Genomic DNA, 50,205 nt, shown 5'->3' with positions numbered 1-50,205 from the left:
CCTTCCCCCGGACCCCCATCCCCTCTCCCTTCCTAAACTTTTTGGGCCGCTTCGCGGAGGCAGGCGCGTTTTGGTGTGCGCTTTGACCAGATTTGGGGGAAAAGATCGGGGCCGACAGGCTTGCGCGTGTCGGCCCCGATCTTTTGGACAGGGATGGGTGGGAGGCGGGAATCAGGATTGGTAGCCCTGGGCCAGGCGCGCGCCGAGCTCCCTGGCCGCCTGGCAGTCCTTAGGGAACTGTTCCGCATGGTGGCGGGCCTTGTCCGCCTTGTCGAAACCGGTCTCATACTTGTCGTAGTCCTTGTACTGGCTGGTGTTCGTGGACAGCAGCAGTTCGCAGGAGCCGAAATGGCGGGCCAGGAAGGCCCGGGTGCGCTCAAAGGTGACCGGGTAGCCCAGGATCTCGAGCAAGCTTTCCTGCACGTTCATGGTGTAGAGCAGACCGGTCGGGATCTTGCGCGGGAAATACGATTTGTCGTAGTTTGCATAGTTGAGATAGGGGTACTGCACCCGCTCCAGAAAGGCCCGGGCACAGGCCGATTCCGTGCCGTAATACACCGGGGTGCCGACGAGCAGCGCATCCGCCTCCCGGACCCGGTCCAACACCGGCTTGAGCTCGTCCTTCATGGCGCACACGCCGACCTCCTTGCGGCCCACCCGCTTGCAGGCGAGACAGCTCGAACACCCCTTGAAGTCCAGGTCGTACAGGTGGACCAACTCCACCTCGGCCCCGGCCTCGCGCGCGCCCTCCAGAGCGTGCTCGATCATGGTCGCGGTATTCCACTTCTTCCTCGGACTGCCGTTGAAGGCCATCAGTTTCATAGAGGCTCCTTGTCTTGCGCGGCCCCGCCGCGCGGCGTTTGATATTCTAGACTTCACGAATTATCGAAGACACCGGCCAAAAAAAGGGAGCTGCCCTGCGGCGCGCTACCCGTTGAGCACATGGCGCAGCTTGCGGGCGGCTTCCTGATCGACCCAGAAGAGCACGGTCTTGGCTTCGCGCTTCATGTGGATGAGCCCGGCCTCGCGCAGTTCCTTGAAGTGGTGCGACACCGTGGACGCGGCCAGGCCGAACCGGTCGGCGAATCCGCACTGGCAGTTGCGGAACTCCTCGGGCGACTTGGCCACGGACCCGCAGACGCAGGAGGCCAGCTCGCGGTAGATGCGCAGCCGGTGGGGGTTGGACAGCGCCTTGAACATGCGCGCCATCTGTTCCAGTTCGTCTTCGGGGGTGGAGGCTTCCACGGGGCCGGTTTCGGCCTTTGACTTCGACATGTTTCGAATCATACAGCGGACGGCCCGCGCCGTCAACCGGGAGCGGAGAGGGCTACAGGAACCAGGCGGGCACGAAGCGGTTGCCCCGGCTGACCTCGTCCTCCAGCCGCCGGTAGTCGGGCTCGAACCCGGCCACGCAGGCCCAGTACGCCGGGGAGTGGTTCATGTGCCGGGTGTGGCAGAGCTCGTGCAGGAGCAGATGGTCCACCAGATCGGGCGGCAGGAACAGGAGCTTGGCGTTCAGCGAGATGGTCCCGCGCGACGAGCAGCTGCCCCAGCGGGTCTTCTGCCGCCGCACGCGCAGGGCGGAGTAAGGCAGACCGGTCCGCCTGCTGGCCCGGTCGAGCCAGGGCAGGACCACCTCGCGCGCCTTTTTCACGGTCTGGGCGCGCAGCGTCTCGAAGATCGCCTCGCGATCCGCCAGGGGCCCGGCGACCTGCCAGCGGGCCGCGTTCTCCACCAGCCGGACCGTGCCCGGCCGGTCCAGGTAGTCCACGCGGACGGTCCGCTCCCAGGCGCGGTATTCGATGACCTCGGGCAGTTCGGGCGGTTCGCCCGTGAGGTCGGTCCCCGCCGCGAGCATGCGGTCGCGGGTCCGTTCGATCCAGGCCCGCTTCTCTTCGAGGATGTCCGGCACCAGCGAGGGGTCGAACCGCTTGGGCACGACCACTTCGAGTCCCCTGCCCGGCACCAGCTTGACCAGCACCCGCCTGGCGCGCGGGTTGGCCTTGACGGCCAGGGGCAGCCCGGCGAACTCCTGACGCGGGCTCACCCGTCCAGGTCCTCCTCGGTGCGCACAATGATCCCGTGCGCCTTGAGGAGTTGGGCGAAGAGCCCGTCGCCCGCCACGCGCGTGGCGGTGAAGGTCCCATCAAAGACCTCGCCCGAGCCGCAGGACGGGGAGCGCGCCTTGAGCACGGCCTGGCGGCAGCCCATGAGCTTCACCAGCCTGAGCCCCTCCTCGGCCCCACGCCGGAACTCGGCGGTGCGGTCCGCGCCGTCGGCGTCGATCACCCTGTCGCCGAGGATTTCGCACGGGACGCGCGGGGTGGGCAGGCCGCCGAAGACCTCGGGGCAGAATGGCACGGCGCACCCCCGGCGGACCAGGTCCACCACGGGCTCGAAGGGCTCGACTTCGCCGTTGTACCGGCAGTGGATGCCCGCCAGGCAGGCGGACACGAGGATCGGAGTATCGGGCATGGGAGGATTCTACACTTGATCTTTGCCGGGTCCAAGCCCTATTGTCTGGCTCCCCAAACCAAGGATTCCACATGACGGACGCATACAAGAAACGGCGCATGTACATCTTTCTGCTGGTGCTGGTCATCTGCTCCGGCGCGGCCTTCCAGGGCTGGCGAACCCTGCTCAACAACTTCGCCGTGGAAGTGGCCGGGCTGGACGGCCTGTCCATGGGCGTGGTCCAGTCCGTGCGCGAGGTTCCCGGCTTCCTGGCCCTGCTGGCCATCTACATGATCCTGATCATCTCCGAGCACCGGCTGGCCGCGCTGTCCGTGGTCGTGCTCGGCCTGGGCGTGGCCCTGACCGGGCTCATGCCCTCCCTGGGCGGGCTGGTCTTCACCACCCTGCTCATGAGTTTCGGCTTCCACTACTACGAGACCATGAACCAGTCCCTGACCCTGCAGTACTTCGACAGGACCGAGGCCCCGGTGGTCATGGCCCGGCTGCGGTCCATCACCGCCCTGACCAACATCAGCGTGGGCGCGGGCATCTACTTTCTGGCCAAGGGCCTGGGCTACACCGAGATGTTCGCCCTGCTCGGCGGGCTGGCCGTGGCCGCCGGGCTGTGGGGGCTGACCCGCGACCCGTCCCGCGCCGATCTGCCGCCCCAGCTCAAGAAGATGACCTTCCGCTCCCGCTACTGGCTCTACTACGCCCTGACCTTCTTAAGCGGCGCCCGGCGGCAGATATTCACGGTCTTCGCCGTGTTCCTGCTGGTCACCAAGTTCGGCTACACCATCCAGCAGGTGACCATCCTGTTCGTCTGCAACAACGTCATCAACTACTTCGCCAACCCGATCATCGGGCGGTCCATCAACAAGTTCGGCGAACGCCCGGTGCTGACCGTGGAGTACGCGGCCCTGGCCGTCATCTTCCTGGGCTACGCCTTCACCGAAAGCCCGCTGCTGGCCGCCGGGCTCTACATCCTGGACAACATCGTCTTCAACTTCGCCATCGCCATCAAGACCTTCTACCAGAAGATCGCCGACCCGCAGGACATCGCCTCGGGCATGGCCGTGGGCTTCACCATCAACCACATCGCGGCCGTGGTCGTGCCGGTCACCGGCGGCCTCATCTGGATGGCCGACTACAGGCTGGTCTTCCTGGTAGCCGTGGGCCTCTCCCTGGCCTCCCTGGCCCTGGCCCAGCTGGTCACGAAACATATCCGCGAACGGGGTTGATCCGCCCCGGCCCCCTCCGGGCCCGTCTCCGGCCGGAATTATTCGGAAGAAAAGGGAATCTTATAATTCTCCCCGCCCGCGTCTTCGTGTATGGTGTATTGGAAACAAGCTTTCCCGCACCGGAACAAGGAACGCCCGCCGATGAAGAAGATACGCCTGTTATTCGTGGACGACGAGACCAACGTCCTGGCTGCCCTGCGACGAATGCTGCGGAACAAGAGGGACCATTGGGACATGGCCCTGGTCAACTCCGGCCAGGCCGCCCTGGAGGCCCTGGGAAAGGTCCGGTTCGACGTCATCGTGTCCGACATCAAGATGCCGGGCATGGACGGGGCCGAACTGCTCACCCGGGTCAAGGACGCCTACCCCGGGACCATCCGCATCGCCCTGTCCGGCCAGGTGGACCTGAACGAGGTCATCCGCTCCATCCGCTCCGTGCACCAGTACATCTCCAAGCCGTGTTCCGCCGAGGACCTCATCGCCCGCATCGAGGGCGCCCTCCAGTCCAAGGAGGTCCTGACCGACCCCAAGATGCTCAGGCTGGTCACCGAGATCGACGCCCTGCCGGTCATCCCGAGGATATTCCAGGAAATCCGTGAGGAGCTGGCCAAACCGGAGCCGTCCATCGACCGCATCGCCGACTCCATCACCCAGGACGTGGGGCTCACGGCCAAGATCCTCAAGCTGGTCAACTCGCCCTTCTTCGGCCTGCCCGCGCACATCGACTCCATGCACAAGGCCATCACCATGCTCGGGCTGGAGACCATCAAGGCCCTGATCCTGTCCACCCACCTGTTCACCTCCTACGACGGGCACGCCCTGCCCGGGCTCAAGCTGAACATGCTCTGGGAGCACTGCTTCCGGGTGGCCAACATCGCCCGGCTCATCGCCGAGTGCGACAAGGCGGACAAGAACGTCATCGCCAACTGCCGCATGGCCGGGCTGCTCCACGACGTGGGCAAGCTCATCCTGATCAACTATTTCCCCGAGCGCTACGGACAGGTCCTGCAGATGACCCGCGAGAACGGCGGCCCGGTCTACCGCAACGAGCGCGAGGTCTTCGGCACCTCCCACGCCGAGATGGGCGCCTACCTCATGGGGCTGTGGGGCATGTCCCACGAGGTCGTCCACGCCATCGGCTACCACCACGACCACCGGCCCACGAGCGAATACATCCCCAACGTGATCACCGCCGCCAATTCCATCGACCATCACTGCGTCATCTTCCACAAGGACTACTCCCGCATCCGCATCCGGGAAAACATCGCCCCGCAGCTGTTTCAGGAGACAAGGCTGCACACCTGGCTGGACTACATCGCCGACCACTGGCAGGACATCGACGATTTCAACTGCGCCGACGACAATCTCCTCAACGACATCCTGGACAGGGGGTAGCCATGAAACCGCGCATCCTGCTCGTCGATGACGAACCCAACGTCCTCTCCGCCCTGCGCCGCCAGCTGCGCGAGCAGTACGAGGTGGACGTGCAGTCCTCCCCGGCCGAGGCCCTGAAACAGCTGGACCGGTCCAAACCCTATGCGGCGGCCGTCTCGGACTACCGCATGCCGGGCATGAACGGCATTGAATTCCTCAACGAGCTGAAGACCCTGAGCCCGGACACCACCCGGCTGATGCTGACCGGGTACGCGGACCTGGACAGCGCCATCCGCGCGGTCAACGACGGCAACGTCTTCCGCTTCCTGACCAAGCCGTGCGAACACGACAACCTGCTCCAGAACGTGGCCGACGCGGTCCGCCAGTACGAGCTGGTCACGGCCAAGCGGGTCCTGCTGGAAAAGACCCTCAAGGGCAGCGTGGACCTGCTCAGCGAGATCACCGCCATGGTCAACCCCCACGCGGGCGAGCGCATCAACCGCGTGCGCCGCTACGTGCGCTATTTCGCCGAGAAGAAGGATATCAAGGACCTCTGGCGCTACGACATCGCGGCCATGCTCTGCCAGCTCGGCACGCTCATCCTGCCGCCCGGCACCCTGGAGACCCTGGAGCAGGGCGAGGATCTGTCCCCGGAGCAGGCCCAGATGTGGGAAATGCACCCGGTCATCGCCCAGAGCCTGGTGACCAAGCTGCCCCGGCTCCAGTCCATTGCGGACATGATCGCCTACCAGCTCAAGGGGTTCGACGGCACGGGCACCCCGCGCGACAACCTCAAGGAGGAGGACATCCCGCTGGGCGGGCGCATCCTCAAGATCGCGCTGGACTACGACATGGCCCGGCAGCGCGAGGAAAACCCGCAGAAGGCCTTCCTCAGCATGGAGAAGACCATCGAGGAGTACGACCCCGAACTCATGTACTATCTCGAGGGCATGCTCGGGGTGGAGGCCCGCTACGCCATCCGCACCGTGCCCCTCCAGGAGCTCACGCCGGGCATGGTCCTGCACCAGGACGTGGTCTCCAGGCAGGGGGCCCTGCTGGTGCGCAAAAGCCTGGAGCTGACCAAGGACAAGATCGACCGCATGCACATGTTCGCGGAAAAGGTCGGCATCCCCGAGACCTTCACCGTACTCGTGCCGGAAACGGCGGACTGATGGCCTGGCGCGAAGAATATAGAACCGTCCCGGTGCTCATGGTGGACGACGAGCCCAAGGTCCTCGACGCCCACCGCAGGACCCTGCGCGCGCATTTCGACCTGCACACCGCGCTGGGCGGGACGGCGGCCCTGGAGGTCATGGAGGCCCACGGCCCGTTCGCCGTGGTGGTTGCGGACTACAAGATGCCGGACCTGGACGGGATCACCCTGCTGGCCCGGGTGGCCGCCCTCCACCCGGAAACCGTGCGCATGATCCTGACCGGCTACGCGGACATGGACACCGCAATCCGGGCCGTGAACACCGGGGCCATCTTCCGCTTCATGACCAAGCCCACCGACCCGGACGACCTGGTCATGGTCATCAGTGCGGGCATCGAGCACGCCGAGATGGTCCGGAACGCCCGGGAGCTGGAGATCGTGCGCAGGCTCAAGGACGGCTTCGAACAGACCCTGCACGCCTTCACCCGGCTGGTGGAGTTTCGCGACCCGTACACCTCGGGCCACATGGACCGGACCGCGGACATCGCGGTCATGATCGCCGAGCGCATGGACATGGCCGACGACGACATCGCCGGGCTGCGCCTGGGGGCCACGGTCCACGACATCGGCAAGGTGGCCGTGCCGTCGCACATCCTGAACAAGCAGGGGGAGCTGACCGACGCGGAATTTTCGATCATCAAGGCCCACGCCGAGGTGGGGGCCGAGATTTTCACGGGGCTGGGCGTGGAGTGGCCCATCGCCCGGATGATCCGGGAGCACCACGAACGGCTGGACGGGTCCGGCTATCCGGACGGACTGACCGGGGACGAGATGCTGCTCCAGTCCAAGATCCTGTGCGTGGCCGACATCATCGACGCCATCATTACCGACCGGCCCTACCGCCACGGACTGGGCAAGAGCGAAGCCGCCGGCTACCTGCTCGAAGGCCGCGCGCGGCTGTTCGACGCGGAGGTGGTGGACATCGCCCTGTCCCTCATGGACGAGGGGCGCATCCGCGAACCCGGCGACTAATCCGCCGGGGGCTCTTCAAAGGGCAGCCTGACCGAGAAGGTCGTGCCCTGTCCCTCCACCGTATCGATCTCGATGCGCCCGCCGTGCATGCCAACGACCACGTTGTGGGCGATGGCCAGCCCCTGGCCCGTGCCCTTGCCCACCTCCTTGGTGGTGAAGAAGGGATCGAACGCCTTGGCCGCCACTTCCCTGGACATGCCCGTGCCCGTATCGGTCACTTCGAGCACCGCGAACCCCCTTTCGCTCCGGGTCCGGATGGTGATGGTCCCCTGGCCTTCTCCCCCCTTGAGCTTGGACTCGATGGCGTGGGCCGCGTTGACGATCAGGTTCAGGACCACCTGGCCCACCTCGCCCTTGAGGCAGAATACCGGGGCCAGGCCCTCGTCCGGCACGAACTCCATGCCCGCCACGTACTTCCATTCGTTGGTGGACACGGTGATGGCGTTGCGGACGATCTCGTTGAGGTCGTGGAACGCCTTGGCCAGCTCGCCGGGATGGGCCAGCTGCTTGATGGAGCGGACGATCTCGGCGATGCGCTTGAGCCCGGCCGCGGACTCGTCCAGGGCGGCGGGCACGTCCTCGGCCAGATAGGTCATCTCATCCTCGTCCATGGCCGCCCGTGCCCGTTCGCGGAAGCCCGCGTCCGGGAAGAGGTCGGGGTGCTCCGCGACGAAGCCGATCAGCTCGCGGCAGCGCTCGATGGCCTTGGTGTAGGTCACGCAGGAGTCGTGCAGGAATTGGAGGTTCGAGGTCACGTACTGGGTCGGGGTGTTGATCTCGTGGGCGATGCCCGCGGCCAGCTCGCCGATGGATTCGAGCTTCTGGGACTGCCTGAGCTGCGACTCCACCACCAGTTGCTGGGAGATGTCCCGGCCCACGCCGACGAAACCGATCAGCTCGCCCGCGTGGTTGCGGATGGGGCCGATGCTCGACTCCAGGGTGTAGCGCTCGCCGTTCTTGCGCCGGTTGACGATGCGTCCCTTCCAGACCTTGCCGCCGGTGATGGTCTCCCACATGTCCGAAAAGAAATCCCTGGAATGCTCCCCGCCCGCCAGGATGCCGGGCGTCCTGCCCACGGCCTCGGCCCGGGAAAAGCCCGAGACCGCCTCGAAGGCCGGGTTCACGTAGGTCATGGTTCCCTTGAGGTCGGTCATGACGATCACCTCCGCCGCCTGGTCGATGGCCGCGGTCAACCGGCTCATGGCCAGCTGGGCCTCCTTGATCTCGGTGATGTCGGTGAAGGTGTGGATGTTCCCGGCGGTCTCGCCCCGGGCGTTGCCCATCTCGACCACCTGCCACAGGACCCAGACGAACTCCCCGTTGCCGGACATGAGCCGCAGCTCCACCTTGTCCGTGGCCGGGCCGACCCGCTCCAGCCAGTGCTTCCAGACCAGCTTGCGGTCCTCGCGGTGCACGCTGTTCAGCCATCCCTGGCCCGCCAGCTGGACCGCCGTGGCCCGGGTCAGCTCGTGCATCTTCTCGTTGGCGTAGAGCAGGTTCCCGGCGATGTCGGTGATGATGATGGCCACGGGAGAGGCCTTGGCCAGCCCCCGGAACCGCTCCTCGGACTCCTTCTGGGCCGTGTTCGCCTTGTGGATGCGCGTGGCGTCGTTGCCGATGCACAGCAGTTCGGCGGGCCGCCCCTGGTCCATGACCAGCTTGACCGTCCAGGACACGAAGCCCACCCGGCCGTCGGCCATGCGCACGGGGATCTCGTTCTGGCGGCCCTCGCCGCCGATGACCTCGACCACCGCGTCCAGCCCCTGGCCCTCGGAGGCCACGTCGAAGAACGACAAGAGCATGTGCCCGAGCAGTTCCCCGTCCTTCCCGGCCAGAAAGGTGCGGGCAAAGGAGTTGGCGAAGGTTATCTCGCCCGGTTCGTTGATGCGCAGGATCAGGTTGTTGGCCCCTTCCACCAGGTCGCGGTAGCTCTTCTCGCTCTGTTGCAGTTCGTGGATCAGCGGCTCGCTGACCTTGATGAACAGGAAGGCGCAGAGGAGGGTCAGGACCACGCCCACCCCGAAGATGTTCAGGTTCGCCCGGAGGAACGGGGCGCGGATCTCCTCCAGGTCGATCCGGGCCACCAGGCCGAGCCTGTCGTAGCGCAGGGTGATGGGCGCGTAGGCGGCCACCACCTCGATGCCCTGGTGGTTGGGTCCCACCACGGTCCCGCTTTCCCCGAACAGGGCGCGCTTCATGGGCTCGTCGCCGCGGCCGTCCAGGGGAACCCGGGCGTCGGGCGAGGACTCGGGCACGGGCCTGCCGTTCTCCAGGAGATGCAGGATGTCCTTGCCGACGAGCCGGGCCACGACGAATTCGCCGGTCCGGCTCTGGAGCTTGAAGTTCCTCTGGGCCCGGGCGATGTGGTCGAGGATCGCCTCGCGGGTGGCCTCGGGACCGCCCAAGGTCTGCTCGGCCAGGGCCATCCAGCCCATCTCCTCGGCCAGGCTGGCCTGGCTCTGGACCAGCTCCTGGAGCCGGACCCGCTCCTCCTCGATGGCCGTGTCGAACAACAGCCGCGTGCCGTACATGGAGACCACCGCGACGAGCGCCACCATGATGAGCAACAACAAGAGGATTCTTCGATTCCGTCCCTGCATGGACACCTCCGCGATTTCCTGACTACATGAATAATGGCGTATTTTCCATACGCGCTCTTTTATAATTTGGATTTCCGGTATTTTTTGTGTACAAGGCTGCCCGGCAATTTACCGCGCGGTTGACTTTAGACACAAAAATGAAGCATTTTATAGCATGATGAATCCCTTGGGGCGCCGCCCCTGAACCGGAGAAGCGAATGAATAAGATCGAACCGGGAATGGCCAAAGTCTTTTTGCAAACGGGCGACTGTTTCATCGGGGTGCAGCCCACCCTGGTGACGACCATTCTCGGCTCATGCCTGGCCGTGACAATCCACGCGCCCAAGATGGGCATCGGGACCATCTGCCACGCCTTCCTGCCGGACAGTTCCGCCACCAGGCATCCGGGCCCGGAGCCGCAGATCTGCCGCTTCGTGGACACGGCCCTGCAGAACATGCTCGAGACCATGGACAAGATCGGCGTGCCCCGACGGGAGCTGTGCATCAAGATGTTCGGCGGCGGCCAGGGCGTGGCGGTCAACAACATGGAGCCCTCGGGCTCGTACAACATCGGCAGGCGCAACATCGAGATGGCCAAGAAGCTGCTCAAATTCGCCCGGCTGGACATCCAGGCCCAGGACGTGGGCGGCGCCCAGGGCCGGAAGCTCATGTTCAACACCCAGACCGGGGACGTCTGGGTCAAGAAGCTGAACAAGGCCCAGCTTGCGGCCGTGGGCGACAGCGGATCGCGGGGTTCCAAATTCTAGGAGCGGACGTGCGCTTGGACCGATCCGCCCCCCTGCCCGCCGGGCTTTGCGGGAGCGAACGGCGCGCCCGACCTTTACGGGCATTCCCCGGCCCGGGGCCGCACTGGGGCGGCCGCGTCCGGGAGCGTCTTTCCGCCTTGGCCAACGACCTCCTGGACTACAGGCGCGTGTTCACGCTAGACTCGCCCGACTCGGGCGCATCGGGCAGGGCCGACCCGGCCGACAGCGGGAGCCGGGCGTCGATGACCGTGAAAAAGGGGACCCCGAAAACGGAGTAGCCGCCATGCCGGAATACCCGGTGACCGTCGATCCCGAGCTCGCGCCCATCATGGAGCGCTATCTCGAATTGCTGCGATCGTGGCTCGCGAGACTGCGGGCCGCCGTGAACGCGGGCGACTTCGAGGACGTGACGCGCCTGGGCCACGGGCTCAAGGGCAGCGGCGGCTCCTACGGGCTGGCCAGGCTGACGGAACTGGGCGCGGCCATCGAGGGCGCGGGACGACGGGGAGATGCGGCGACGGCCGGACGGCTGGCCGACGCCGTGGGAGAGTATATCGACAATGTGGACATCAGCTATCAAGGAAGGAAGCCCGCAATGCGCATCCTCATGCTCGCCATAAACGACCCGGCCGGGACCGCCATCCAGTTCTGCAAGGCGCTCAACCGGTACACGGCCCACTCGGCACGGCTGGTCACCCTGGAGACACGCTACACCCACGACTGGGAAAAGGACCTGCACGTCCCGGACCTCGGCCCGGACGGCATGGAGGAGGTCGCCATCCTCATGCGCGAGGCCGACGTCTTCCACTTCCACATGACCTGCGACGAGAACCAGGCCTTCGGACCGCTCAATCCGGCCGACTACATCAAGGGCAAGGCCGTGGTCCACCATCACCACGGACACCACGATTTCCGCTCCAATCCCGAATCCTTCCGCGAGAAATACCGCAGGCTCAAGCGGACCAACCTGCTCGTGTCCACCCCGGACCTGCTCAAGCTCCTGCCCGAGGCGCGCTGGCAGCCCAACCTGGTGCCCGTCGACGACCCGCTGCTCAGGCCCATGTGGGGCCGCTTCGACGACCCGGGCCAGCTCAAGGTCTGCCACTCGCCCACGCGCAAGGACCTCAAGAACACCGAGGAGTTCCTGGCCGCGGTCAAGTATATCAACCGGCGCAACGTGTATATCTCCGTGGACCTCATCGACGACGTGCCCAACCACGAGTGTCTGGCCCGCAAGCGGCGCTGTCACGTCCTGTTCGACCACATGCAGGGCTACTACGGCGTGTCCAGCCTGGAAGGGCTCTCCCAGGGACTGGCCGTCATCGCCGGGCTGGACGAGTGGAACCGGGCGCGCATCGCCGAGTTCGCCGGAACGAGCGAACTGCCGTGGCTCACGGCCGCCAGCCAGGACGATCTGGCCGACATCCTGCTGCGCCTGGCCAAGGACCGCGACTACTGCGAACAGACCGGCGAGGCGGGCCGCCGCTTCATGGAGACGTGCTGGTCCGACCGGCGCGTCGCCTCGGACCTGGCCGCCTATTACGACTCCCTCTGACCGGTTCCGGCTTTGCCTTTGGAAGACAATTCCAGTATACACCTCTAGAGTTTTTCAATCAGCGAGGGGTATGCATGTCGAATACGTTCAGGCACCGGTTCCTTATCCTGGCGGCCTGCGCCATGGCCGGGCTCATGGCCGTGGCCCTGTCCGCCCGCCCGGCCCGGGCCCAGGACCAGGCGCCAAACGGGACGCGCAACGAAGTGCGCATGGACGTGGATTTCACGGTCCTGCCCAAGGTCCTGCCCGACGGCAGCGAGGCCCCGGCCTCGTCCGCCGCGTCCTCCATGCCCGGAGAAGAGCCGCTTCCCCCGGAGCCGGACCTCCCGGACGCGACCGACGCCGCGCCCGCCCAGGAACCCGCTCCCGCCCAGGCCCAGGCCCAGGCCCCGGCCGCGAAAGCCACACCCGCCCCGGAACCCGCGCCCGTCCCGGAGCCCGCCCCCGCCGAAGGGGCCGAAGTCCCGGCCATCACCCCGGCCGAAGGGACCGGCGTGATCCGCTCGGTGACCCTGGACGAGACCGCGCAGGGCTTCAGCCTCAAGATCGTCGCCGACCGGCCCGTGGGCCGAACCGCGTTCATGAACCTGAACAACCCCAGGCGGCTGGTGGTGGACATCCTGGGCAAATGGTCCCACAGGGGCGGCAACGTGCTCCGCTCCGAGGGAGAGGTCAAACACGTGGTCATGGGCGAGCACCCGGACCACTTTCGCATGGTCGTCCATTTCCGCACCCCGCCGAAAAAGGCGCTCAAGCCGGAGATCCGGACGGCCGGGGACGAGCTCCATGTCCTGGTCTCCCTGCCCTAGCCCGGTGCTGTTGCGCAATTGTAACAAACGAGTCATTGGCTCGTAACCCCACCGGGTTACTCGTGGTGCGTTGCGCCGACGGCGGAACACATTTTATTTTTTGCCACGGAGCACGAACAATGACGACGACCATAAAGGTGTCCTCGACCAACCTTGATTTCCACTACGGGGACTTCAAGGCCCTGGAGGACATCAGCATAGACTTCGAGTCCAACCGGGTCACCGCACTCATCGGACCGTCCGGGTGCGGCAAGTCGACCTATCTTCGCTGCATCAACCGCATGAACGACCTCATCCCCGGCACCAAGGTGGACGGCAGGATGACCCTGGACGGCCAGGACATCTACGCCCCCGGCCTGGATGTCGTCTCCCTGCGCCGCCGCATCGGCATGGTCTTCCAGAAGCCCAACCCCTTCCCCAAGACCATATTCGAGAACGTGGCCTACGGCCTGCGCGTCAACGGCGTGAAGGACAAGCAGTTCATGGAGCAGAAGGTCGAGGAGAGCCTGCTGGGCGCGGCCCTGTGGGACGAGGTCAAGGACCGTCTGCACACCTCCGCCCTGGGCCTGTCCGGCGGCCAGCAGCAGCGGCTGTGCATCGCCCGGGCCCTGGCCGTGGAGCCCGAGGTCCTGCTCATGGACGAACCCGCCTCGGCCCTGGACCCCATCGCCACCCAGAAGATCGAGGACCTCATCCACGAGCTCAAAAAGGAATTCACGATCATCATCGTGACCCATTCCATGCAGCAGGCGGCCCGCGTGTCCGATCGAACCGCCTTTTTCTACATGGGCAAGCTGATCGAGGTGGACGACACCAAGACCATGTTCACCAACCCCGCCAACAAGCAGACGGAAGATTACATTACGGGCCGTTTCGGTTAAGCTGAACAGCAAAGGACGCAACGCATCATGGAACAACGCGCACATTTTTCAAAAAAACTCGAGGACCTCAAGGTCATGGTCCTGCGCATGGCGGCCCTGTCGGAATCCGCCGTGCACAAGGCCATCCGGGCCTACCTCGAGAACGACGCCGACCTGGCCGAAGCGGTCATCGTCGGTGATGAAGCCATCAACGAGATGGAAGACGAGATCGACAACTTCAGCCTGGAGCTCCTCGCCCTGGATCAGCCCATGGCCGTGGACCTGCGCACCATCGTCGGGGCGCAGCGCATCACGGTGAACCTGGAGCGGCTCGGCGACGAGGCGGTCAACCTGGCCCACCGGGCCATCTTCCTGTCCACCAGGCCGCCCATGCCCCACAACCCGAAGATGGAAGACCTGGCCAACACGGTCAAGAAGATGCTCTCCGAAGCGCTCAAGGCCTACATCGACGACGACGTCAGCCTGGCTGGGCAGATCTGCCGCATGGACGACAAGGCCGACGACCTGACCATCGCCATCCTGCGCCAGATGGTCGCCGACATGGTCGCCGAGTCCCGCATCGTGGAGCGGGGCGTGCACGCCATCATCGGCGCGCGCCACCTGGAACGCGTCGGCGACCTGTCCACCAACGTGGCCGAAACCGTGGTCTTCATTGTCGAAGGCACGAGCATGAAGCACAACTGCCGAGGCTGATCCAGGACAGCGAACGAATCAAAAAAGCCCGCCCCGTCCGTATCGGACAGGGCGGGTTTTCCCGTTGGCTTCGCCCGGGCCGCATGGCCGGGACGCCGGGGCAGGCTCCACGTGCCGCAACGCGGCTTCGAAAACAGTCTTGCGGGACCTACGCGCGATCCAGCTCGGCCAGCAGCTCCCCGGCCCGCAGCTCCAGCTCGGCCAACAGTTCGGGGCAGTGCGGCCCGTCGCCGTTCTTGGCGCAGAGCTCAAGGGCGAGGGAGGCCTGACGGACGGGCTCGGCCGCCAAGGTCGCGGCCACGCTCTTCATGGTGTGGCTGTTCAGGGCCACGGCATGCAGGTCGCCGTCGGCCAGGCCCTGCCGGATCCCGTCCAGCCGAATCCGAATCTCCACGGCCGCCTTGGCCAAAAGCGGCGCGAACTCCTCCAGGGTCAGCCCCAGGTCCGCGCTGGCCGCAGCCGCGTCGAAGGCCGCACCGCCGGGAACGGTTTCCCCGCTCCGTCTCAAAATTCCATTCATTCCCGTATCCCCCTCATCCGTCATACCATTGCAACGCCGACCATGAGAAAAGAAAACCCCCGGCCTTCCCCGCCGTCTAGACGGCCTCGGCTTCGGGCATCTGCCCGTCATACCACTCCGCGTACCGCTCGCCCCAGCGGCACAGGCTGCCGATGAGCGGCAGGATGCTCTCCCCCAGCTCGGTCAGGGAATATTCCACCTTGGGCGGCACCTGGGGATAGACCTCGCGCCGGACCACGCCGTCGGACTCCAGTTCGCGCAGCTGCTGGGTGAGCATCTTCTGGGTGATGTTCGGGATGGACCGCTTGATCTCGCTGAAACGCATGGTCCCCTCCTGGCCCAGCTTGTGAAGAATGATCAGCTTCCACTTGCCGCCGATGACCTGCAGGGTCAATTCCATGGAACAATAGTATTTCTTGTCACCGCAAATCTTCTGCGAACACGCCGTGCTCATGGCTCCTCCCGCCGACCGACACCCGCCCGGAATCTCCGTCGGCCTCAGTGGTATATTTTGGGTTACTATAGAACTTTGAAGTGCGTACTTGATCTTTTCTCTCCACTAGCAGAGAACATGAACAAGGTAAATAGCATCACTCACCCCGAAAACGGAGGATGGATATGGATACTCTGGAAGCCATACGCACCCGGCGCAGCGTCAGAAAGTACGAGGACAGGCCTGTTCCCGACGAGATGGTCAGGCAGATTCTCGAAGCGGCCATGATGGCCCCCAGCGCGGGCAACGGCCAGCCGTGGCAGTTCATCGTGGTCAACGAACGGGCCCGGCTCGACGCCATGGTCGACCTGCACCCCTATGTCAAAATGGTTCTCCAAGCCCAGGTGGGCGTCATCGTCTGCGGCGACCTTTCCAAGGAAAAATACCCCGGCTACTGGGTCCAGGACTGCGCCGCAGCCATGGAAAACCTGCTCCTGGCCGTGCACGCCCTCGGACTGGGCGCGGTCTGGACCGGCATCTACCCCAAAGAGGACCGCGTGACCGGATACCGGGCCATGTTCAATATCCCGGACCACGTCGTGCCGCTGGGCTTCGCGCCCATCGGCTGGCCCGCGCAGCAGCCCAAATCCGAAAGCCGCTTCAACCCCGACCGAATCCACTACAACACCTATTAGGAGACTCCCATGAAAGTTGTCGCATTTAACGGCTCCGCCCGAAAGGGCGGCAATACCGCCGACATGATCCAGCGCGCCCTGGTCAAACTCGAGGCCCAGGGCATCGAGACCGAGATGATCGAGCTGGCGGGCAAGAAGATGCACGGCTGCATCGCCTGCATGAAATGCGCGGAAAACAAGGACCGCCGCTGCGCCGTCAAGAACGACTTCCTCAACGAATGTATCGAGGCCATGGACGCGGCCGACGGCATCCTGCTCGCCTCGCCCACCTACTTCGCCACCATCACCACCGAAATGAGCGCGCTCATCGACCGCGCCGGCATGGTCGGCCTGGTCAACGGCTCCATGTTCGCCCGCAAGGTCGGCGCCGCCATCGTCGCCGCCCGCCGGGGCGGCGCCATGCAGACCTTCAACACCATCAACTCCTTCTTCTTCATCCAGCAGATGGTCGTGCCCGGCTCCCGCTACTGGAACATGGGCTTCGGCCGCGAAAAAGGCGAAGTCCTCAATGATGACGAAGGCATGCAGACCATGGACATCCTCGGCGAAAACATGGCCTGGCTCATGCACAAACTGAACGATTAACAGACCCTCTCCTCCATACACATAGGGCCCGCCCCGGCATTGCCGGGACGGGCCCTATGGCGTGCCGGGGAGGCCTCCGGCGGCCCCTTCGGGGAGACCAGGGCGCTGCCCTATCGCTGCTGTCGACGGCTCTAAGACCGAGCAAGCTCGGCCTAAGACCCGACGCGGCCCCGCTTAAGGCCGAGGGCCTTAAGAATCCCGTGTTCGCTTCGCTCAGGTGCGTGCGGCGGCGGAAGGCTGGCGAGGGACGCCTTCCGCCGTGCCGGTGTGCGATTTCGGGCGGAAAAAACGGATGGGACGGCGTGCTTCTTCGCCAAAAGAGTACGCCGTTTTTTCCGCCCGAAATCGCGGGATATTTTTTTGGGGAAAGACAAGGGTCAAAAAAGGCTTCACCCGGCGTAAGAAAACGCCGCGAAGCCGATTTATTGCGTCCGCATCGCCCCGCCTGTGGCGTTGGCAACCGTCCCTAAGTGTTCGCGCCGGGCGTCCATGGGCCTCGGAGGGCCGCCCGGCGCGAACACTTCGGGACACCGCGCACCCGGGCTACCTCCACCCTCCCGCGAAACATCTCGCCACCCCGCCCCCGCACCTTCGCCGCAGGCGACACAAAAAGTTTGGGAGGGTCCAGGGAACCCTTTTCAAAGGGTTCCCTGGCGGGGTCCGGGGCGGCGCCCCGGCCGCCGGAGGCATCATCCTAGAATCCGTACCGGACGTATTCCTTGTCCAGCCGGTTGATGAGCTGGATGTAGCGGTAGGCGCCCTTGATCTGGGCGTCTTCCACGGTCTGGTAGCCTTTGGCGCGGCATTCGGGGCAGGCGTCCACCGGGATTTCGACGCCGAGGCAGAGCGGCCCGGAGTCGGCGCGGGTTTCGACCTTGTAGAGTCCCCGACACTGTTTGCACAGGGTCACGGATTCCTGCTGGACCTCGTTGATGCCGTCGGTATCGTAGTAGATCTGCTTGTGGCGGACGAACTTGTCGCCGGCGATGATGCCCTGGCGGCTGTCGTCCTTGGACACGAACTCGGGCGGGTCGAAGTACAGGGCGGGGAGCTGTTTGCAGAGCTCTTCGATGTAGGCGGTGGTCCGGGCGTCCTGGCGGATGCGCTCACTGTTGTAGTTGGGTTCGCGCACGTGGGAGTAATCCACGCCCGCCATGGCCAGGCAGATGCCGAGGTTGACGTAGGGCAGCGCGCCCTGGATGGAATAACCGCCCTCGAGCACGGCGATGTCGGGCTTGAGCATGTCGTTCATGGCCGCGTAGCCGCCCGCCGAGAAGTTCATGTTGGTGATCGGGTCGGAGAAGTGGTTGTCCTGTCCGGCGGAGTTGATGACCAGGTCGGGCTTGAAGTCCTCGAGGATGGGCAGGACCACGCGTTCGATGGCCATAAGGAATCCCTCGTCCGAGGTGTTGGGCGGCAGGGGGATGTTCAGGGTCCGGCCCATGGCGCCCGGTCCGCCCAGGTCGCGGGGGAAGCCGGTGCCGGGATACAGGGTCCGGCCGTCCTGGTGCAGGGAGATGAACAGGGTATCCGGGTCGTGCCAGTAGATGTCCTGGGTGCCGTCGCCGTGGTGGCAGTCGGTGTCCACGATGGCGATGCGCTTGTGGCCGTACTTCTCCCGGATATGCTCGATCATGATCGCTTCGATATTGATGGTGCAGAAGCCGCGCGAGCCGTGGACCACCTTCATGGCGTGGTGTCCGGGGGGCCGGACCATGGCGAAGGCGCGGTCGGTCTGGCCTTCCATGACCAGGTCGCCCGCCTTCATGGCTCCGCCCGCGGAGATGAGGTGCGAGCGGGTAACCACGGAGGGCACGTCCGGGAAGCAGAAGTGGACGCGTTCCACGTCCTCGACCGAGGCCACGTCGGGCTTGTGTTCGCTGATGCCCTCGATGTCGAAGAGGCCCTCCTCGCGCAGCTGGTCCTGGGTGTAGAGGAGCCGTTCCTGCCGCTCGGGGTGGGTGGGCGAGATGGCCCAGTCGAAGGCCGGGAAGAAGATGATGCCGAGGGTGTTCCTGGATTTGAGCATGGCTTAGCGCCCCTCCCCGAAGGTCTTGATTACGCCGGGACGCACCTGGCATTTGACGCGGATGTTCCGGCCCACGCGGTCGTATCCCTCGACCATGTTGAAGCTCGACGCGTGGGTGATCTGGGCGTCCTCGGCCTTGAGGAACACGCCCATGGAGTCGAGCTGCATGGTCAGCTGGTTGACGGCGTCCCGTTTGGCGTCGTCCAGGTCGTACCCGGACGGGACGTTCTCGCGGTAGGACAGGGTCGGGATGAACAGAACGTGGCGCTGGGTGTCGGCGAACAGTTCGAGCTCCCAGGTGGTCCGGGTCAGGGCCGCGCCGATGGCGTTGGCCACGTCGAAATTGGCGGGCACCTCTGTGGACAGCTGGAAGCGCTGGAAGATTTCGTCCCGCATGGCCTCGGCCGGGCCGCCCATGAGGTAGACCTTCTTGGGCACGATCTTCTTGCCTTCGAGCAACTCGTGGATGGTGTAGACCGGCTTGGAATTGATCTCCTCCACCAGGGCGCGGGTGGCGTCCTGGATGGCCTGGGCCGCGTAGGCCACGGCGCCCTCGGCCAGTTTTTCGCCGGTCAGGGTGCGGGCCGAGGCGTAGGCGTCCATGGCCTTGCGGGAGGCCGTGACGTCGCCCACGGCGCAGGCCCCGACGTAGTTCAGGGCGTCGGTCAGGGTGACGCGCTCCCCGCCCAGGCAGACGGACGGGCCGAGCCGGTTGGGGCCCACGCGCACCTCGGGGCCGACCACGGAGATGGCCGAGTCGCCGCCGATGCCGATGGAGTGGACCTTGAGCGCCGAGACCAGGGTGGGATGGGAACCGATGTCGATGCCCTCGCGCTCGATGAGCGGCGCGCCGTCGGCGAAGACCGCGATGTCGGTGGTGGTCCCGCCGATGTCCAGGATGACCGAGTCGTGGAAGATGTCGGTCAGGGCGATGATGCCCATGACCGAGGCGGCCGGGCCGGAAAAGATGGACTGCACGGGCAGGGTCCGGGACTGGGGCAGGGGCATGGTCCCGCCGTCGGCCTTGAGGATGTTGACCTTGACGTGGCCCAGGCCCATGTCGTGCAGGGCCTCCTCCACGGCGGTGGCGAACTCGTTGTACAGCCGCCAGACCGCGCAGTTGAAATAGGCGGTGGCCACCCGGCGCGGGAAGTTCAGCGCCCCGCCGAGCTGGTGGCCCAGGGTGACGAAGTCGGCGTGTTCGCAGACCTCCACGGACTTGCAGTTGCAGACCGTGCGCCGGATGAGGTTCTCGTGGCGCGGGTTGCGGGTGGAGAACTTGGAGACCGCCGCGAAGACGCGCACGCCGTTCTCGCGGCATGCGTCCACGGCCTCGGCCAGCTGGCGGGTGGACAGCGCACGGACCTCGTTGCCCCGGTGGTCGATGGACCCGTCGATGACGTGGAAGTCCTTGCAGGGCATGAAATTGTGCGGATCGATGCCCGGTCCGGCGGAGACGATGACGCCCACGTCCTCGGTCTTGTTCTGGACGATGGCGTTGGTGGACAGGGTGGTGGACAGGTTGAGCTGGGTGACCGCGTCCTTGTCGACCTTGCCGAGGATGGTGGTCAGGGCCTCGGTGACCGAGGAGAGCAGGTCGTGATGCCGGGTGGGCACCTTGCAGGAGGCGGCCACCGTGGCAGAGTCCCCGATGTCGATGGCGACCGCGTCCGTGTGGGTGCCGCCCACGTCGATTCCTAACAGCATTTCCACTCCATGGTTTTTCTGGCTTCTCTCCGGGTTACCCCCCTTGGGCGCACTGTGCAAGTGTCGTTTCGGTCAATGGTCGAATAGGGTCGGGGAATGGTCGCGACGGATTCCGGGCGCGGGCGGCGGACCGTTTGCCTTTCCCTGCCATCTTCGTGTAGCGTGCGAAAGTCACAAGGAAAATCCCCGCGCGCCGCATACGGCCGACGGGGGAAGGAGCGGTTCCATGAGCAGGATTTTCATAGCGGGCGCGGCCGGAAACATCGGCTCGGCCCTGATCGATACACTTCCCGACAAGGCGGAGATCGTGGCCGGGGTGCACTCGCCGAAAAAGGCCGAGCGCCTCAAGGCCCGGGGCGTGGAGGCACGGGTCATCGACTTCGCGGACAAGGGCTCCATGGTCGCGGCCATGGCCGGATGCGACCGGCTGTTCCTGGTCCTGCCCATGCAGGAGAAAATGACCCGCTTCGGACGGCTGGCCGTGGACGCGGCCAAGGAGGCGGGCATCGAGTACATCGTCCGGTCCAGCGCCTACGGCGCGTCCTCGGACGCCCACTGGCGGCTGGGGCGCGAGAACGGCATGGTCGACCAGTTCGTGGAGGACTCCAAGATCCCCTTCACCGTGCTGCGGCCCAACTCCTTCATGCAGAATTTCAGCACCATCCTCGCCCCCATGATCAAGTCCGGCATCATCGCCCTGGCCGAGGAGGACTACAAGGTCAGCTACATCGACGTGCGCGACATCGCGGCCTGCGCGGCCCGTCTCCTCGGCGACCACGAGGGCTACACGGACGCCGTCTACGCCCTGACCGGCCCGCAGGGGCTGACGCTGGCGGACGTGGCCGAGACCATCGGCTCGGAAGCCGGGGTCAAGGTCGCGTACACCCCCATCGACGAGGAGGCGTACATCGAAGGGCTGGACGGCGCGGGCGTGCCCGAGTGGAACCGCAACATGCTGGTGTCCCTGAGCCGGGTCATCAAGCTCGGCATGATGGGCAACGTCACCCAGGCCGTGGAATACCTGACCGGCACCCCGGCCCGGCCCTTCGCCGAGTTCGCGGCCGACAACGCTGGAGCCTGGAGGTAGCATGCTCAAGGGCCGGGAGGAGTTGCTGCGCATCATTTGGGCCATCTCGTCCGGCGGTCCGGCCGACGGCATCGAGGCCCTGACCGGGCCGGAGTACGACCCGGAGATCCAGGAGCTGGCCGAGGCCGTGGCCGTGATGCTGGCCAAGATCGAGGCCAGGGAGGACCGGCTGGAGCAGCTCCTGACCAAGATACGGCGCGACATGGTCAACACCATCACGGCGGTGGCCCACGCCCTGGGCGCGCGCGACGCCTACACCGAGGGCCATGGCGAGCGCGTGGGCGTCTACGCCCGGCGGCTGGCCCAGCGCCTGGACCTGCCCGCCGCCGAGGTGGAGCGCATCCGCATCGCCGGGACCCTGCACGACATCGGCAAGATCGGCTTTTCCGACCGCATCTTCTCCAGCGAGGACACGCCCCTGACCAAGGAGATGGTCGACGAGATCCACCGCCACCCGGAGTGGGGCCGCGACATCCTCAAGAACCTCGACTTCCTGGGCCCGGCCCTGGAATACGTCTACGCCCACCACGAGCTCATGGACGGCTCGGGCTATCCGCGCGGGCTCAAGGGCGAGGATATCCCGCTCGGCGCGCGCATCCTCTGCGTGGTCGACTACTTCGACGCCATGACCACGGACCGGCCCTACCAGCGGGGCCGCTCGGTGGAGGAGGCCTTCGACATCCTGCGCAGCCTGGCCGGGTCCTGCCTGGACGCCGACCTGGTCGAGACCTTCATCCTGGAGGTGGAGACGAACGGCACGGCGGAGCAACCGTGACCGAGACCCTGGAAGAGAAAGTCGCCCGCGTCCTCAAAGACCGCATCGAGCTGGTCCCGCCCGACCCGGCCTGGCCCAAGCTGTTCGAGGAGGAGAAGGCGCGCCTGCTCGCGTGCCTGCCCGAGGGGCTGGTCGTGCGCGTCGAGCACTTCGGCAGCACCGCCATCCCCGGCATCTGGGCCAAGCCCGTGGTGGACGTGCTCGTGGAGGTCGCGGACCTGGATAGGGCCCGCGACGAGGCCGCGCCCGTCCTGGAGGCCATGGGCTACGACTATTTCTGGCGGCCCCAGCCCGAGGGATCGACCCCGCCGCACTATCCCTGGTTCATCCGGCGCGGGCCGAGCGGCGAGCGCACCCACCACATCCACATGACCGTGGCCGACTCCACCCTGTGGGAGGGGCTGGTCTTCCGCGACTATCTCCAGGCCCACCCGGACGCTGCGGCGGAGTACGAACGGCTCAAGCGGCGGTTGATCGCGGACCATCCGGGCGACCGCGCGGCCTACACCTCGGGCAAGACCGGCTTCGTGCGCGACATCGCGGCCCGCGCCGCCGCCGGGCGGTGACGGCAAGATCGTCCAAGACCGGCCGCGCCGGACGCCCTATCCTCCCTGAAAAACCAAGGAGGCGATCATGCCGCTCTTCAACGAATTCGACACCGGCACCGTGACCGGAACCAAGACGAAAATCGACGCCGCGGACCTGCCGTGGCACCAGCACCCGACCTTTGCCGGGGTGGCCCTCAAGCACCTGCTCACCGGGGCCGAGACCGGCGGCGCGTTCAGCGCCCACCTGGTCCAGCTTGAACCGGGCGCGGAAATCGGCGACCATGTCCACGAAACCAGCTGGGAGCTGCACGAGGTGGCCTCAGGCAGCGGGGAGTGCCTGCTCGAAGGGCAGGCCATTCCCTATGAACCGGGACGGGTCGCGGTCATGCCGCTGAAGGCCCCGCACCGGGTAAAGGCCGGAGAGCACGGACTCTGCCTGCTGGCCAAGTTCGTGCCCGCCCTGCTCTGACAAGGGATGTCCATGGCCGATCACGTCACCGAATACCGCGAAATCCCCGGCCTGGAGGGCGTCGGCGTGGTCCGCCACGCCGGGGCCGCGCCCGCCGGGGCGCGCCACGCCCACCAGTCCGTGTGCGCGGTCGCGATCCTGTCCGGGGTCCGGGCCATGGAAACGGCGGGCGGCTGCTGGGAGGCCGGGGCCGGGCAGATCCTGGCGGTCCCGGCCGGGCTGCCCCACCTCTGCCTGGACGCCGGGGAGATCGAATACGTCGTGGTCAGCCTGGCCCCGGCCTGTTTCGCCTCGGCCGGGCTGGCCCCGCGCCTCCCGGCGGACGGGCCCGAGGTCGTGGACGACCCCGCCCGGTTCGGGGACGTGCTCCGCCTGGCCGGCCTGGCCGGGAGACCGGCTTCGAACCTGGAGCGGCAGGCGGCCCTGCTCGCGGTCATGGAGCCCCTGTGTCGGGGCGGGGAGTTCCCTGCCGAACCCGGCGAATCCGCCGAACCGGAGCGCATCGCGGCGGTCCGCCGCCACCTGGATGCGGCCTGCGCCGAGGACGTCCGCCTCGAGGATCTGACGGCCCTGGCCGGGTGCAGCCCGTGCCGGTTGAACCGGCTTTTCGCCAAGGCCGTGGGCATGCCCCCGCACGAATACCAGGTCCTGCAACGGGTCCGCCTGGCCAAGGCGTGCATCCGCCGGGGGCTGGGGCTGGCCGAAAGCGCGGCCGAGGCCGGGTTCTCGGACCAGAGCCACATGACCCGCTGTTTCCGCAAGGTCATGGGCATGACGCCGGGCGTCTTCGCCGCCGGGACGCGGACCCCGAAAAAAGACTGAAAACCCGCTTCAACCCTTTGTTCAGCCGTAACGGTCGGTTGCCGGAACTCCGAGTTCTCGGGGGTGGAATCTTTGCACGATTATCGTTGACTTTTCGGACCAGACCCTTACGTTTCCCCTCGGAGAGATTCTATCCGATGAAGCTTGTCCTGATCCTTGCCTGCCTATTCGTGGCGCTGCTGCCCGACCAGGCCCTTGCCTGGGGCCCCGGCGTGCACCTCGCCCTGGGCAACGCCGTGCTGTCCAACCTCGGCTGCCTGCCGCCGCTCCTGGCCGCGATCATCTCGCGCCACCGCGACGCCTTTCTCTACGGCTCCCTGTCCGCCGACATCTTCATCGGCAAGGGCACCCGAATCAAGCCCGGCCACAGCCACAACTGGGTGACCGGATTCAAGCTGCTCAGGTCCGCCGGGGACACCCGCGTGGCGGCCTACGCCTACGGCTACCTGACCCACCTGGCCGCCGACGTGGTGGCCCACAACTATTTCGTGCCCAACGCCCTGGCCGCCATGAAATCCGGCTCCAACCTCTCCCACGTCTACGTGGAGGCCCAGGCCGACCGCCGCTTCCGCGTCGAGCAGGAGACCGCGCTGAGCCTGCTGCGCATGCCCAACCGCGCCCAGGACGACAGCCTGCTCCTGGCCATGGACCGCCGCCGCCTGCCTTTCCTGGTCAAGAAACAACTGCTCAAGGGCAGCCTGTCCGTGACCGGGCGCAAATCCTGGACCGGCTCCCTGCGATTGGCCGAGCGGCTGCTGCACTCATCAAGGGTCAACCGCCAGCTCGACGACATGTTCTCCCTGTCCGAAAACCTGGTCTTCGATTTTCTGAACGAACCGGACCTGTCCCCGGCCGTGTCCTTCGACCCCATCGGCAGCGGCAATCTCCGCCTGGTACGCGAGATGCACTTGAAACGGCAGGCCGTGGCCCCGTTCTCTCCGGATGAATCCCTGCTCGCCATCCCCCGCCCGGCCGTGGGCGGAGCCCACGCCGCATTGGCCAAGGTCGGGAGCTGACCCGCGCCGGGACCTTCTCATCCGTTTCCATTCGGCCGCCCTTTTGTTATGCTGGCGGTCATGCGGCGCGAACCACGGCCGTAAAAACGGATGGCTGTTTCCATGCTCAAGCGCATCACCTACCTGATCCCCACGCTCATCGGCCTCATGCTCGCCGTGCTGGTCTACGTCGGCTATCGCACGGAGCAGGAAAACCATGCCCAGACGGTCCGCGCCAAGGTGGTACAGACCCTCAACGAGGGCAAGGCGAGCCTGGATTCGGCCATCGGCTCGGGCATCCACCTGATCAGCGCCATGGAGGCCTTCCTCAAGGTCAACCCGAACCTGAGCCAGGCCCAGTTCGCGGTCCTGGCCGACGCCCTGCTGGTGAACATGCCCGCCGTGCGCTCCCTGCAGCTGGCCAAGGACGACGTCGTGTCCCACGCCTACCCCTCCTGGAGCGCGGACAAGACCTTCGGGCGCAAGCTGACCCAGACCGGCCCCGTGGCCCTGCGCGGCCTTGTCAGCCGGGCCAAGGCCACCGGACGGCGGCAGATCCTGGCCCCGGACAAGCACGCCCTGGAGGCCGAGGAGATTGTCATCCTGGCCCCGGTCTTCCTGCCCGGCAAGGAGCTCCCGGAAAGCTACTGGGGCATGATCAGCGTCCACCTCGACGCCCCGGCCCTGTTCCGCTCGGCGGGCCTGGGCCTGTCCGGCGAAGTCCTCCTCGCCCTGCGCGAAAGGACCACCCAGGACGGCCGGGATTCCCTGCTCGCGGGCGACCCCGTGGTCTTCGACATGCACCCCCTGGTGCGCAGCGTCCACGTCCCTTCCGGCGAATGGCTCCTGGCAGCGGCTCCGAGCGGGGGCTGGACCGGCTCGCCCCACCGCAACTACATCCTCGCCTTCGGCCTCCTGGCCGTCGTGCTGATTCCGGCCTCCCTGTGGGCCGTGGCCGCCATCATCATGGGCCGCCTCAAGGACCGCGAGCGCTACTACCAGCTGGTCCACAGCGCCAAGTCCATCATCATGCGCATCAACATGGACGGCGACATCGTCTTCTGCAACGAATACGCCGAGGACTTCTACGGCTACAAGCCCGGCGAGCTGCTGGGCAAGCCCCTGGTCGGCACCCTGGTTCCGCGCAGGACCCTGGAGGGCCGCTCCATGCGGCGCTACCTCGACCGGCTGCTTATGGACCCCTCGGCCCACCCGTTCAACGAGACCATGAACGTGCGCAAGAACGGCGAGATCGTCTGGGTGGCCTGGGCCAACGACTCGGTGCGCGGCAAGGACGGGAGCAGCGTCGGCCTGCTCTGCGTGGGCACGGACATCACCGACCGCAAGCTCATGGAGGAGGCCCTGCGCCAGCGCGAAAAGCAGTACCGCCTCCTGGCCGAGAACGTCAGCGACATCATCTGGGGGCTGGACGCGGACTACCGCTTCACCTACGTCAGCCCCTCGGATGAGAGCGTGCGCGGATTCAAGCGCCCCGACGTCCTGGGGCGGCACATTCAGGATTTTCTCACCCCCGCCTCCAAGACCAAGTTCAAGGACATCCTCCGCGTGCTCGACGACCTGGCCGAGGACCAGGAGTCCGTCGCCTCGGTGACCGAGGATCTCGAATTCACCTGCACCGACGGCAATTCGGTCTGGCTGGAATCGCACCTCGGCATCCTCTTTTCCGAGGAGGGCGAACGCATCGGCCTGCAGGGCGTCAGCCGCGACATCTCCGACCGCAAGTTGGCTGAGGCCCTGCGCGAAGACGTGGAACGCATGGCCCGGCACGACCTCAAGACGCCGCTGGGCGCGGTTATCGGCCTGCCCGACGAAATCCGCCGCCGCGGCAACCTCGACGCCGCGCAGGAGGCCATGCTCGCGACCATCGAAAACGCGGGCGCGTCCATGCTCGAACAGATCAACCGCTCGCTGGACCTGTACAAGATGGAGTGCGGCACCTACGTCCTGGACCGCACCACCGTGGACGTGCTCGACGTTCTCGAACAGATCAAGGCCGAGGCCCTGCCCCACATCCGCGAAAAGGGGATCAGCGTGGGCATTGAGGTCATCGGCGACCAGGCGGCCGGAACCCTGCCCGTGTCCGCCGACGCCGAGCTTTTCCGCTCCATGCTCTGCAACCTCATACTCAATGCGCTCGAGGCCTCCCCTGAATCCGGGTCCGTGTCCATCGTCCTCGAAAGGCACGACGGCCTGACCATCACCATCCGCAACCAGGGCGAAGTCCCCCTGTCGGTGCGCGAGACCTTCTTCGACAAATACTCCACCTCCAGCCCGGCGCGCGGCTCGGGGCTGGGCACCTACTCCGCCCGCCTCATCGCCCGCACCCACGGCGGGGACATCGCGGTCGAAACCGGCGTCCCCGGCGAGACCAGCGTGATCGTGACCCTGCCCTGACCGCCCTCCCGGCACGCGACGATGCGCGGCCAGCCACGGTCACGGTACGCGCCGGATCGGGCACGGCCACGCCCCGCCGCACGTCTCGACGCACGGACGAAGGCGCGGCCGAACCCGCTGTCGGGCCTCGCCCGCCTATTTATAGAAGAATGACCAGCCCTGATGCAGGCTGGAGGAGAGATCGATCTTGAGGGAGCCCATGAGCTCCTGGACGAAGGTGCGCTCTTCGACCGGTCCTTCGACCAGCCGGGCGCGGCCCGTGATGCCGGCCTCCTTCTTGAGCTCGTCGATGGCGTCGGCCTGGGTGCCGATGCGGTCGATCAGCCCGAGGGACACGGCCTGGCGGCCGGAAACGGCGCGGCCGTCGGCGATGGCGGCCACCCGGGCGCGGTTCATGCCGCGCGCCTCGGCCACGTCGTCCACGAACTGGTCATGAAGGTCCTGCATGAGGTCGAGCATCTGCTCGCGCTGGGCGTCGCTCAGGTTGCGCAGCGGCGAGCCCGCACCCTTGTACCTGCCGGTGGTCAGCACCTCGGGCTTGATGCCGAACTTCTCCATGGCGTCGGCCACGGTGATGAACTCGGCCATGACCCCGATGGAGGCGGTGATGGACCCCGGATTGGCGTAGATGAGCCGCGCCGGGCAGGAGGAGTAGTAGCCGCCGGACGCGGCCACGGTGCCGTAGGACGCGATGACCGGCTTGACCTGATTGAGCTTCTTGACCGCTGCGTAGATCTCCTGGGAGGGGGCGATGGCCCCGCCCGGGGAGTTGACGCGCAGGAGCACACCCTTGACCGAGCCGTCGTCTTCCAGGGAGCGGATGAAGGCGACCACCCTGGAGGAGTCGACGATCATGCCGTCCACGTGGACGATGCCGATCTTGTCGCCGGACAGGGCGAAGGTGCCGGGCGTCCAGCCCATGGAACGGAAAAAGGCCATGACCCCCGTAATGAGGGCCATGGCCAATATGATCATCATCACCCCGAACAGAAGGGGGTGGCGCTGGGAGAAACGGTCTTTGGTCCCTGCCATGCGCATGACGTTGTTACCTTACTTGGTCTCTTCTTCCTCGGCAGCGGCTTCTTCGGCCGGAGCTTCGGATTCGACGACCTCTTCGACCGGGGCCTCTTCGACAGCGATGGCGGCCTCTTCCTCTTCGGCGGCGGCCAGGGCGTCACCGGCGGCTTCCTCCAGCTTCTCGCGGAGCAGGTCGCCCAGGGTGGAACCGGCGCTCACGCTGTCGCCACCAAAGGACTTGGACTTGCCGCCGCTGGCGCGGGCGGGCTCTTCCTTGGTCTGCTTGATGGACAGGCCCAGACGGCGCTCGTCCGCGGACACGTGGATGACCTTGGCTTCGATGGTGTCGCCTTCCTTGAACATCTCGGAGGGGGACTTGATCTTCTTGCGGCTGATCTCGGAGACGTGCACCAGCCCCTCGATGCCTTCCTCGACCTCGACGAAGAGACCGAAGTCGGTGATGTTGGTGACCACGCCGTTGACCTTCTGGCCCACGGGGTACTTGGCCGGGACCTGGGTCCACGGGTCTTCGGTCAGCTGCTTGACGCCCAGGGTGAACTTCTCGTTCTCCTTGTCCACGGTGAGGACCTTGGCCTGGACGGAGTCACCGACCTTGTAGACCTCGGAGGGGTGGCGGATCTTCTTGGTCCAGGAGATGTCGGACACGTGGATCAGGCCGTCGATGCCCTCCTCGATGCCGATGAACACGCCGAACTCGGTGATGTTCTTGATGGCGCCCTCGAGGACGGTGCCCTCGGGGTACTTCTCGGCCACGACATCCCACGGGTTCGGGGAGATCTGCTTCATGCCGAGGCTGATGCGCTTCTTCTCGGGATCAACGCCCAGGACGACGACTTCGACTTCCTCGCCGACCTTGACCATCTGGGACGGGTGGCGGAGCTTGCGGGTCCAGGACATCTCGGAGATGTGGACCAGGCCTTCCACGCCGTTCTCCAGCTCGACGAACGCGCCGTAGTCGGCCAGGTTGGTGATCACGCCGGTGAAGCGGGAACCCTCGGGGTACTTCTCGGCGATGTTTTCCCACGGATCGGGCACGAGCTGCTTGAGACCCAGGGAGACCTTCTGGCCTTCGCGGTCGAAGTTGAGGATCTTCAGTTCCAGATCGTCGCCCAGGCCGACCATCTCCTTGGGATGCTTGATGCGCTTCCAGGACATGTCGGTGATGTGCAGCAGGCCGTCGAGGCCGCCCAGGTCGATGAACACGCCGTATTCGGTGATGTTCTTGACCTTGCCCTGCACCACCTGGCCCTCTTCGAGGGTCTCCAGCAGCTTGTCGCGCTGCTCGGAACGCATCTCCTCGAGGAGCACGCGGCGGGAGACGATGACGTTGGAACGGCGGCGGTTGATCTTGAGGATCTTGAAATCGAATTCCTGGTTGACCAGGGCGTCCATGTCCGGGACCGGGCGCAGGTCGACGTGGGAGCCGGGCAGGAAGGCTTCGACGCCGCCGAGATCGACGGTGTAGCCGCCCTTGATGCGACGGATGATCCGGCCGACGGCTTCGCCGTCCTTCTCCTGGAGTTCTTCCAGTTTATCAAAAAGCTGCATCCGCTTGGCCTTGTCACGGGACAAGTAGATGGTGCCTTCGGCTTCGTTCTTGCGGGCGACGAACACGTCGACCTTCTCGCCGACCTTGACGGCGACGGTGCCGTCCGGCTCGGTGAATTCGGAAACGGGGATCTGGCCTTCGGACTTGAAGTTCACGTCGACCAGCACGTAGTCCTTGTCGACCTTGACGACTTCACCGGAAACGATGGTCCCTTCGTCCAGGTCTCCGAAATCGGAGTTCAGATACTCGTCGAGAGCATCGGCAAAGTTCATTTCCATTTCGGGCATTTCAACAGATTCGTTAGTTTTTTCCATGGGTTACCTCCACAACGGACCTCGGGCAAAGTAGTTTTAACGTATATTTTCAAGATGAGGGTTCCGTGCTGGCGGGTCATCGTTTCCGAGGCAGGCGAGCCCCGTTCACACGGTCGGTCTTGGCGGCCGATCCCGACATCTTTACGCTCTTTTGAGGAAAATGAGCAATTCAAACAATTTATGAATGAGCTATTCTCCCATAATAAGAAGAGTCATGTACGTAGCGGAAATATAGGACCCTGTAAACCCTTTTTTGGCAAGGATTCGGCACCGGTCGGCGGGCCCTCCGGCACTCACCCTTTGCCTATCCCGGACGAGTTGTGTAGTGTGCGGACAGACTGTGACATGGAGGACGGAATGTCGGATAATCGTTTTGAAATCTTCCTGACCGAAGCGCGGGCCGGGTGGCTGGAAGCCCGGCTGGTGTCAGACGATTCCCACTTCGACCTGAGCGTCAATTCCAATTTCTCCGAGCCCATCAAGGACCTGTTCCGCTGCCTGTGCGACGTGCGCGGACTGGACGCGCCCACGGACATGGAGGTGGACTACCGCCACACCGAGTTCGAATGGGGCGGCGAGGGCTGGCTCTACTACTGGGAGGTCACCCCCCGGCCCGGCGGCGTGCTCGACATCGTGGTCGACTTCAAGGGCAAACGCGAGGTGGACGGCGAGGAATACCCCGTCTGGAAGATCGAGACCTCCACCACCTGGGACGGGTTCGCCCGCCAGGTTTTCACCCAGGCCTCCGAGCTGCTCTGGATGTACGGCTTCAGCGGCTACTACGCCCGCTGGCAGAAGGACTTTCCGGCCGGGGAGATGATGCGCCTGGGCCACCTGCTCCACGGCCTGCCCGCCGACACCGACGATTTCGCCCGCGAACTGGGCTATCTGGCCGAGACGAGGTAGGCAGCCATGCGGCTGTGGACCGTCCATCCCCGCTTCCTGGACACCAAGGGCCTGACCGCGGCCTGGCGCGAAGGCCTTCTGGCCCGCAAGGTCCTGCGCGGCCTGACCAAGGGCTACACCAACCACCCCCAGCTCATCCGCTTCCGCAACCACCCGGACCCGCTTTCGGCCATCGACGCCTTTCTCACGGCCATCCTGCACGAGGCCCGCAACCGGGGCTACAACTTCGACGCCTCGAAAATCGACGAACACGCCCAAGCCGCGCCCATCCGCGAAACCACCGGCCAGCTCGACTACGAGTGGCGCCACCTGCTCGCCAAACTCGAACAACGCGACCCCGACCGCTTCGAGGATTCCCGCAACCTACGCCCCGCTCCCCACCCGCTGTTCGTCCTGGTCAAGGGCGGCGTGCAGGACTGGGAAAAGCGGTAGTTTTTAGCGTTCATCGCCTCCCACGCGCTCCTGCCGAAAACACCAAAGGGCGCGGAAGGAGACCCTGTGGGGGAAAACTCCCCATGGCTGGGAAATTACAGGCTTAAGCCCGAACCGTCTTAGCCAACAAAACAAAAGCCCCGGCAGAGTTTCCTGCCAGGGGCTTGTTTCATTCTTCACGGGCTCCGATGGCTAAACGGACTAAGGCAAAGCTCCTGTCAAAGTCCATATGGTGCCGGAGTCCATACTTTGGTTCAGTATGGAAACAGTCGCATGCGTTGCTCCCCTTTGATTGGCTGGATCTCCGGTGACCAGCACAGACGCGGCAATCACTCCCGCTGCTACGGTTTGCGACCCGATTTGAACTTGAAGGTTCGTGTCCCCTGCCGCGGTTCTTCCCTGCATGTCAAGTCGTGCAACGCCGCTCCTATGCAACGTACCGGCTCCGCGTCCCAGATCCGCAAACGTCAGCAGGTTGATCACAGCCTGACAATCTACTCTTTCCCGCGCATTGGGGACATATCTTCCTCTAATCTGGTTACCGGTATTTGTCTTCGTCAAAGGCATGATGACCTCTTTTGTTACAAGAAATCAGTGGAATCAACTTCACTCCGCCGTTGCGGCTTACGCTTTCCCCGTATCGACAACTGCCGGCGTAAGTTTATTATTCAACTCATCCATTGAAAGACCACTCATTTTTGTGAGAAGCGATTGGATTTGATCCCGTTGTTTCGCCACCTGAAAAGGATTCATCTCCCAATCCTCATCCATATAGTTGCACTGGAAGTCGATCTCAGTCACCGTGGCTTTGTGCATGGACATCTGCCATGTTCTTGTGTTTATTTTGAGGTAAAACAGGCGCAGATGGGGAAGTTTGATGTCCATTCCGGGCACTTCCTCGAAAGTGTACATGAACAGCAGGTGGTCTACTGTTTTTAATTGATCGTTGAACTCAATCTTCTTCAAAGACTCTACCACTGACTTCAAGACCCCATCCAAGGCTATCAATGTGGCCTTTGGGAACGAAAAGGCCTTAAACAGGTCGCTTAAAAAATCCAAGTGGAATTCCATTCTCTTGTAGGTCTTGGTGATCGACTGTGCCGTTTGATTGCGGAGGTTCAGAAAGCCGCCCATGGCCGATGTGGTAACATAGTTCAGCGCGCTGGCGCATGCCTGCGTAAAGGCAGCCGCTTCCGTTTTATTGCTGATGTCGTATGCCTTGTTGCCATGGTCGGCATACACTTTTTGCATCCCGTAGACGTTTATGAAACTGTTTAGCAACAATATGTCTTGAAGGTGTTGCCAGTCGTCGGGGGTAATGTCGTTGTTATCAACGGCGGCGATGCTGGTTGATCCGGGAGCCTTGCTTTGGTCGTCCAGCATTTGTGCAAGTGTCTTGGGTGCGTCCGAGCACGCAGCTTCAAGCGCCATCATCGCCATGGTGTGCAAGGGAGAAGTCCTCTCGTCGAGCCTCTCCGAAGGCGATGTTTTGAGACGAGTTTGAAGCAAACTGTAAAGGCTTGTTACTGAATAATTGGTAGATTTCATGACGTTCTCCTAGTGGTAAAATTATATGAATAAATATTCACAATTAGTTTTTATATAGACCATGCGACCACCCGAAGCAATACTGATCTTGCAAAAAGTTTCCCCCTCCGGCCGCCGGAGGCGTCAAAAAAGGCCGGACCGGTGCGCATGCACCGGCCCGGCCTCATTTAATTGCGTATGCGGGGCTACGACTTGACGCCGGTGCCGGTATAGCGGGCCGGGTCGTCGAGGGTGGACAGGGTTTCGCCCCTGGCCACCTTGTCGCGCAGGTATTTGGGCGGGCTCATGAGCCCGCGCAGGGCGATGCCGTCAAAGAACCGAAGTTCGCCGTCCACGTTTTCCGCCAGGAAGGCGTTCACCTTGGCGGGTTCCGGGTCGGTATCCAGCGGCTTGAGCGCGCCGAGGGCGAAGCCGAGCGGGACCACGTAGGTGGGGGTGCAGGAGAAGAAGTGGGTGACGTTCTCGAACACGGTGCCCAGGGTGCGCACGATGCGCGCGTGGCCGTCGTCGAACGGGGGCGTGACCGGCCCCGCCTGGATGACGAACACGCCGCCCGGGGCCAGGGCCTCGCGGCAGGTGGTGAAGAACTCTTTGGTGAAGAGATTCATGGCCGGACTGTCCTCGAGCGGGTCGGACAGGTCGCAGATGATCACGTCCCAGGAGCCGCCCTCCTTTTCGAGCACTTCGAAGGCGTCGCCGAAACGGATCTCGGCGCGCGGGCTCTGGAAGCAGCCCTGGTGGATGTTGCCCAGGTGCTCCTGGCAGGCGTCGTAGACGACCTTGTCGATCTCGACCTGGACGGCCTTGGTCACGGACTTCCACTTGAGGACCTCGCGCACGGCCCCGCCGTCCGCGCCGCCCAGGACCAGTACGCGCGACGGCGCGCCGTGCTGGTACAGGGCGGTGTGGACGAGCGGCTCGTGGTAGAGGAACTCGTCGCGCTCGGAGACCTGCCACTTGCCGTCCAGGACCAGGCCAGCGCCGAAGGTCTTGGAGCGGACGATGGACATCTCCTGGTATTCGGTCCGCTTGAATTCGAGGATCTGCTCCACCCCATGGAGGTGGACGTCGTCCTCGGTCATGTATTCGGTAATCCAGTAATCGCTACTCAGCCTCGAACCTGCCACAGCGTCGCCTCCTCTTTCGGGGTCAGGGGATGGTGGCACCCGCAGCCGTTGCCGCGCGGCAGCACGGTCAGGGTATGGTCGGCGGCCTGGAATTCGCGCACGAAATACTCGCAGGCGACCCGGGGCTTGGCGGTTTCGCCGCAGGTGAAGATATCCACGGCCGCATAGCCCGATTCGGGCCAGGTGTGGATGGAAATATGGGATTCCGCGAGCAGGGCCAGGGCGGTGACTCCCTGGGGCTCGAACTTGTGACTTGTGATGTCGAGCAGAGTGGACATCGCCCGCTGGGAAGCGGCGATCATGGTTTCGAGAATGAGTTGCTCGTCGTCGAGCAGATGGGAAGGACAACCTTTGAGTTCAAGAATACAATGCACACCGACAGTGTTCATTCATCAACACCTCGTGATTAAATGGTTTAGTGACCGAAACACCTCCTTGCCTTACGGGCCGGGCCGTTTGCCCCGCCTTCAACTAAACACATAAAACCCCCTTGGTACGGTTGGCCCGCGCCGACATGGCGCGAACCCGGCGGGAGCCGCATCCGGGGGGGTGCATTCCCCAGGGGCGTCCCGCGCGCCCGCCGTAGTTCGGATCGGTCAATCCTCGCTGACGGCGAACCATTGGATGGAGCTTGTACGCAAGAATTTCGCGAATGCAAGCACTATTTTCCGCTTTCCCGGGATTGTGACCAAATCCAGGCCGGGCAAAGGCTCTCGCCGCGCCGCAATGCGTCCGGTCCGCACTTTTTTTCATGGTCCGCCGGGTGCGGTTGTGCTAGGGGAAACGATATGAAATCCTATCGCAAAGAACTCTTTTTCGAGGTCCCGACGCGCCGGGCGTTCGTGAACATTACCGAGGACGTGGAGGCCTGTCTGCGCGAATCGGGCATCCGGGAGGGGCTGTGCCTGGTCAACGCCATGCACATCACCGCCTCGGTCTTCATCAACGATGACGAGCCGGGCCTGCACCAGGACTACGAGGTCTGGCTGGAGAAGCTGGCCCCGCACGAACCGGTCTCGCAGTACCGGCACAACGGGTACGAGGACAACGCCGACGCGCACATGAAGCGCCAGGTCATGGGCCGCGAGGTGGTTGTGGCCGTAACCGAAGGCCGCCTCGACTTCGGCACCTGGGAGCGCATCTTCTACGGCGAGTTCGACGGCCGCCGCAGAAAACGGGTCCTGGTCAAGATCATCGGCGAATGACCCCCGCCGAATATCCTTGACCTCTGCCGCCCGCCTTGATTAATGAGACAACCACGCGCGCCAGTAGCTCAGGTGGATAGAGCATCGGCCTTCTAAGCCGACGGCCGTGGGTTCGAATCCTACCTGGCGCACCATGGAATCTCGAGGACTTGCAGTTGCGGCTGCAAGTCCTTTTTCTTGGGACGGCTGGAACCCCGGCATGCGGCTGGCGGCGGATTTCGAGAAAAAAGGGGCGGGACCTTGCGGTCCCGCCCCTTTGGTTTGGTTGTTCGGATCGTCTAGAAGCGTTCGAAGTCGTCCTGGTCGTCCATGCCCATTTCGAGGGCCAGGCCCTTGGGCTGGGCCGGGGCGGGCTTGCCTCGGGTGATGGCCGGGGCGGACTTTCTCCTGACCACCTTGGTGGTGGAGGCGTAGCGGGAGCCGCCTTCCTCCACGTGGAAGAAAGCCATGACTTCCTGCAGGTGCCTGCCCTGCCCGGCCAGTTCCTGGCTGGTGGAGGCCATCTCCTCGGACGCCGAGGCGTTCTGCTGGATGACGTTGTCGAGCTGGGCGATGGCCTGGTTGATCTGGGTCGCGCCCGCGTTCTGCTCGTTGCTGGCCGCGGTGATCTCCTGGACCAGCATGGCGGTCTTTTCGATATCCGGGACCAGCAGCTTGAGCATCTCGCCCGCCTTTTCGGCGACCTCCACGCTGCTGCTGGACAACTCGCTGATCTCCGAAGCGGCCTCGCCGCTCCGTTCGGCCAGCTTGCGGACCTCGGCGGCCACGACCGCGAAGCCCTTGCCGTGCTCGCCCGCACGGGCCGCCTCGATGGCCGCGTTCAGCGCCAGCAAGTTGGTCTGCCGGGCGATTTCCTCGACGATGGAGATCTTCTCGGCGATGCTGCGCATGGACACCACGGTCTTTTCCACGGCCTCGCCGCTGACCCGCGCGTCATTGGCCGCCTTGGTGGCCAGGGTGTCGGTCTCCTGGGCGTTCTGGGCGTTCTGGGCGATGTTCGAGGTCATCTCCTCCATGGACGAGGTGATCTCCTCAATGGAGGCGGCCTGCTCGGTCGCGCCCTCGGACACGGACTGCGACGAGGCGGACAGTTCGGTGCTGCCGTCCGCCACGCTCTCGGAAGCGGACTTGACGTCCACGACCACGCCCTTGAGCTTGTCGGCCATGTTCTTCAGGGTTCTGGAAAGCGCGCCGATCTCGTCCTTCTGCTTGACGTCGATGCGGTTGTCCACGAAGTCGCCGCCCGCGATCTTCTCGGCGAAGGCCACGGCCTTGCGCACCGGCGCGACCAGACTGTTGGCCAGGAACCACAGGACCAGACAGGCCAGGACCACGATAGCCGCCCCGGCGCTGACGCCGATGACGATGTTCTCCTGCGAGTTGCTGGCCATGAATTCCGTGAGCTGCTGGGCGTCAGCAAAGACCACGCCGCGGTCGACCTCGATCAGGATGCCCCAGGGCGTCCCGGTCCGGCCCAACTGGATCGGGGCGCTGACGTCGACGTTCTCCTTGTCCGGAGCCATGTCCACATAGGACTTGCCGCCCTGGATGCTGTCCACGACCGCTTTCCAGTCGCCCTTGTAGACGTCCTTGAGCGGCTTGCCCACCGCTTCGGGGTTCTGGCTGTCTGCGACCATGATGCCGAGATAACTGACGACCTGCACGTGGGCCTTGCCGTCATACAGGGATTTGGCCACTTCCTCGCTCAGCTGCTGGATGAACTTGAGCCGCAGGTCGGTGCCGGCGATGCCCAGGAACTTCCCGTCGAGCATGATGGGGGCGGACATGGTGGTCAGCCACTCCTGGCGGCCCTGCACTATGTAGGGGAAGGGATCAAGGATGTTTTCCTTGTGCCGCTGGCGGGGGAACAGGTACCAGCCGCCCTTGGTCACCCCGTTGGGATGCTTCGAGGCGTCCTCGTAGCCGACCAGGGCCTGGCGCGCGATGCGGCCGTTCTCGTCCCGGTTCCAATAGGGAACGAACCGCCCGGTTTCGTCGTGTCCCGTGGAGTTGTTCCCGGCATGGAGGGAATCCTTGCCGTCCAGGGCGTTGGGCTCCCAGGCGCTGTAGGCGCCCAGGAATTCCGGGTTGTTCTCCAGGACCCTGAGCAGGATGTCGTTGAACGCCGCGCGCAGGTCGAAGGTGGCCCCGGCGCCCGAGGCCTTCCTGACGGCATTGAAGGCGTCGGCGATGGTCCGCGCGCTGTCCAGGTTGATGTTCAGCTTCTGGCTGATGTTCCCGGCCTCGCGCTGGGCAATGGCCGTCAGGCTCTGGCGCGTCTGTTCCTCGATAAGCTCATTGACCTTGGCACCCACGAACCGCTCCGATCGCGACTGGGAAATCATCTGGATGCCGACCAGCACCACGACGGTTGTAAGGAGGCACCCTCCGGCCATGACGACAATTTTGGTCTTGATGGATTTGAACTGCATACTCCCACCTGCTGTTTGGGCGGAATCCCCACCGACGCCAAGGCCGGTTCGACCCACCGATAGTCTCATATGCGCCGACAATACCCGCAGTATTCGCCCGTAGCTATTATTATATCGCAACGGTGATATGCCGTTTTTCACCGGTGCCGCCTGGGCCCGGACACAGGAACGCCACGGAGGAATGGTCTTCCGGGGCGTCGTTCCGCCTGTCGCCCGCGAACGGGCCTACCGCTCGTCGCTGGCCCTGTAGCGGTCCAGCCAGTGAGCGTAGGACTCGGGCAGGGTGGACCAGCCCGGGTTCTCAATGCCGTAGGCCTTGGCCAGGGCGTAGGGATAGTGCGGGTTGGCCAGGTGGCGGTGGCCGAGCATGACCAGGTCGAGCTGCTCCTTGGCCAGGACGTCTCGGATGATCTCCGGGGTGTCCACGCTCCAGGCCGCCGACACCGGGATGCCGACCTCCTTTCGGATGCGGGCCGCATAGGGCACGACCAGGGCCGGGCCCCACGGGATGTTCGCCTCCGGGGTGGAGAAGCCCAGGCTGACGTCGAGCAGGTCCAGGCCGAGGGCCTTGAAGTCCCTGGTCAGGCGTATGGCGTCGGCGACCGTCTCCTCGTCCCGGCCGTCGAACTCGATGACCCCGAGGCGGGCGGCCAGGGGCAGCCGTTCGGGCCAGACCTCGCGGACGGCGGCCAGGGTCTCGCGCAGGAACCGGCCGCGCCCGGCCAGGTCGCCGCCATACTCGTCCGTGCGCTTGTTGGCGTGCACCGACAAAAAGCTCTGGCCCAGGTAGCCGTGGGCGAAGTGCAGCTCCAGCCACTCGAACCCGGCGTCGCGGGCGCGGCGCACCGCGCCGACGAAGTCCGCCTGGACGCGCCGGATGTCCTCAAGGGTCATCTCGCGGGGCACGCGCGGCAGGTTCACGCCGAAGGGCACGGCCGACGGGGAGATGGGCTGCCACGCCCTCGGGTCGTCCTCGGCCATGTGGTCGTCGCCCTGCCACGGCACGTTGGCGCTCGCCTTGCGGCCCGCGTGGCCGAGCTGGATGCCGGGTACGGCCCCGGCCCGCTTGATGCTCGCCGCGATCTTCGCCATCTCCCCGGCCTGGGCCTCGTTCCACAGGCCAGTGCAGCCCGGGGAGATGCGCCCCTCGGGCGAGACCGCCGTGGCCTCCACGATGACCAGCCCGGCACCGCCCCGGGCCAGGGACGGATAGTGGATCTCGTGCCACTGGTTGGGCACTCCGTCCACGGCCTGGTACTGGCACATGGGCGGCACCACGATGCGATTGCGCAGGGTGACGTCCTTCAACGTGAATGTATCGAATGCGTTGGCCATGATTCCTCCGATATGTTCTGTCGGGTTGTTGTCGTGTCTGCGGGGCGCGCCGGGCACCGGCCGGGAAACGTCCTTACCGCAAGGTTAGGCCCAAGCGGCGGCCTTGTCACGGCCAATCCGGGAAAAAAGGGGAAGGTCGGCGAGGGCCGGGAACCGTCACGCGCCGGACAGGAGGATGGAGATGACCGTGGTGTCGTCCTCGTCCGAGGTGTCGAGGCGCAGGACGTAGCCCATGGCGTCGGCCATGAGCTTGGAGGAGTAGGTGCCGAGCCCGGTGCCGCGCTTCTTGCCCCAGGTCTTGTACTTCTCGAAGAACTGGTCGCGGATCTCCGCCGGAACCGCTCCCCGGTTGCGGATGCGGATCTCCCGGCACGGAACGCCCTCGATGCGCACCTCCACGGAACCGCCGTCGGGCGAGGCGTCCACCGCGTTGGCGATGAAGTTGGAGAGCATGTGGTAGAGCAGGTCCTTGTCCGACCGGATGCGGCAGTCCACGCCGCAGGCCGCCCGCTCCACGGACAGGTCCAGGGAGATGTTCTTGGTCCGGGCCGGGCCGGCGTGGTCCTCGAGGACCATCTGCACCACCTCCAGGGCATCCACCTCGGCCGGGGCGTACTCGTAGACCCCGGTCTCCATCTTGAACAGGTCCAGGGAGTGGTTGACCATGTCCAGGATCCGGTACCCCGTGCTCTCGATGAGCCGCACCAGGGTCTCCTGCTGTTCGGTCAGGTTCCCTTCCTCCAGGAGCAGCTGGGGGATGCCGATGACCCCGTTGAGCGGGCTCTTGAGATCGTGGCGCATGATCTGCTCCACGTCCTCCTTGAGCTTTTCCAGGGCCTTGCGGTCGGTGATGTCCTCGAAGGTGGCCACAAAATTGACCAGCGCGCCCTGCCGGTCGGTCACGGGCGCGATCATGACGTGCTCCCAGAACCGGTCGCCCCGGCCGTTGCGGCGGGACACGTCTCCCTGCCACAGGCGGCCCGCCCGCAGCGCCTCTCCGGCCTCGCGGACCACGGGGTCCAGCTGGTCGTCCGCCAGGAACAGGGCGATGTCGCGGCCCAGGGCGTCCGCGCCGGTGATCTCCTGGCGCCCGTAAAAGGCCGGGTTGCCGTATTCGATGATCCCGTCGATGGAGGCGACGACGATGCCGATGGGGCTGCTCTCCACGGCCCGCTGGAGCTGCCTGAGTTCACGCTCGTGGAGCTTGCGCTCGGTCACGTCCCGGTCCACGCCCCGATACCCGGCCACCCGGCCCTCGGCGTCGAGAATGGGCACGCTGCGCGTCTCCATGACCACCTCCCGCCCCTCGAGGCCCAGGAAAGTGTTCTCGCGATGCACCGCCGCCCCGCTCCTGGCGGCCTGGCGGAAAGCCTCGCGCGCGGGCCCGGCATGGTCGGCGGACATGAAGTCGAACGGCGTCATGCCGAGCATCTCTTCCGGGCCGTAGCCGAGGATGGCCGGGGCCAGGGGGCTGACGTAGGTGTAGCGCAGCTTCCCGTCCACCTCCCAGATGAGGTCCCGGGAACTCTCCACCAACCCCCGGAACTTGGTCTCCGAATCCTGCAGGGCGCGGAAAAGCACCGTGTGCGGCGCGGTGATGCCAGTGGCCACCAGGGCCCGGTAGATGAAATAGAAGGAAAAGAGCTTGAAATAGTGGCCCACCAGGTTCGAGAAGCCGTAGTTGCTGATGTAGAAGGTGAAGGCCAGCTCCGAGCAGATGGTGAACACCAGGGACCAGACCAGCCAACGGTGGACCACCGGATCGAACCGGTCGCGCATGCGGAAGAGCAGCCAGGTGGCCGCCCCGAGGATCAGGCAGATGATGTACTCGCTGATCTTCTTGAACGCGGTCAGCCCGGTCCCGTCAACAAAGCAGACCGGGAATATCTTCCACCAGAAGATGGCCGCCACGATCACGGCGGTGATGGCGAAATAGGCCGAGAAGACCCGGACCGCGTTCACGGACCGGCTCTCCCTGAGGAACCAGAAGGCGGCCAGCAGGGAGAGGCTCTCCATGTAGCGCGTGGCTATCCACACCTGGTTGGCGTAATAGTCGTAGTCGGTGAAGATGCCCATGCCCTTGTAGGACATGGTGTGCAGGAGGTCGAGAAAGGCGACGAACAGGTAGGCGATGGCCAGGAAGAGCAGGTAGTTGCTTTTGATGTAGTAGCGCGAGTTCCAGCCGATGGTGAAGATGCCGAAGGCGACCACGATGGAGAACATCTCGACCATGGTATGGAAGAGGAGGTAGTTCCGGAGGCTGGCCAGATAAAGCCCGAGCAGAACGATAACGGCGAGAGTCACCTTGAAGAGAAGGGATGTGGACTTCGTGTGCAAGATTTCCTCGGAGGTTGCGGCGCTGTTCTTCGCTCCCGGCAAACGGGGATCAAGCATCCTTATACGGAATCCGGATGGCAATGTACAATTATAACAGGGGCGCTTTGGCGACATGAACGTTGCAGGAATGCGCCATGTCCATTCAGGCCCGCCTCCTCGCCCCGCATCCCGGCGCCCGGCCCGCCCGGGCCGCGGCCCGTCATCCGCCCGGCAATTCTTCGTTTTCCCAATGCAAAATCGACGGAAACGTATTGCCTCGTTTCTTTCACTTTGTTACATGGTTGTGACATTTGTGTTACATTTTAGTGACGCAAACCGGGGATCCCTTGGGATCACGCCACCGAACCAGACAACTTTCGAGGAGAACGACAATGAAACGGTTCACCATGTTTCTCGTGCTCGCCTTTGCGCTCGGCATGGCCACCGCCAGCTTCGCCAAGGGCCGCCTAGTCATCTACTGCTCCAACGAGCCCTTCGCCTGCCAGGCCGTGGCCGACGCCTTTGCCGAGAAGTACGGCGTCAAGGTCCAGATGACCCGCTCCGGGTCCGGGTCCACCTACGCCAAGATCCTGGCCGAGAAGGACAACCCCAAGGGCGACGTCTGGTACGCGGGCACGCTCGATCCCCACTCCCAGGCGGGCGTGAACGGCCTGCTCGAATCCTACGAGTCCCCCATGCTCAAGGAGATCAAGCCCGAGTTCCAGAACCCGGCCACCTCCAGGCAGCACCACTCCGCAGGCGTGTACGCGGGCGTGCTCGGCTACTCGGTCAACACCGAGGTTCTCAAGGAGAAGGGGCTGCCCATGCCGCACTCCTGGGCCGACCTGACCAAGCCCGAATACAAGGGCACCATCCAGATGGCCAGCCCGCAGAGCTCGGGCACGGCCTACACCGTGCTGGCGACCATGGTCCAGATCATGGGCGAGGACCAGGCCTTCGAGTACATGGCCAAGCTGCACAAGAACATCAACCAGTACACCAAGTCCGGCTCGGCTCCGGGCAAGGCCGCCGCGCGCGGCGAGACCATGATCGGCATCGGCTTTTTGCATGACCACGCCCTGCAGAAGGCCAACGGCTTTCCGCTGGAACTGGTCGTGCCCACCGAGGGCACCGGCTACGAAATCGGCGGCCTGTCCATCATCAAGAACTGCCGCAACATGGACAACGCCAAGCTGTTCGTGGACTACATGCTCAGCGCCGAGGGCCAGGAGGTGCCCCAGCGCGTGAAGATGTTCCAGGTCCCGACCAACGTGAACGCCGCGGTGCCGCCCGAGGCCATCCGCCTGGATCAGGTCAAGCTCATCGACTACGACTTCGTCAAGTACGGCTCCGAGGAGATGCGCGCCCACCTGATCGACCGCTGGGTCGTGGAAATCAAGCCCCTGGAGCGCTAGACCTCCGCAGCGAAACCGTCCGCAATGCACATGAAAAAACACACCGCTCCGGGAGAGGTCGGCCCCTGGGTCATCCTCTCCTGGGTGGCGGTCGCCCTGCTCGCCTACTGGCTGCTGCCCTGGGTCGCCCTGGACTACGGACTGACCGACTCCACCTGGGAGGAGATCGTCGAAGCCCTGGGCTGGAAGTACAGCAGCCTGACGCTGGCCGTGCCCGCCTATCTCTGCCTGATCGCCCCGTTCGCCTTCGCCCGCCTGTCGCCCAGGGGGCGGGGCTGGTTCCTGACGACGGCGGCCGGGGTCGGCATCGCCGCCATCCTCTACGCCTTCATCGACACGCACACCTCCATCGGCCTGGGCGCGGGCGTGGTCGTCATGTCCCTGGCCACCCTGGGGGCCATCGGCCTGTCCGAGCTCGGCTTCCAGCGGGGCGACACCTTCATCGCCGGGGCCGTGATCTTCGTCATCCTCATGGTCGCGGCCTTCATCTTCTTTCCGGTCTGGGAGATCTTCAACCGGCTGATCTTCGACGAGGCGGGCCACATCGACCTGCTCCAGTTCTTCAAGATCGCCACGGTCCACGGCATCGGCCGGGTCATCTGGAACACCCTGCGCCTGGCCTTCTCCGTGGGCGCGGCCACCACCCTGTTCGGCCTGCTCTTCGCCCTGTACGCCGTGCGCGCCACGACGAGGCTGCGCTACCTGATCCGGGTCTTCTACATCCTGCCGATCATCACCCCGCCCTTCGTGGTCGGCATGTCCCTGATCCTGCTCTTCGGCCGGGCCGGGATGATCAACGACGCGCTCATGTACCTGATCGGACCCCACGGCGTATTCACCCCGGAGAACGCCGCCTGGTTCTTCGAGCGGTCCGGGTACATATACGGCTTCACCGGCATCTTGGTGGCCCAGGTCCTGTCGCTCACGCCCATCAGCTACATGGTCATCTCGGGCATGCTCACCTCCATCAATCCGGCCATGGAGGAGGCCTCCCTGACCATGCGCGCCGACCGCTGGCAGACCCTGAAAAACGTCACCCTGCCCCTGCTGCGCCCGGCCATCGCCAACGCCTTCCTGCTGGGCATGATCTCGTCGGCCGCCGACTTCGGCAACCCGCTGGTCCTGGGCGGCGAGTACGACGTCCTGTCCACGGAAATCTATTTCTCCATCGCGGGCTCGCAGCTCGACTTCACCAAGGCCGCCGCGCTGGGCCTGATCCTGTTGCTTCTGTCCCTGACCGTCTTTCTGATCCAGAAAAAATGGGTGGGCAAGCGGTCCTACGTCACGGTCACGGGCGTGGAGACCTCGGGCAACGTCACCCCGCTGCCGCGCGGCCTGCAAAAGGCCCTGACGGGCTTCATCGGTTTCTGGCTCGTCCTGGTGGGCGTGCTCTACGTGTCCATCTTCCTGGGCGGCTTCGTCCGCCAGTGGGGCGCGGACTACACCCTGACCATGAAGCACCACGCCGAGCTGTGGCTGAACGGCTTCTCGTCCGGGGCATGGCCGTCCTTCTTCCACTCCGTGACCTACTCGGTCATCGCCGCGCCCCTGACCACCCTGCTCGGCATCCTCATCGCCTTCATCCTGACCCGGCGCACCTTCCCCGGCCGGGCGGTCATCGATTTCGGCACGGTGCTCATCTTCGCCATCCCGGGCACGGTCATCGGCGTGGCCTACATCCTGGCCTACAACACCCCGCCCATCGAGCTGACCGGCACGGCGGCCATCCTGATCATCACCATGGCCATCCGGGCCATGCCCGTAGGCATACGCGGCGGCATGTCGGCGCTGAGCCAGATCTCGACCAACCTCGAAGAGGCGTCCCTCCTGCAGCGGGCAGGCAGCTTCCGGACCCTGCGTTCGGTGCTCCTGCCGCTGCTCAAATCGACCATCGTCTCGTCCATGGCCTACAGCTTCATCCGGGCCATGACCACGGTGTCGGCGGTCATCTTCCTGGCCACGGCCGGGACCGACGTGGCCACCACCTACATCCTCTCCCGGGTGGAGAGCGGCGAGACCGGCGTGGCCGTGGCCTACGGCTCGGTCCTGATCCTGACCATGCTCATTTTCACCCTGCTCGTGCAGGCCTTCACCGGCAGGTCCAAGACCGACCGCCAGGTGGAAACAACCCGAGGCTGACATGAACGAAAGCTCCATCAAGGTGACCCTGGAAAAGGTCTCCAAGCACTTCGGCAAGGTCCGGGCCGTGGACGAAATCGATATCGAGTTCGCCCCCGGCACCCTGACCACCCTGCTCGGCCCGTCCGGCTGCGGCAAGACCACCCTGCTGCGCCTGGTCTCGGGCCTGGAGCCGGTCACCTCGGGCCGTATCCTGTTCGGCGACGAGGACGTCACCAAGCTGTCCGCCACCCGGCGCGACGTGGGCATGGTCTTCCAGTCCTACGCCCTGTTCCCGCACATGACCGTGGAGCAGAACGTGGGCTACGGCCTGACCGTCATGAAGCAGCCCCGGGACCGGATCCGCGAGCGGGTCCGCGAGGTCCTGCGCATGGTCGACATGGACGGCTACCAGAGCCGCTACCCCAACGAGCTGTCCGGCGGCCAGCAGCAGCGCGTGGCCGTGGCCCGGGCCATGATCCTGTCGCCCAAGGTCCTGCTCTTCGACGAGCCGCTCAGCAACATCGACTCCAAGCTGCGCCGGAGCATGCGCGACGACATCCGCCGCCTCCAGCAGGACTCGGGGATCACCTCCATCTACGTGACCCACGACCAGGCCGAGGCCCTGGCCGTGTCCGACGAGATCATCATCATGCGCAAGGGGAAGATCGAGCAGAAGGGCGAACCGCGCTCCCTGTACCACAAGCCCGAGACCGCGTTCGTGGCCAACTTCATCGGCGAGTCCAACTTGGTCCGGGGCGAGTTGTCCAGCCGGGGCGGAAACAAGGTGGTCACCTTCGGCGACGCCGAGGTGGAGCTGCCGTTCAACGACCGCACCGATCACGTGGACGGCCCGGTCAGCCTGTCCCTGCGGCCCGAGGTCATCGAGATCGTGCCCAAGGAGGAAGACGCGCCCCACGCCCTGTCCGGGGTGGTCCGCCAGAACGCCTACATGGGCCCGGTCATCGAGTACACCATCGACACGGACTGCGGCCCGGTGTTCACCCGCGCCCCGGCCTACGCGGGCCTGTTCCGGCCCGGCGACGCGGTCCACGTGCGCGTGCGCCCGGACGAGGTCATCATCATCCCCGAGAACGGGAACAACGCGGAAGCCTCCTGACCATGGCCATGGATTTCGCGGTCCTCTTCGACATGGACGGGGTCCTGTTCGACTCCGAGCCCATTCATGAGCGGATATTTTCGGAATATGCCGAGGAACTCGGCTTCGCCTTCCCGCCCGACGAGTACGTCCGGCTGATCGGCACCTCCAGCGTCAGCCAGTGGCGGTTGATGAAGGAACGCTTCGCCCTCCCCGGCACGCCCCAGGAGCTGTCCGACGCCAAGATGGAACGCTACAAGGCCTTCCTGCGCGCCGCCACCGGGCTCGACCCCATCCCCGGCGTGCCGGAGCTGCTGGCCGGGCTGCGCACCGAAGACGTCCCCTTCGCCCTGGCCTCGTCCAACACCACAGACGTCATCGAGGCCACGCTCTCGGCCATCGGCCTCACGCCGCTCTTCGTCACGTATGTGGGGGGAAACGACGTGACCGTCGCCAAGCCCGCGCCGGACATCTTCCTGCTGGCCGCCCAGCGGCTGGGCGCGGACCCGGCCCGCTGCGTGGTCATCGAGGACTCGACCAACGGCATCCTGGCCGCCCGGCGCGCGGGCATGACCCCGGTGGGGTTCGAGAACCCCAACTCGCCGGGCCAGGACCTGAGTGGGGCCGCCCTGAGGGTGTCCACCCTGGCCGGGCTGACCCCGGCCCGCCTGCTCGCGCTATTGCCGGACTAGGCCGGGCTAGAACTTCTCGAAATCCTGGTCGTCGCCCATGTCCAGGGCCAGACCGGCGCCCTTGCTCCCGGCACCGCGCCCGGCCTTGGTCGGAGCCGCGGGCAGAGACTTGGCGTTCGACCGCCGGGCCACCACCGTGGCCCGGCCGCCCGACGCCACCTTGAAGAAGGTCATGGCCTCGGCCAGGGCCTGGGCCTGGGCGGACAGTTCCTCGCTGGTGGAGGCCATTTCCTCCGAGGCCGAGGCGTTGCCCTGGACCACGTCGTCCAGCTGGGTGATGGCCGCGCCGATCTCGTTCACGCCCTTTTCCTGCTCCAGGGAGCTGGAGGCGATCTCCTGGATCAGCTCGGCCGTGCGCCCGATCTGCGGCACCAGCTCGTCGAGCATCCGCCCCGCCTTGTCGGCCACGCCCATGGAGGCCGCGGACAGGTCGCCGATCTCCTCGGCCGCCTTGCCGCTGCGTTCGGCCAGCTTGCGGACCTCGGCCGCGACCACCGCGAACCCCTTGCCGTGCTCCCCGGCTCGGGCCGCCTCGATGGCCGCGTTCAGCGCCAGCAGGTTGGTCTGGCGGGCAATCTCCTGGATGATGGTGATCCGCTCGGCAATGGACTTGAGCGCGCCCATGGCTTCTTCCACGGCCTGGCCGCTCTCCCTGGCCCCCGAGGCCGCCTTGCTGGCGATGGCCTCGGTCTCCTGGGCGGAACGGGCGTTGGTCCGCACCCCGGCGCTCATTTCCTCCATGGAGGCGGAAATCTGTTCGATGGACGCGGACTGCTCCACCACGGACTGGGACAGGGACTGGGCCGAGGCGGACAGCTCCTCGCTGCCTGCGGACACGCTGTCCGTGGCCGCGTTCACGTCGGCCACGACCTTGTTCAGCCGGTCGGCCATGCCGGTCAGGGCGGCGGCCAACTGGCCGACCTCGTCATTCTGGTGCAGGTCCACCGTGGCCGTCAGGTCGCCGGTGGACACGATGTGGGCGAACTCCATGCCCTTGCGCAGCGGCCCCACGATGCCCCGGGCGATGATCCAGGCCAGGAACACGCCGAGGAACACGGAGACGATGCCGAAGACCATGACGCCCATGCGGGTGCTGGCCGCCTTTTGCAGCATTTCCTCGTCGGTCATGATGTTCGCGGAGATGAGCTCCATGCTCTTGTTCAGCAACTCCTGGACCTTGTTCAGGGCGGGCACCGTGACCCCGGCATAGATGGCCTTGGCCTCGTCATACCCCTTGATCCGGGCGTCGTTCAGGCCGAGCACGCCGTCGATGGCCGTCAGGGTCTCCTCGCCCAGGGGCGCGGTGATGTCCCGATACCATTCCTGAGCCTTGGCCCGGTTGCCCGAAGCCAGTTCGGTGTCGATCTCGGCGGCGGATTCGTGCAGAGAGCGGTGCGGTTCGAAAATCTTCTGGACCAAGGCCCCGAACTCGGGGTCGTCCTTCATGCGCTTGGTCGTGTCCTCGGAGTAGAGCCATTTGCCGAAGGCGCACTTGTGCGGATCGGTCTGCACGCCCGTGCTCGTGCTCGCGGGATTGATGAGCGCGTCCTTGACCGTGCCCATCCAGCGCAGGTGGTCGAGCTTCTTGTCGCGCAAAAAAGACCCCAGCTCCACATCGGCCGGGGCATACTTCTTGGCGATCTCCACCGCCGATTCATGCAGCGTGTTGTGATAGTTCTCGATCTCGGCCATGAGCGGCTTCAGCCCGGGAACCAGTTTCTCGGCCTCGAGCCGGGCATCGCTGTAAAACCATTTGCCGAAAGCGCACTTGTGCGGATCGGTCTGCACGTGAAGCTCGTTCACGTTGGTATTGGTCAGCAGTTCGTTGACCTTCTCCGACCATTTGAGGTGGTCCACCACCTTTTGCGTGAAATTCCCGCGCAGCTTGTTGCCGGTAATGACTTCCTTGGCATTGCGCACGATGCCGTTGATGCCGAACAGCGCCCACCCCCCCAGCACCATCAGCAGCAACAGTATCGAACCAAACCCAATAGCGAATTTGAAGCAGAGTTTACAATCTTTCCAACCCATCGGCCACCTCCCGAACACTCGTCATTGCATACCAGACCCTTGCCCCTACGCACGAACGTGTGCCGCAAAACGGGTTTGTGCAATTATAAATCTCCGGGAAGATACGAAAATTACAGTATAGCTTATCCGTTATTCCAACTCTCGGAAGGCCGCCGGGCCGCGAGCCGGTTCAGCAGGGCGCGCACCAGTCCGTCCAGCCTGTCGCTCTCGGGCAGCCCGAGCACGGACGCGTCCGTCATCTGCCGCTCGGCCAGGCCCGCCAGGGGCGGCACGGACAGCCGCCACTCGGGCAGGCCGTCCAGCCGAGGCGGCTCCCCGCCCTGGTGCCGGTTGAGCACCAGCGCCTGGTTGTCCAGCCCCAGGTCAGCGGCCATGCGCCCGACCTCGGCCCCGGTCATGAGCGAGCGCATGGACGGCTCCGAAACCACCACCAGTCCGTCCACATGGGCCACGGTGCCCCGCCCCAGATGCTCCACGCCCGCCTCCAGGTCCACCAGCACCCACTCGTCGCGGTCCATGACGATATGCGCCAACAGCGCCTTCAGCAGCGCGTTGGCGTCGCACGCGCACCCGCCGCCCGCGTTGGTCACCGCGCCCATGACGATCAGCCGCTTGCGCCCCGGCTCCACGCCCGGCAACGGCTCGCCGCCCAGCGGCACGTCCACGGCCAGCTCCTCGGGCAAATCGCCCACCTCGGGATTGAGATTCAGAAACCCGCCCTCGTGGATGCGCTCGCGCACCAGATCGCCGCGCCGGACCAACGGCTCGGGCAGCGCGTCCGCACCCAGCCCCGAGGCCTGGCCCAGGGACAGCGCCGTGTCCGCGTCCACCAGCCAGACGTTCCTGCCGCTGCGGGCCAGCCAGTCCGCCACCCACGCACACAACGAGGTCTTGCCCACGCCACCCTTGCCCGCAAACGCTATTTTCATGGAAGATGCCTCCGGCGGCCGGGGGAAGGGGAGGAAAAACCCTTTGAAAAGGGTTGTTTCCTCCCCTTCCCCCGGACCCCCATCGCCTCGGGCGCGATCAC

The 50,205-nt window shown here is 65.1% G+C and carries 45 protein-coding genes and 1 tRNA gene; 27 read left to right on the top strand and 19 right to left on the bottom strand.

Annotation, left to right across the window (positions count from 1 at the left end; all coding sequences use genetic code 11):
- Positions 1-171: 171 nt before the first annotated feature.
- The 4 genes from AB6M95_RS10110 to AB6M95_RS10095 all read right to left on the bottom strand — a co-directional run bounded on the left by AB6M95_RS10110 (position 172) and on the right by AB6M95_RS10095 (position 2,475).
- Positions 172-822 carry a flavodoxin family protein gene (locus AB6M95_RS10110; protein ID WP_371386619.1) on the bottom strand — a complete coding sequence of 217 codons (651 nt, stop codon included), beginning with the start codon at positions 820-822 and terminating at the stop codon, positions 172-174.
- Positions 823-927: 105 nt separating this feature from the next.
- Positions 928-1,275 (bottom strand): ArsR/SmtB family transcription factor, encoded by a 348-nt coding sequence (locus AB6M95_RS10105; RefSeq protein ID WP_371386618.1) that lies wholly within the window; start codon positions 1,273-1,275, stop codon positions 928-930.
- Positions 1,276-1,327: 52 nt separating this feature from the next.
- Positions 1,328-2,047 carry a M48 family metallopeptidase gene (locus tag AB6M95_RS10100; RefSeq protein WP_371386617.1) on the bottom strand — a complete coding sequence of 240 codons (720 nt, stop codon included), beginning with the start codon at positions 2,045-2,047 and terminating at the stop codon, positions 1,328-1,330.
- Positions 2,044-2,475 (bottom strand): 2-thiouracil desulfurase family protein, encoded by a 432-nt coding sequence (locus AB6M95_RS10095; protein WP_371386616.1) that lies wholly within the window; start codon positions 2,473-2,475, stop codon positions 2,044-2,046. The genes AB6M95_RS10100 and AB6M95_RS10095 overlap by 4 nt, the downstream gene beginning before the upstream one ends.
- A gap of 71 nt (positions 2,476-2,546) precedes the next feature.
- Between AB6M95_RS10095 and AB6M95_RS10090 the strand changes: the two genes are divergently transcribed.
- From AB6M95_RS10090 to AB6M95_RS10075, 4 genes are all read left to right on the top strand, one after another.
- Positions 2,547-3,695 carry an MFS transporter gene (locus tag AB6M95_RS10090; RefSeq protein ID WP_371386615.1) on the top strand — a complete coding sequence of 383 codons (1,149 nt, stop codon included), beginning with the start codon at positions 2,547-2,549 and terminating at the stop codon, positions 3,693-3,695.
- A gap of 141 nt (positions 3,696-3,836) precedes the next feature.
- The gene (locus AB6M95_RS10085) at positions 3,837-5,090 is read left to right on the top strand and encodes a response regulator (RefSeq protein ID WP_371386614.1); all 1,254 of its coding nucleotides are present in this window, start codon (positions 3,837-3,839) and stop codon (positions 5,088-5,090) included.
- A 2-nt stretch (positions 5,091-5,092) separates the two neighbouring features.
- Positions 5,093-6,241: an HD domain-containing phosphohydrolase gene (locus tag AB6M95_RS10080; RefSeq protein WP_371386613.1), complete on the top strand. Its 1,149-nt coding sequence runs from the start codon at positions 5,093-5,095 to the stop codon at positions 6,239-6,241.
- On the top strand, positions 6,241-7,254 hold the full coding sequence (locus AB6M95_RS10075) for an HD-GYP domain-containing protein (protein ID WP_371386612.1): 1,014 nt from the start codon (positions 6,241-6,243) through the stop codon (positions 7,252-7,254). The genes AB6M95_RS10080 and AB6M95_RS10075 overlap by 1 nt, the downstream gene beginning before the upstream one ends.
- On the opposite strand, the gene AB6M95_RS10070 is transcribed toward AB6M95_RS10075, so the two are convergent.
- Positions 7,251-9,854, bottom strand: a complete 2,604-nt coding sequence (locus tag AB6M95_RS10070) for a PAS domain S-box protein (RefSeq protein WP_371386611.1) — start codon at positions 9,852-9,854, stop codon at positions 7,251-7,253. The two genes, AB6M95_RS10075 and AB6M95_RS10070, sit on opposite strands and share 4 nt — an antisense overlap.
- Positions 9,855-10,051: 197 nt before the next feature.
- On the opposite strand from AB6M95_RS10070, the gene AB6M95_RS10065 reads away from it, so the two are divergent.
- The 6 genes from AB6M95_RS10065 (at position 10,052) to phoU (ending at position 14,538) form a co-directional block, all read left to right on the top strand.
- On the top strand, positions 10,052-10,600 hold the full coding sequence (locus tag AB6M95_RS10065) for a chemotaxis protein CheD (RefSeq protein ID WP_371386610.1): 549 nt from the start codon (positions 10,052-10,054) through the stop codon (positions 10,598-10,600).
- Between the two features lie 137 nt (positions 10,601-10,737).
- Positions 10,738-10,878: a hypothetical protein gene (locus AB6M95_RS10060; RefSeq protein WP_371386609.1), complete on the top strand. Its 141-nt coding sequence runs from the start codon at positions 10,738-10,740 to the stop codon at positions 10,876-10,878.
- Between the two features lie 5 nt (positions 10,879-10,883).
- A complete protein-coding gene (locus tag AB6M95_RS10055; protein ID WP_371386608.1) occupies positions 10,884-12,155 on the top strand; it encodes an Hpt domain-containing protein in 1,272 nt (423 codons plus the stop codon).
- A gap of 74 nt (positions 12,156-12,229) precedes the next feature.
- Positions 12,230-12,964: an AMIN domain-containing protein gene (locus AB6M95_RS10050; RefSeq protein ID WP_371386607.1), complete on the top strand. Its 735-nt coding sequence runs from the start codon at positions 12,230-12,232 to the stop codon at positions 12,962-12,964.
- 119 nt (positions 12,965-13,083) lie between these two features.
- Positions 13,084-13,845, top strand: coding sequence for a phosphate ABC transporter ATP-binding protein PstB (gene pstB, locus AB6M95_RS10045; RefSeq protein ID WP_371386606.1), 762 nt, complete (start codon positions 13,084-13,086; stop codon positions 13,843-13,845).
- A 27-nt stretch (positions 13,846-13,872) separates the two neighbouring features.
- Complete coding sequence (gene phoU, locus AB6M95_RS10040; RefSeq protein WP_371386605.1) at positions 13,873-14,538, top strand: phosphate signaling complex protein PhoU; 666 nt, start codon at positions 13,873-13,875, stop codon at positions 14,536-14,538.
- A gap of 148 nt (positions 14,539-14,686) precedes the next feature.
- Here the strand turns inward: phoU and AB6M95_RS10035 are convergent, their stop codons facing one another.
- Both AB6M95_RS10035 and AB6M95_RS10030 read right to left on the bottom strand, forming a co-directional pair.
- Positions 14,687-15,058, bottom strand: a complete 372-nt coding sequence (locus tag AB6M95_RS10035; protein WP_371386604.1) for an Hpt domain-containing protein — start codon at positions 15,056-15,058, stop codon at positions 14,687-14,689.
- A 76-nt stretch (positions 15,059-15,134) separates the two neighbouring features.
- Positions 15,135-15,512, bottom strand: coding sequence for a winged helix-turn-helix transcriptional regulator (locus AB6M95_RS10030; protein ID WP_371386603.1), 378 nt, complete (start codon positions 15,510-15,512; stop codon positions 15,135-15,137).
- A gap of 164 nt (positions 15,513-15,676) precedes the next feature.
- Between AB6M95_RS10030 and AB6M95_RS10025 the strand changes: the two genes are divergently transcribed.
- Positions 15,677-16,186, top strand: a complete 510-nt coding sequence (locus tag AB6M95_RS10025) for a nitroreductase family protein (RefSeq protein WP_371386602.1) — start codon at positions 15,677-15,679, stop codon at positions 16,184-16,186.
- A 9-nt stretch (positions 16,187-16,195) separates the two neighbouring features.
- A complete protein-coding gene (locus AB6M95_RS10020; protein ID WP_371386601.1) occupies positions 16,196-16,771 on the top strand; it encodes a flavodoxin family protein in 576 nt (191 codons plus the stop codon).
- A gap of 694 nt (positions 16,772-17,465) precedes the next feature.
- Here the strand turns inward: AB6M95_RS10020 and AB6M95_RS10015 are convergent.
- Together AB6M95_RS10015 and AB6M95_RS10010 are read right to left on the bottom strand one after the other, a co-directional pair.
- On the bottom strand, positions 17,466-18,800 hold the full coding sequence (locus tag AB6M95_RS10015; RefSeq protein ID WP_371386600.1) for a histone deacetylase family protein: 1,335 nt from the start codon (positions 18,798-18,800) through the stop codon (positions 17,466-17,468).
- A 3-nt stretch (positions 18,801-18,803) separates the two neighbouring features.
- Positions 18,804-20,507, bottom strand: a complete 1,704-nt coding sequence (locus tag AB6M95_RS10010) for a hydantoinase/oxoprolinase family protein (protein ID WP_371386599.1) — start codon at positions 20,505-20,507, stop codon at positions 18,804-18,806.
- Positions 20,508-20,733: 226 nt separating this feature from the next.
- Between AB6M95_RS10010 and AB6M95_RS10005 the strand changes: the two genes are divergently transcribed.
- The 7 genes from AB6M95_RS10005 (at position 20,734) to AB6M95_RS09975 (ending at position 27,618) form a co-directional block, all read left to right on the top strand.
- On the top strand, positions 20,734-21,594 hold the full coding sequence (locus tag AB6M95_RS10005; RefSeq protein WP_371386598.1) for an NmrA family NAD(P)-binding protein: 861 nt from the start codon (positions 20,734-20,736) through the stop codon (positions 21,592-21,594).
- Between the two features lies 1 nt (position 21,595).
- Positions 21,596-22,369, top strand: coding sequence for an HD-GYP domain-containing protein (locus AB6M95_RS10000; RefSeq protein ID WP_371386597.1), 774 nt, complete (start codon positions 21,596-21,598; stop codon positions 22,367-22,369).
- Entirely contained in the window at positions 22,366-22,935 is a 570-nt protein-coding gene (locus AB6M95_RS09995) for a GrpB family protein (RefSeq protein ID WP_371386596.1), read from the top strand. Before AB6M95_RS10000 ends, AB6M95_RS09995 begins: the two co-directional genes overlap by 4 nt.
- 67 nt (positions 22,936-23,002) lie before the next feature.
- Entirely contained in the window at positions 23,003-23,386 is a 384-nt protein-coding gene (locus AB6M95_RS09990; RefSeq protein ID WP_371386595.1) for a cupin domain-containing protein, read from the top strand.
- A gap of 12 nt (positions 23,387-23,398) precedes the next feature.
- Positions 23,399-24,208 (top strand): AraC family transcriptional regulator, encoded by an 810-nt coding sequence (locus tag AB6M95_RS09985; protein ID WP_371386594.1) that lies wholly within the window; start codon positions 23,399-23,401, stop codon positions 24,206-24,208.
- Between the two features lie 137 nt (positions 24,209-24,345).
- Positions 24,346-25,224 (top strand): zinc dependent phospholipase C family protein, encoded by an 879-nt coding sequence (locus tag AB6M95_RS09980; protein ID WP_371386593.1) that lies wholly within the window; start codon positions 24,346-24,348, stop codon positions 25,222-25,224.
- A gap of 90 nt (positions 25,225-25,314) precedes the next feature.
- Positions 25,315-27,618, top strand: coding sequence for a PAS domain S-box protein (locus AB6M95_RS09975; RefSeq protein WP_371386592.1), 2,304 nt, complete (start codon positions 25,315-25,317; stop codon positions 27,616-27,618).
- Between the two features lie 135 nt (positions 27,619-27,753).
- On the opposite strand, the gene sppA is transcribed toward AB6M95_RS09975, so the two are convergent.
- Both sppA and AB6M95_RS09965 read right to left on the bottom strand, forming a co-directional pair.
- Positions 27,754-28,650 carry a signal peptide peptidase SppA gene (gene sppA / locus AB6M95_RS09970; protein WP_371386591.1) on the bottom strand — a complete coding sequence of 299 codons (897 nt, stop codon included), beginning with the start codon at positions 28,648-28,650 and terminating at the stop codon, positions 27,754-27,756.
- A gap of 18 nt (positions 28,651-28,668) precedes the next feature.
- Positions 28,669-30,519: a 30S ribosomal protein S1 gene (locus tag AB6M95_RS09965; protein WP_371386590.1), complete on the bottom strand. Its 1,851-nt coding sequence runs from the start codon at positions 30,517-30,519 to the stop codon at positions 28,669-28,671.
- 357 nt (positions 30,520-30,876) lie between these two features.
- Here AB6M95_RS09965 and AB6M95_RS09960 point away from each other — a divergent pair, with 357 nt between their 5' ends.
- Both AB6M95_RS09960 and AB6M95_RS09955 read left to right on the top strand, forming a co-directional pair.
- Positions 30,877-31,425, top strand: a complete 549-nt coding sequence (locus tag AB6M95_RS09960; RefSeq protein WP_371386589.1) for a hypothetical protein — start codon at positions 30,877-30,879, stop codon at positions 31,423-31,425.
- 6 nt (positions 31,426-31,431) lie between these two features.
- Complete coding sequence (locus AB6M95_RS09955; protein ID WP_371386588.1) at positions 31,432-31,857, top strand: pyrimidine dimer DNA glycosylase/endonuclease V; 426 nt, start codon at positions 31,432-31,434, stop codon at positions 31,855-31,857.
- Between the two features lie 624 nt (positions 31,858-32,481).
- On the opposite strand, the gene AB6M95_RS09950 is transcribed toward AB6M95_RS09955, so the two are convergent.
- The 3 genes from AB6M95_RS09950 to speD all read right to left on the bottom strand — a co-directional run bounded on the left by AB6M95_RS09950 (position 32,482) and on the right by speD (position 34,921).
- The gene (locus AB6M95_RS09950) at positions 32,482-33,405 is read right to left on the bottom strand and encodes a hypothetical protein (RefSeq protein ID WP_371386587.1); all 924 of its coding nucleotides are present in this window, start codon (positions 33,403-33,405) and stop codon (positions 32,482-32,484) included.
- Positions 33,406-33,590: 185 nt separating this feature from the next.
- A complete protein-coding gene (locus AB6M95_RS09945) occupies positions 33,591-34,532 on the bottom strand; it encodes a spermine/spermidine synthase domain-containing protein (RefSeq protein ID WP_371386586.1) in 942 nt (313 codons plus the stop codon).
- A complete protein-coding gene (speD, locus tag AB6M95_RS09940) occupies positions 34,514-34,921 on the bottom strand; it encodes an adenosylmethionine decarboxylase (RefSeq protein WP_371386585.1) in 408 nt (135 codons plus the stop codon). The genes AB6M95_RS09945 and speD overlap by 19 nt, the downstream gene beginning before the upstream one ends.
- A 399-nt stretch (positions 34,922-35,320) precedes the next feature.
- Here speD and AB6M95_RS09935 point away from each other — a divergent pair, with 399 nt between their 5' ends.
- On the top strand, positions 35,321-35,737 hold the full coding sequence (locus AB6M95_RS09935; RefSeq protein ID WP_371386584.1) for a secondary thiamine-phosphate synthase enzyme YjbQ: 417 nt from the start codon (positions 35,321-35,323) through the stop codon (positions 35,735-35,737).
- Between the two features lie 57 nt (positions 35,738-35,794).
- A tRNA-Arg gene (locus AB6M95_RS09930) sits at positions 35,795-35,871 on the top strand.
- Between the two features lie 144 nt (positions 35,872-36,015).
- Here the strand turns inward: AB6M95_RS09930 and AB6M95_RS09925 are convergent.
- From AB6M95_RS09925 to AB6M95_RS09915, 3 genes are all read right to left on the bottom strand, one after another.
- Positions 36,016-38,169, bottom strand: coding sequence for a methyl-accepting chemotaxis protein (locus tag AB6M95_RS09925; RefSeq protein WP_371386583.1), 2,154 nt, complete (start codon positions 38,167-38,169; stop codon positions 36,016-36,018).
- A gap of 225 nt (positions 38,170-38,394) precedes the next feature.
- Entirely contained in the window at positions 38,395-39,504 is a 1,110-nt protein-coding gene (locus AB6M95_RS09920; RefSeq protein WP_371386582.1) for an NADH:flavin oxidoreductase/NADH oxidase, read from the bottom strand.
- A gap of 156 nt (positions 39,505-39,660) precedes the next feature.
- Entirely contained in the window at positions 39,661-41,841 is a 2,181-nt protein-coding gene (locus tag AB6M95_RS09915) for a sensor histidine kinase (protein WP_371386581.1), read from the bottom strand.
- 371 nt (positions 41,842-42,212) lie between these two features.
- Between AB6M95_RS09915 and AB6M95_RS09910 the strand changes: the two genes are divergently transcribed.
- Genes AB6M95_RS09910 through AB6M95_RS09895 form a run of 4 tightly spaced genes read left to right on the top strand, consistent with a single transcriptional unit; the run spans position 42,213 to position 47,144 of the window.
- Positions 42,213-43,235 (top strand): ABC transporter substrate-binding protein, encoded by a 1,023-nt coding sequence (locus tag AB6M95_RS09910; RefSeq protein WP_371386580.1) that lies wholly within the window; start codon positions 42,213-42,215, stop codon positions 43,233-43,235.
- 30 nt (positions 43,236-43,265) lie between these two features.
- Positions 43,266-45,374, top strand: a complete 2,109-nt coding sequence (locus tag AB6M95_RS09905) for an ABC transporter permease (protein WP_371386579.1) — start codon at positions 43,266-43,268, stop codon at positions 45,372-45,374.
- A gap of 1 nt (position 45,375) precedes the next feature.
- Positions 45,376-46,473, top strand: a complete 1,098-nt coding sequence (locus AB6M95_RS09900) for an ABC transporter ATP-binding protein (RefSeq protein WP_371386578.1) — start codon at positions 45,376-45,378, stop codon at positions 46,471-46,473.
- 2 nt (positions 46,474-46,475) lie between these two features.
- Positions 46,476-47,144 carry an HAD family hydrolase gene (locus AB6M95_RS09895; protein ID WP_371386577.1) on the top strand — a complete coding sequence of 223 codons (669 nt, stop codon included), beginning with the start codon at positions 46,476-46,478 and terminating at the stop codon, positions 47,142-47,144.
- 6 nt (positions 47,145-47,150) lie between these two features.
- Here the strand turns inward: AB6M95_RS09895 and AB6M95_RS09890 are convergent, their stop codons facing one another.
- The gene (locus AB6M95_RS09890; protein ID WP_442604685.1) at positions 47,151-49,175 is read right to left on the bottom strand and encodes a methyl-accepting chemotaxis protein; all 2,025 of its coding nucleotides are present in this window, start codon (positions 49,173-49,175) and stop codon (positions 47,151-47,153) included.
- A gap of 122 nt (positions 49,176-49,297) precedes the next feature.
- Positions 49,298-50,104, bottom strand: a complete 807-nt coding sequence (locus AB6M95_RS09885; protein WP_371386576.1) for an ATP-binding protein — start codon at positions 50,102-50,104, stop codon at positions 49,298-49,300.
- Between the last annotated feature and the right edge of the window lie 101 nt (positions 50,105-50,205).

Source organism: Pseudodesulfovibrio karagichevae, from assembly GCF_041414475.1.
Lineage (GTDB): Bacteria > Desulfobacterota > Desulfovibrionia > Desulfovibrionales > Desulfovibrionaceae > Pseudodesulfovibrio > Pseudodesulfovibrio karagichevae.
Note: the sequence above shows the minus strand (reverse complement) of the source record. Positions and strands in the feature narration are given on the sequence as shown.

Coding starts and splice junctions, on each gene's coding strand:
- AB6M95_RS10110 (WP_371386619.1), bottom strand. CDS start 822: ATGAAACTGATGGCCTTCAACGGCAGTCCGAGGAAGAAGTGGAATACC.
- AB6M95_RS10105 (WP_371386618.1), bottom strand. CDS start 1,275: ATGTCGAAGTCAAAGGCCGAAACCGGCCCCGTGGAAGCCTCCACCCCC.
- AB6M95_RS10095 (WP_371386616.1), bottom strand. CDS start 2,475: ATGCCCGATACTCCGATCCTCGTGTCCGCCTGCCTGGCGGGCATCCAC.
- AB6M95_RS10090 (WP_371386615.1), top strand. CDS start 2,547: ATGACGGACGCATACAAGAAACGGCGCATGTACATCTTTCTGCTGGTG.
- AB6M95_RS10085 (WP_371386614.1), top strand. CDS start 3,837: ATGAAGAAGATACGCCTGTTATTCGTGGACGACGAGACCAACGTCCTG.
- AB6M95_RS10080 (WP_371386613.1), top strand. CDS start 5,093: ATGAAACCGCGCATCCTGCTCGTCGATGACGAACCCAACGTCCTCTCC.
- AB6M95_RS10075 (WP_371386612.1), top strand. CDS start 6,241: ATGGCCTGGCGCGAAGAATATAGAACCGTCCCGGTGCTCATGGTGGAC.
- AB6M95_RS10070 (WP_371386611.1), bottom strand. CDS start 9,854: ATGCAGGGACGGAATCGAAGAATCCTCTTGTTGTTGCTCATCATGGTG.
- AB6M95_RS10065 (WP_371386610.1), top strand. CDS start 10,052: ATGAATAAGATCGAACCGGGAATGGCCAAAGTCTTTTTGCAAACGGGC.
- AB6M95_RS10055 (WP_371386608.1), top strand. CDS start 10,884: ATGCCGGAATACCCGGTGACCGTCGATCCCGAGCTCGCGCCCATCATG.
- AB6M95_RS10050 (WP_371386607.1), top strand. CDS start 12,230: ATGTCGAATACGTTCAGGCACCGGTTCCTTATCCTGGCGGCCTGCGCC.
- pstB (WP_371386606.1), top strand. CDS start 13,084: ATGACGACGACCATAAAGGTGTCCTCGACCAACCTTGATTTCCACTAC.
- phoU (WP_371386605.1), top strand. CDS start 13,873: ATGGAACAACGCGCACATTTTTCAAAAAAACTCGAGGACCTCAAGGTC.
- AB6M95_RS10035 (WP_371386604.1), bottom strand. CDS start 15,058: ATGAATGGAATTTTGAGACGGAGCGGGGAAACCGTTCCCGGCGGTGCG.
- AB6M95_RS10030 (WP_371386603.1), bottom strand. CDS start 15,512: ATGAGCACGGCGTGTTCGCAGAAGATTTGCGGTGACAAGAAATACTAT.
- AB6M95_RS10025 (WP_371386602.1), top strand. CDS start 15,677: ATGGATACTCTGGAAGCCATACGCACCCGGCGCAGCGTCAGAAAGTAC.
- AB6M95_RS10020 (WP_371386601.1), top strand. CDS start 16,196: ATGAAAGTTGTCGCATTTAACGGCTCCGCCCGAAAGGGCGGCAATACC.
- AB6M95_RS10015 (WP_371386600.1), bottom strand. CDS start 18,800: ATGCTCAAATCCAGGAACACCCTCGGCATCATCTTCTTCCCGGCCTTC.
- AB6M95_RS10010 (WP_371386599.1), bottom strand. CDS start 20,507: ATGCTGTTAGGAATCGACGTGGGCGGCACCCACACGGACGCGGTCGCC.
- AB6M95_RS10005 (WP_371386598.1), top strand. CDS start 20,734: ATGAGCAGGATTTTCATAGCGGGCGCGGCCGGAAACATCGGCTCGGCC.
- AB6M95_RS10000 (WP_371386597.1), top strand. CDS start 21,596: ATGCTCAAGGGCCGGGAGGAGTTGCTGCGCATCATTTGGGCCATCTCG.
- AB6M95_RS09990 (WP_371386595.1), top strand. CDS start 23,003: ATGCCGCTCTTCAACGAATTCGACACCGGCACCGTGACCGGAACCAAG.
- AB6M95_RS09985 (WP_371386594.1), top strand. CDS start 23,399: ATGGCCGATCACGTCACCGAATACCGCGAAATCCCCGGCCTGGAGGGC.
- AB6M95_RS09980 (WP_371386593.1), top strand. CDS start 24,346: ATGAAGCTTGTCCTGATCCTTGCCTGCCTATTCGTGGCGCTGCTGCCC.
- AB6M95_RS09975 (WP_371386592.1), top strand. CDS start 25,315: ATGGCTGTTTCCATGCTCAAGCGCATCACCTACCTGATCCCCACGCTC.
- sppA (WP_371386591.1), bottom strand. CDS start 28,650: ATGGCAGGGACCAAAGACCGTTTCTCCCAGCGCCACCCCCTTCTGTTC.
- AB6M95_RS09965 (WP_371386590.1), bottom strand. CDS start 30,519: ATGGAAAAAACTAACGAATCTGTTGAAATGCCCGAAATGGAAATGAAC.
- AB6M95_RS09960 (WP_371386589.1), top strand. CDS start 30,877: ATGTCGGATAATCGTTTTGAAATCTTCCTGACCGAAGCGCGGGCCGGG.
- AB6M95_RS09955 (WP_371386588.1), top strand. CDS start 31,432: ATGCGGCTGTGGACCGTCCATCCCCGCTTCCTGGACACCAAGGGCCTG.
- AB6M95_RS09950 (WP_371386587.1), bottom strand. CDS start 33,405: ATGAAATCTACCAATTATTCAGTAACAAGCCTTTACAGTTTGCTTCAA.
- speD (WP_371386585.1), bottom strand. CDS start 34,921: ATGAACACTGTCGGTGTGCATTGTATTCTTGAACTCAAAGGTTGTCCT.
- AB6M95_RS09935 (WP_371386584.1), top strand. CDS start 35,321: ATGAAATCCTATCGCAAAGAACTCTTTTTCGAGGTCCCGACGCGCCGG.
- AB6M95_RS09925 (WP_371386583.1), bottom strand. CDS start 38,169: ATGCAGTTCAAATCCATCAAGACCAAAATTGTCGTCATGGCCGGAGGG.
- AB6M95_RS09920 (WP_371386582.1), bottom strand. CDS start 39,504: ATGGCCAACGCATTCGATACATTCACGTTGAAGGACGTCACCCTGCGC.
- AB6M95_RS09910 (WP_371386580.1), top strand. CDS start 42,213: ATGAAACGGTTCACCATGTTTCTCGTGCTCGCCTTTGCGCTCGGCATG.
- AB6M95_RS09905 (WP_371386579.1), top strand. CDS start 43,266: ATGAAAAAACACACCGCTCCGGGAGAGGTCGGCCCCTGGGTCATCCTC.
- AB6M95_RS09900 (WP_371386578.1), top strand. CDS start 45,376: ATGAACGAAAGCTCCATCAAGGTGACCCTGGAAAAGGTCTCCAAGCAC.
- AB6M95_RS09895 (WP_371386577.1), top strand. CDS start 46,476: ATGGCCATGGATTTCGCGGTCCTCTTCGACATGGACGGGGTCCTGTTC.
- AB6M95_RS09890 (WP_442604685.1), bottom strand. CDS start 49,175: ATGGGTTGGAAAGATTGTAAACTCTGCTTCAAATTCGCTATTGGGTTT.
- AB6M95_RS09885 (WP_371386576.1), bottom strand. CDS start 50,104: ATGAAAATAGCGTTTGCGGGCAAGGGTGGCGTGGGCAAGACCTCGTTG.